The following is a 56,770-nucleotide window of genomic DNA, read 5'->3' on the forward strand; positions in this document are numbered from 1 at the left end:
GTGCACGGCTATCGCAACTACATGGTCGGCAAATGGCACGTCACGCCACTGACCGAGAGCGGCGCCACCGGCCCGTTCGACGGCTGGCCGCTGGGGCGCGGTTTCGACCGCTTCTACGGCTTCCTCGACGCCGAGACCGACCAATATGCGCCCGAGCTCGTCTCTGACAACACGCACATCGATCCTCCCGGCACATGCGCCGATGGTTATCATCTGACCGAGGATCTGATCGACCAGGCGATCCGCTTCATCGGCGATCACCAGGCCGATCGGCCCGATATTCCCTGGCTGACCTGGGTCGCGCCGGGCGCCTGTCACGCGCCGCACCAGGCGCCGGCCGATATCATCAGAAGCTACGATGCCGAATTCGCGCACGGCTGGGATGTCGAGCGTGAGCGGCGGCTGGCGCGTCAGAAGGCGATGGGGTTGGTGCCGCAGGAGACGCAGATGCCGGCGCGCAATGATGGCGTGAAGGCGTGGAACGATCATTCGGCCGACGAGCGGCGCGTGTTCACCCGTCTGCAGGCGGCTTTTGCCGGCATGCTCGACCATTCCGACCGGCATCTTGCACGCCTCGTCTCGTTCCTGGAGGCGGCCGATATTCGCGACAACACGGTCATCATCGTCATGTCCGACAATGGTGCGAGCCAGGAAGGCGGCCCGCTTGGCTTCGTCAACGCGATGGGGCCATTTAATTTCAAGCCGGAGCCGATCGCAGAGAAGCTCGCCCGCATCGACGAAATTGGTGGGCCGGACACGCACAGCAATTTCCCGCATGGATGGGCCATGGCATCGAACACGCCGCTGCGGCGTTACAAGCAGAACACCCATGGCGGCGGCATCCGCGATCCCTTCGTCATCAACTGGCCGAGGCAGATTGCAGCCAAGGGTGAGCTGCGACACCAATTCGTGCACGCCTGCGACCTCACGCCGACGCTGCTGGAGTTGATCGGCATTGAGGCGCCGCGCGAGATCGCGGGCTGCAGGCAGATGCCGCTCGAGGGCGAAAGCTTCGCGCGCTCGATCGCGGACGCGACCGCACCCTCAAAGAGCTCGCCGCAATATTTCGAGATGTTCGGCCATCGCGGTCTGTGGCAGGGCGGCTGGAAGGCCGTCGCCTATCATCCGCCGGGCACGCCGTTCGAGAACGATAAATGGGAGCTGTTCCATCTCGACCGGGACTTCTCCGAGACCGACGATCTCGCGGCCAAGGAGCCGGAGCGGCTCGCGCGGATGATCGCGGCATGGTGGGGCGAGGCCGAGAAGCACAACGTGCTGCCGCTCGACGACCGGTTCGGGCCGCGCTTTGCCGAGAATGCGGCACGCTTTCACGGCGCACGGCATCATTTCGCCTTCCACGCCGGCATGGGCCATGTGCCGACCGATGTTGCGCCCGACGTGCGCAGCCGCAGCTATACGATCGAGGCGCATGTCGAGATCGAGGAGGCGGGCGCGGGCGGCGTGCTGATCTCGCATGGCGACGCGACGTCGGGCTACAGCCTCTACATCAAAGATGGCCGCCTCGTGCACGACCTCAACATTGGCGGCAGCCACCAGATCGTGCGCTCCGACCGCAAGGTGCCCTCAGGTGCGCGGCGGCTCGGCGTCCATGTCGAACGTCTCGTGCGCAAGGAACCGCCCGCGAAGGGCTCACGCACCGGCGTCACGGATTACACGCTGCTGATCGACGGGGAGGCGGCAGGCTCGCTCCAGACCCAGCTGGGCTTCCACACTCTGATCTCATGGTCCGGCCTCGACATCGGCCGCGATCGCGGCAGTCCGGTGTCGCACTACGAAGCGCCGTTTGAATTCGACGGGCGACTGCTTCGTGTCACCGTCACCATGCATGACGATCAGTCACTCGACGGCGAAGCCGTCGGCAATGCACAGATGGCGCGGCAGTAACGGAGCGAGCGACCGATGTCCGCCGCTACTTGATCTTGTCGTAGGCCGCCGCGAAATCATTCAGCGGCATCGGGATCGCGATCGTCTCCTTGGCCATGTTCTGGAAGGAGACCTTCAGCTGCTTGCCCGACTTCAGGCTCGCAAGCAGGTCCGGCGCAATCGGCGTCGAGGCGTAGCAGCCGCGGTTCTCGCAGGTCTGGATCTGGAGATCGACCGTCTTGCCCTCGTCGACCTGGAGTTTTGCGCCAACCGGCAGATTGAGGCCGAGCGGCAGTTGGAGCAACGCGACCGGCGTGCGGGTGTCGGGGGCGATGCGGATATTGATCAGCACGATGGTCTGGCCGGTCTTGGTCAGGACGGCGTTCTGCTCGATCGCGCATTCGAGCGGGGCATCGCGGCTGGCGCTGGTGCAACGCGCAATCCAGCCGGGCTGCGCCGGGGCGCCTTCGGCCTGTGGCTGCGCGGGCGCGGGCGAGGGCTGTGCGGCCGGGGCAGGCGGCGCTGCGTTCTTCTTGGCGCCCTGCTGGGCATACGCGGTGCCCGTCGACAATAGGGCAACGGCGGCGAGAGCGGCAAGTCTGGATTGCATGGGCATGGCGAGACCGCGTTGGCGTGAACCGGGGCCTCGCTGTAGCGTCGCGGAAGCCGCGGCGCAAGCTTACTCGGCGGCTTCCTTGACGGTGCCGTGCTGCGACGCCTCGTGTCCTTCGTCGTCGGCCGAACGGCCCGAGAACAGGTTCGAGAACTTGTCGAGATAGAGATAGACCACAGGCGTGGTGAACAGCGTCAGCGCCTGGCTGACGATCAGGCCGCCCACCATGGCGTAACCCAGCGGCTGGCGGATTTCCGCGCCGGTGCCGTGGCCGAGCATCAGCGGCACGCCGCCGAGCAGCGCTGCCATCGTTGTCATCATGATCGGTCGGAAGCGCAGCAGCGCGGCCTGGCGGATCGATTCCTCTGGCGTCTTTCCGTCGCGTTCGGCGGCGATGGCGAAGTCGACCATCATGATGCCGTTCTTCTTCACGATGCCGATCAGCAGAATAATTCCAATCAAGGCAATGAGGCTGAAGTCGAAGCCGGCCGCCATCAGGATCAGCAATGCGCCGACGCCGGCCGAGGGCAGGGTCGACAAAATCGTGATCGGGTGGATGTAGCTCTCATAGAGGATGCCGAGGATCAGATAGACCACGACCAGCGCCGCGAGGATCAGCAGCGGCACGGTGCCGAGCGACTGCTGGAACGCTTGCGCGGTGCCCTGGAAGCTCGAGTTCAGCGTCGCCGGCGCGCCGAGATCAGCCATCGCCTTCTGAACGGATTGGGTGGCCTGGCCGAGCGCCACGCCTTGAGCGAGGTTGAAGCTGATCGTGATCGCCGGGAATTGGCCCTGGTGACTGATCGAGAGCGGGCGGACCGGATCGGTGGTCCAGGTCGCAAAGGTCGACAGCGGCACCTGGTCGCCGGTCAGGGGCGATTTCAGATACAGCTTGTTCAGCGAATCCAGGTTGCCCTGCATCTCCGGCAGGATTTCCAGGATCACGTGATAGCTGTTGAGCTGGGTGAAATACTGGGCAACCTGGCGCTGGCCGAACGCATCATAGAGCGTGTCGTCGATCAGCTGCGGCTGGATGCCATAGCGCGAGGCGGTGTCACGGTTGATCTTGAGCTGGACCGTGGTGCCCTGGGTCTGCTGGTCGGTCGCGACGTCGCGCAGCTCCGGCAGCGTCTGCATCTTGGCGAGAATCTTGGGCGCCCATTCGTTGAGCTCGCCGAGATCGGCGTCCTGCAGGGTGAACTCGAACTGCGTGCGCGTCGGGCGGCCGCCGAGCCGGACATCCTGCGCCGCCTGCATGTAGAGGCGGGCGCCCTCGACCTTGTCGAACTGCGGACGGAGCCGTCCGATGATCTGCTGGGCCGAGGCCTCGCGCTGGTCGCGAGGCTTCAGCGTGATGAAAAGGTTGCCGTTGTTGCCGGCGCGGCCGCTGCCGCCGATCGACATGGCAACGCTGGCAACGTCAGGATCGGCCAGGATGATCTTGCCGAGTTGCTCCTGACGCCTGACCATTTCCTTGAAGGAAATATCCTGCGAGGCTTCCGACGTTGCCGTGATCAGGCCGACGTCCTGCTGCGGGAAGAAGCCCTTCGGGATCAGGACGAAGAGATAGATCGACAGCGCGAGTGTCGCGAAGAAGATGAAGAGCGTCGTGCGTTTCCAGCTCAGCGCGTGGTCGAGCACATATTCGTAGCCGCGCAGCATCGCATCAAAGGCGCTCTCGCTCCACTGGTAGAACTTGCCGTGGGTGACCTCGCCATGAGCGCGCAGGAAGCGCGAGGCCATCATCGGCGTCAAGGTCAGCGACACGAACATCGAGACGAAGATCGTCATGGCAAGAACGACCGCGAACTCGCGGAACAGGCGTCCGATAATGCCGCCCATCAGCAGCAGCGGGATGAGCACCGCGACCAGCGAGATACTGATGGACACGATGGTGAAGCCGATTTCCTTTGACCCCCTGAAGGCGGCAGCGAGCGGCTTCTCGCCTTCCTCGATATAGCGCGTGATGTTCTCGAGCATCACGATGGCATCGTCGACGACGAAGCCGACCGCGATCGTGAGCGCCATCAGCGAGAGATTGTCGAGCGAATAGCCGAACACCCACATCAGCGCGCAGGCACCCAGCAGTGCCAGTGGAACCGTGACGGTGGGAATCACGGTCGCCCAGAAGCTGCGCAGGAAGACGAAGATCACCATGACCACGAGGGCGATGGTCAGGAGCAGCGTGAACTGCACGTCCTCGACCGCGGCGCGGATGGTCGTGGTGCGGTCGCTGATCACCTGGATCTTGATCGCGGGCGGGATCGCAGCCACCAGCCGGGGCAGGGTCGCCTTGATCCGGTCGACGGTTTCGATGACGTTGGCGCCCGGCTGCTTGAACACGACCAGGAACACGCCGCGCTTGCCGTTGGCCCAAGCCGCCTGCTTGGCATCCTCAGGACCGGTGACCGCCTGGCCGATGTCCTTGATCCGCAAGGGGCCGCCGTTGCGATAGGCGATGATGACGTCGTTCCAGTCCTTGGACTGGGTGAGCTGGTCGTTGGCGTAGATCGTGTAGGCGCGTCTGTCGCCGTCGATGTTGCCCTTGGGGCTATCGACGGTGGTGATGCCGATCGCGCTGCGGACGTCTTCCAACGACAAGCCCTTGGCGACGAGCTTGCCCGGGTCGACCTGGACGCGGACGGAAGGCTTCTGCTGACCGCCGATGAAGACCTGCGCCACGCCCGAGAGCTGGCTGATCTGCTGGGCGAGCTGGGCGTCGACCGCGTCGCTGACGCTGGTCAGGGGCAGCGTTTCCGAGGTCGCCGACAAAAGCAGGATCGGCGCGTCTGCGGGGTTGACCTTGCGGTAGGTCGGGGGAGAGGGCAGGTTCTTGGGCAACTGGCCGCTGGCGGCGTTGATCGCGCCCTGCACGTCGTTGGCGGCACCGTCGATGCTGCGGTTGAGATCGAACTGGATTGTGATCGAGGCCGTGCCCAGATAGCTCGTCGAAGTCATCTGCGCGATGCCGGGAATCTGGGCGAATTGGCGCTCCAGCGGTTGCGCGACCGACGAGGCCATCGTTTCCGGGCTGCCGCCGGGCAGATTGGCCGTGATCTGGATGGTCGGGAAGTCCACCTGCGGCAGCGGCGCGACCGGCAGGAGGGGATAGGCGACGAGACCGACGAAGAGAATGCCGGCCATCAGCAGCGATGTGCCGATGGGATAACGGATGAAAGGTGCCGAAATCCCGCCTTCGGTCATTCTTGCTGAACCTTGTTTTTCTGGACCGGATCCGAACTCGCGACAGTCGTCGAGACGAGACTGCCGGGCTGCACCTTGTACTGACCGCCAGTGATGACTTGCTGACCGGGGTTTACTCCTTCATCGACGACCGAACGTCCGTCGATGGAATAACTGACCTTGATCTTGTGAACTTCGGCCTTGTTGTCCGGGCTGACGGTATAGGCGTAGAGGCCGTTGGTCGAATGCTGGACCGCGTCATCGGGGACGATGGTCGCATCCTTCAAAGTCCGCACCAGAAGGCGTGTCGACACCGATTGTCCCGGCCACAGCGTGTGTTCCTTGTTGTCGAACACCGCCTTGAGCCGAATAGTCCCGCTGGTCGTATCGACCTGATTGTTGATCACCGCGAGCTTGCCTTCGGCCAGCGTCTTCTTGCCGTCGGTGGTGAATGCGATCACCTTGAGCTCACCCGACTTCTGGCCCTCGCTGATATAAGGCAGCTGGTCTTCCGGCGCGGTGAAGATCACCGTGATCGGCTCGACCTGCGCGATGCTGACGATGCCGGTCTGGGTCGAAGCGTTGACGATGTTGCCGATGTCGACCTGACGCAGGCCGGCGACACCGGTGATCGGCGACTTGACCTGGGTGTAGTCGAGCTGGGTCTGGGCGTTGGCGATCGCGGCTTCGTCGGCGGCGATCTGGGCGGTGAGCTGGGCAACCGTGGAGCGTTGCGTGTCGGTCTGCTGCCGCGTCGCGAATTCACCGAGCTTGGTGTAGCGCTGAAGATCGAGATTGGCGTTGGCGAGATTAGCCTCGTCCTGCGCCTTCTTGGCCTTGGCCTGATCGAGGGCGGCCTGGAACGGGCGCGGGTCGACCTCGACCAGGAGATCGCCCTGTTTGACCATTTGGCCTTCGGTGAAGGCGATCTTGTCGATCTGGCCGTCCACCCGGGTCCGGACTTGTACGGTGTTGAAGCCCTGCACGGTGCCGAGGCCGGTGAGATAGACCGGGAAGTCGGCCTTTTGGACCGGCGAGATGCTGACGGGCACGGCGGCAACCCGCGGCGCGCCCTTCTGCGCCGTCTGAGCTTTCCCCGCCTCAGACGCCGAGAAGCGCTGCCAGCCATAATAGCCGCCACCGGCCACAGCTGCGATGATCACAATCCACAGGATCGGCCGTGACTTTTTCATATGGGAGCGTATCGGCTTGTATGCCCAAAACAACGAATTGTGGGGCTATCAAAGGGTTCCAGTACGGCTTGTATAATACACGCCAAGTTCCAGTGTAAACAGCACTATCAGTTGAGAATCCTAAACAATTGGAAAGCTTTGCACCCCGTAGGCAAACGGGTGACGCTGCGGTGTGCAGTGCTGCATTTTCCTATTCCGTACGAGGAGCGTGCAAGAGATAGACAATGCTCGCGGACGGCGTGGATGAGGCCGCGCGAGGCGAGAGCGGCGCGGTGCCGCGAGGCGAGCCGGGGGCCTTTGCGAGAACGGTTCTAAACTGACCGGGCGGCGTTTCGGTTGTCAGCAAAATCAGCGTCGTCCATATCAGCGCCGCCACAATGGGAGTGCTGAATGGACGAGCTGAACGGCAAGCTGATCGCGTGTCAGATTTTGATCACGGGGCTGATCGCGCGCGTCGCTAATGAGCAGCGCGATCCCTTGCGCTTTCTCACCGACTTCCGCGACGAGATCAAAGCCGTCGTCAACGGCATCAACATCGCCGGCATGGACAACACCGATCGTGTTCGCGCGACGGCGCAGCGCACCGTCGACGAATTGTTCTCGCTGATGAAGCCGCCGAGCAGCGACTGACGCCTGCGCAAACGACGCGCGAAGACAAGAGTCGTTGTGTCCGGCTGCATCAATGTGTCGCGCGACATTTCGGCATTTTCAAATTCGAAATATTAGAATCGTTTTGATCTAGATGAATTCAAGTGAGCTTGCGGGCCTCCTCGCATTGACCTGATTTTTTGTGGTCGATAGCACCGCTTCATCGTTCGTCGCGCATGTTGCGTTCGGCGAATCTGGAATGGGGTGTGTTGGAATGGGGTTGGCAGTGGCTCCGCGATCGTTGCGTGCGATTGCGGCAAGGAATTCTTTTGACGAGAAGCTCGACGGCAATTCCGGCAAGGCGGTGTCGGTCGTTGCCGGTCTGATCGCGGTGGCGTCGGTGTCGAGCGGCGCGCAGGCGCAGCAGTCGAGCCTTCCGCCGGTGAATGTCGACGCGCCGGTCGAGCGCCCGCGTCCATCGGCCTCGAAGCCGACGCCGGAGCAGATCCGCGCGCGTAACGCGCTGCGCCGCGCAGCGCAGCGTCAGCAGGCGCAGCAGCAGGCCGCCGCCGTTGCGCCGGCCCCGGCCGGTGCCGTCGATCGCAATCCCTATGCTGATCCGGCCGCGCCCTACAAGGTCGACCACGTCCAGGCCTCTGGCAAGTTTCCCGAGCCGATGCTGAACACGCCGAAGACCATCACTGTGCTCAGCAAGGAAGTGCTGGAAGACAAGAACGCGACGACGCTGAAGGAGATCGGGCGCTCGACCGCCGGCGTGACGCTGGGGTCGGGCGAGGGCGGCAACGCCTTCGGCGACCGCTTCTTCATTCGCGGTTTCGATGCGCGCAACGACGTCTTCATCGACGGCATCCGCGATCCCGCCGTCTCCATCCGTGAGAACTTCTTCACCGAGCAGATCGAGATCCTGCGCGGGCCGGCATCGTCCTATGCCGGACGCGGTACGGCTGGTGGTGCCATCAATATCGTCACCAAGCAGGCAGGCGACGTCAACTTCCAGCGGATGGACACCAAGTTCGGCACCGACAGAACCAAGCGCGTCACGATCGACGTCAACCAGGTCGTGGATCCGACCTTCTCGGTGCGCACCGGCGGCCTGTTCCAGGATGCCAATGTCGCCGGCCGCAACTACGTGACCGACGATCGCTGGGGCACGTTCCTGTCGACCAAGTACACCCCGACCAACGATATCAAGATCACGACGAACTATGTCCACACCGATCTCAGTGGCCTGCCGGATTTCGGCGTGCCCTATTACAAGCAGGGCAATGTGCCGGTGACGTCGGCCGGCATTCCGCGCGGGACTTGGTACGGCTTCCTCAACCGCGACTTCCAGACCGCGCGGCAGGATTTCGGCACGGCTACGGCGGAATACAAGGTCAACGAGGCCATCACGCTGAGCAGCAAGGTGCGCGGCGAGCACTCGCTGCTCAACTATATCGGCACGCTGCCGCAGAGCCCGGTGACGACCAACATCAACCCGCTGCTCTGGACCACGACGGCGAGCGCGCAGAGCCGCTACCAGCAGGTGGACGTGTGGGCCAACCAGAACGAGGCCACATTCAAGCTGGACACCGGCGGGGTGAAGCACACCGCGGTGTTCGGCGTCGAATACACCAACGAGGACATTTCCATCGACCGTTACGCAGGTCTCTCGTCGGAGTTGGCGGGATCCCCGTTCACGAGCACAGGGGCCATCTCGGGGGTCAATCTCTATTCCCCTCAGTACACTTTTCTCAATGGTTTCAGCTCCCCGTCACTGGTGGGTAACCCGACGCGCTACGGCGTCAACACCAGCAGCGTCTACGTCATGGATACTGCGAATTGGCAGGACACCGTCATCCTGAATGGTGGCGTGCGCTACGACGGCTACAACATGAGCGCGTCGGTCAACGCGCCGCCGGCCCTGAAAATGAACGCCGATCTCGTCAATTACAATGTCGGCGCGGTCTATAAGCCGATGTCGATCGGCAGTGTGTATGTAGCCTATGCGACCTCGGCCAATCCGTTCGGGTCGGAGCTCGACGCGACCGGAACCGACTACGGCGGCGTTCCGCCCAATACGGCGGTTCTGCTCGGGCCTGAGCGCAACAAGGCGGCCGAACTCGGCACCAAATGGGAGCTCGCGGATCGTCACCTGCTCGTCAGCGCGGCGCTGTTCCAGACCACCAAGGACAACGCCCGCGAGAACGATGCCACGGGCAAGCTCACCTCGAACGCGGCCTACCGTATCCAGGGCATCGACATCGAGGCCGAAGGCCAGATCACCGATCGCTGGAGCGTCTTCGGCGGCATCGTGCTGATGCAGTCAAAGGTCACTCAGAGCAATATTGCTTCGAACCTCGGTCTGCAGCTCGCCAACGTCGCGCACCAATCGTTCAGCATGTTGACCAAGTACAAGTTGGACGGCGATTGGGAAGTCGGCGGGCAGGCGGTGTATCGCTCCAAGGTCTATGGCGGCACGTTCGCGGCCAACACCGGCAACGAGCTGCCGAGCTACTGGCGCTTCGACGCCTTCGTCGAGAAGAAGATCGACAAGAACTGGACCATGAAGCTCTACGCGCAGAACCTCACCAACAAGCTCTATTACGACACGCTCTATCGTAGTGCCGTGCCGTTCGTCGCGGTCGCACCCGGGCGGGCGTTCTATCTGATCACGACAGCCAAGTTCTAATTGCGCCGGTCCAAATCGGGGATGCCTGCCACGGCAGGTATCCCACTGTCTCGACAACCGCTCACGATGCGCGGACAGCCTGCATCGCAAGGCCAAATATCGTCTCCAGTTTAGAACGCTTACAAACTCGAGTTTAGAACCGTTTCAAACTCGAATTTAGAATCGTTTTGATCTGGATCGATTCAAAGTTTCTGTTGCCGTGACTGCGTTGACCCTCATTGCACCGCTCGATACGACCAATGCGTCGCATTGTCACAATGCGACGCATTGCAGAAACGGAATGGGGCGTAGGATGAGTATGGTGAGGGCTCCGCGGTCGTTGCGTTCGACCGCAGCACGGCAGGCGTCGGGCAGCAATTTCGACGCGGCGACCGGCAAGGCCGTGTCGGCCGTCGCGAGTCTGATTGCGGTTGCCTCCGTCTCGAGCGGAGCTCAGGCCCAACAAACAACTTTGCCGCCCGTGAACGTCGACGCGCCGAAGGAGCGGCCGCGCTCCACCGCCGCGAAGCCGACGCCCGATCAGGTCCGCGCCCGCAACGCGCTACGCCGTGCTGCGCAGCGTCAACAGGCTGTAACGGCGCCGGTCGCCAATCCGAGCCCTGGTGCTCCCGACCGCAATCCCTACGCCGACCCGGCCGCGCCGTACAAGGTCGACCACATGCAGGCCTCCGGAAAATTCCCGGAGAAGCTGGTCGATACGCCGCGATCGGTGACGGTGCTGTCGAAGGAGCTGCTGGAAGACAAGGGCGCCACGTCGCTGAAGCAGGCGATACTGAGCACCGCGGGCGTCACGCTCGGCACCGGCGAGGGCGGCAATGCGTTCGGCGACCGTTTCTTCATTCGCGGCTTCGACGCGCGCAACGACATTTTCATCGACGGCATGCGGGACGCTGGCGTTAGCGTTCGTGAGAACTTCTTCACCGAGCAGGTCGAGATTCTGCGCGGCCCCGCGTCGTCGTTCGCGGGCCGCGGCACGGCGGGTGGCGCGATCAACATCGTCACCAAGCAGGCGGCGACGGAGAAGAGCTTCTACAACATGGAAACCACGTTTGGCACCGACATGACCAAGCGTGTGACGTTGGACGTCAACCAAGTCGTCGATCCCACATTCGCGATTCGCGCTGTCGGCCTGTTCCAGGATGCCAATGTCGCGGGCCGGGACCGGGTTATCGACAATCGCGATGGTGCGTTCTTGGCGACCACCTGGAAGCCGACCGACTCGATCAAAGTTACGAGCAACTACATCCACACTGAATTGACCGGTATCCCGGATTTTGGCGTGCCGTACTATCGGCCGAGCACGTCGTCGACCTCAGGCGGTCCGTTCCCGGACTTTGGCGTTAACCGCAACAATTTCTATGGCTTCGTCAATCGCGACTTCTACAGAACCGGCCAGGACATCGGCACGATCAACGCCGAGGTCCAGATCACGCCGGACCTGATGCTGAGCAACAAGATTCGGGAGTCGCATTCGACGCAGAACTACATCGGTACGCTGCCGGAGGCGCCGACGCTCGCTCCGGGAGCGCCGTTCACGGCTTACACGGTGAGTGCAAACCCGCAGAGCCGCTATCAGGCCACCGACGTGTTCGCCAACCAAACCGAGGCGACGTACAAGTTCAACGACGTTGCCGGCTTTAGGCACACATTGCTCGCAGGCATCGAGTACGACAAAGAGCGATCGTCGATCGATAGTTACACTGGGCTTGGCTCCGAGATCACAACCGGGACAACGCCTTTTTCCGGCACCGGATCGACGACCGGGGTCAACGTCTTTTTTCCGCAGGCGACGGACAATCCGTTTCCGATCCCCGCGGGCCTCACGGGCAGGCCGACCAAGATCGGCATCGACACCACGAGCGGATACATTGTCGATTCCGCCAACTATCGCGATCTGCTGATCCTCAATGGTGGTTTTCGCTATGACGACTACAGTCTCAAGACGTCGGGTTACTCGACGACTGGTGCCTTTGGTCAGCAGTCGGCGGAATTCCTAATCCCGAGCTTCAATCTCGGGCTCACGTTGAAGCCCTTGCCGAACGGCAGCGTCTACGTGGCCTATGCCACGTCTTCGAATCCTGTCGGCGCCGAGTTCGATGGCACCAGCACGGCCTACGGCGGCGTCAATCCCACTCTAGCTGGCGGCAACACCCAGATCTTCGGTCCGGAGAAGAACAAGGCGATCGAACTCGGCACGAAGTGGGAGCTGTTCGACCGTCATTTGCTGGTGACGGCGGCGCTGTTCCAGACCGAGAAGGAAAACGCGCGCGAAGCACAGAACATCAGCAACACGACTTCGCCAGCGAACATCCCGGCGGGATGCAGCTATCCCGTTGGAATGACCGGCAACGTGTCTTGCATCACGGCTGGTGCAGCCTACCGGATTCGCGGTATCGATCTCGGCGTGGGCGGCAATATTACCGACAAATGGAGCCTGTCCGGCGGCCTCGTCTTGATGCAGTCGGAGGTGACCAAGTCGCTGGCGCCGTCGCCTAATATTGCGCTTTATCCGACGAATGTCGGGCGGCCGCTCGCCAACATCGCGCATCAGTCGTTCAGCTTGCTCTCGAAGTACCAAGTCAACGATATCTGGGAACTGGGCGGGCAGGCGGTGTATCGCTCGCAAATTTTCGGCGGCACTTTGCTCGCGGCCAACCAGGGCACGTCGATCCCGGGCTATTGGCGATTTGATGCGTTCGCGGAAGCGAAGGTCAACAAGAACTGGCAGCTCAAGCTCCAGGTCAACAACATCTTCGACAAGCGCTACTACGACGCATTGTACCAGAGCGCTGCGCCCTTCGTGTTGGAAGCACCGGGCCGCGCCGCCTATCTGGTGATCTCGGCGCACTACTGATGGAGACATGACGAGGTGCCATGCTGACATGCATAGAAGGCGTCCTGAGCAAGGACGATGTGGCGGAGTTCCGCCGCATCATGGACGCCGCCGAATGGGAAGACGGCCGTTCCACCGCGGGCGCGCAGTCAGCGATGGTCAAGCGCAACGAGCAGTTGCCGCCGGACAGCGAGGTCGCGCGCAAGCTCGGCAACCGGATCATCTCGGCGCTGACGGCGAACCCGCGATTTCTGGCAGCCGCGATCCCGCTCCAGATCTTTCCGCCGCTGTTCAACCGCTATGCGGCGAGCAGCGGCCATCACTTCGGCCTGCATGTCGACAACGCGATCCGCGGTGACCGCCTGACCGGCCTTCGCATCCGCACCGATCTTTCGGTCACGCTATTCCTCAGCGAGCCCGAGGATTACGACGGTGGCGAACTTGTGATCGAGGACACCTACGGCTCGCACGAAGTCAAGTTGCCAGCCGGGGACTGCGTGCTCTATCCCTCGACCAGCCTGCACCTGGTCACGCCGGTAACCCGGGGGGCGCGGGTTGCGTCTTTCTTCTGGCTTCAGAGCATGATACGGGACGATCAAGCTCGCAGCATGATCTTTGACCTCGACACCGCCATTCAGGCGCTGGTGGCACGGCTCGGGCGTGACGATCCCGAAACGGTCAAATTGACGGGTATCTATCACAACCTCATTCGCACCTGGGCCGAAGTATGAAGATCACATCTTTCCAAGCGAGCCTCGCCGCAGCCGTGCTGCTCACGGTCACCTGGCTCGCAGTTCCTGTTTCTGCCCAGACACAAACGCAGCCGGCCGCGCCGGCACGGCCCGTTGCAGCGCCGGCACCGGTGGCGGCTCAGCCGGCCCCCGCCGTCGCGGCACAGCCGAATGCGACTGCTGCGCCGGCGCCATCGACGGCGGCCCCCGCGGCGGCTGCGCCTGTCGCGCCGATGCCGGGCGCGTCCTCGACTGATGCCGTCGTGGCTCCTGCATCCGAGGCGCCGAAGGCCGGCATCGCACCCGCCATGAAGGAATTGTCACCTTGGGTGATGTTCATGTCGGCGGACATCATCGTGAAGGCGGTGATGATCGGGCTCGCCTTTGCCTCGCTCGTGACCTGGACGGTCTTCATCGCGAAGTCGATTGAGCTGTCGGTCGCTTCCGCCAAGCTTCGTTCGGCGCTGAAGAAGATCGCCGAGGTTCGCTCGCTTGCCGAAGCGCAGATGGCGCTCGGCACCAAGGAGGGCATCCTGCCGTCCTTCCTGGCGGCCGCGCTGCGTGAGGCGCGGATGTCGGCCGGCCTGTCCAGCGATGCCGGCATCAAGGAGCGTGCCGCCTCGAGCTTTTTGGAGATCGTGCGCGCGGAGCAGCGCCGTATCCGTATCGGCATGGGGGTGCTTGCGACCATCGGCTCGACATCGCCGTTCGTCGGCCTGTTCGGCACCGTCTGGGGCATCATGAACAGCTTCATCGGCATCTCGAAGTCGCAGACCACGAACCTTGCAGTGGTTGCCCCCGGCATCGCCGAGGCGCTGCTTGCGACCGCGATCGGCCTCGTCGCCGCGATCCCGGCCGTCATCATCTACAATCACTTCTCGCGCGTCACGAAGGGCTATCTCGAGCTCGTCAGCCGCGCCTCGGGGGCTGCGGCCCGGCTGTTGTCGCGCGATCTCGACCGCAGCCATGGCGGTGCGCATTCGCGCGCGGCGGAGTAAGCCATGGCCGTTTCGCTCACAGACAACGATGACGACGACGATTTCTCGGAAACGCATGACATCAACGTCACGCCGTTCATCGACGTCATCCTGGTGCTGCTGATCATCTTCATGGTCGCAGCTCCACTGTCGACGGTCGATCTGCCGATCGACCTGCCGACGTCGAGCGCGATGCCGCAGAAGAAACCGGACAAGCCGACCTATGTCAGCATCAAGCCGGACCTGACGCTCGCGATCGGCGAAAACGCGGTGAAGCGAACCGACCTGGTCAGCTCGCTCGACGCCATCGCCGACATGAGCAAGGACAAATACGTGTTCCTGCGCGCCGACAAGGCCGTGCCTTACGGCGAGTTGATGGGCGTCATGGAAATCCTGCGGGCGGGCGGCTATTCTCGGATCAAGCTGGTGGCGCTCGAAGCACCTCCTGCGGCGGCTGGGCCGGCGCAAGGGGCAGTTCAACCCTGATGGCGGCGTGATGTCCGACCCTGTAATCGACGCAAAATCCTCGCGGCCGTTGTGGATCCTGGCCGCCGTCGCGGCGATTGGCCTGCATCTCGGCGGGGCGGCGCTGGCGCTCGCCAACCTCCGGACCGATGACGGTGAGGACGGCCTCGGCGCCAACGGCGCGGAATACGCCGTCGAAATGACCTCGCCAAAGCTCCCCGAGACGGATCTACCGCCCGGACCGGACAGCGAAGCCTCGCAGTACCAGCCGCAGCAGATGCAGCAGCAGGCCGAGGTGAAAGAGACCGACCTGCCGAAGGAAATCCCTCAGGAAGCCGAAGACCCGGACCGCCTCGTCACCGAGAACGACTCCAAGAAGCCGGTCGAGGACACCACGAAGGTGGCCAAGGTCGAAACCCAGGCGGTCGAGGAGATGCCGAATGCCCAGGAATCGGCAAGGCAGGCGCTCGATGAGAACGCGCGCGAGGACGAGAAGGCGGCCGCGCCCCACCAGGGTATTGGCAAGGACCTTCGCAAGCTGACGGCCGAATGGGGCAAGCGGATCAGCGCTTATTTCGAGTTGCACAAGCGCTACCCCAAGGACAGGAGCAAGACGACGACGGTCAAGCTCAGCCTGGTCTTGAATCGCCGCGGGAACGTCGTTTCCGTCGACGTGGCGCAATCCTCAGGCGATCCCGCCTTCGACAGCGAGGCCATATCCATGGTGCGCCGTTCGGATCCCGTGCCGGTCCCACCGGCTGAACTCACGGACGATCAGTTCGCCTTCAGCCTGCCGGTGAACTTCAAGAAGCCGTCGAAATAGCCCGCCGTCAGCGCCAGTAGAATTTGATAGAGACGTAGACCACGACCAGGCAGGCGAAGATCAGCGCCACCGGGAGGGGGCGCTTCTCGGTTCCACCAAACATCGTCGCCCCGAACATGGCGGCCTTTTTCGGCTTGGGCGCCGGGCGGCGGAAAGCGGTAACATTGTCCGTCACGGGTTCGGCCGGCCGGCTGCGGACGTCGGGCGGGTTCCCGGCACCACCCATTTCCAGATAGTAGGATTTGTAGACCTCGGCGATGGCGACCTCGGTCGCCTCGGCTTCGCTCATCCGCTCCAGCAGCTTCCTGTAACCGTCGAGGAAGCCCTGTGCGTCCGGTGGCAGGGCCGACAACCCATTCAGCTTGGCCATCATCTTCCAGGTGGCGAAATCGGCGCGGGCACGGGTGTCGGCACGTCGCGCGATCAGCATATCGGCAGCTTTGACCAAGTTGGCCTCTAGCCCTTCGGCTTTGTCTTAAAGTGCAGGATCTTAAACGGCTTCAACTACGCATTGCCGGTAGCGAAGAGAACAGCTTGAATCACATAACCGGTCAACGTTCGCAGTATTGCTGAAATAACATCAAGATTTAGACCGAACTGGGAACCAGCCAGCGGCAGCAGGATCAGGAGAGCGATCAGGATCAGCATGCCGAACGGCTCGAGCCGTGACAGCGGCAGGGCGAGCGGCCGCGGCAGCAGCCCGACCGCGACCCGCCCGCCGTCGAGCGGCGGAATCGGCATCATGTTGAAGACGGCCAGCACGGCGTTGATCAGCAGCGCATTTCTGAGATTGTCGGCGATCCATTGCGCCGAATTGGCGGGTGTCCACGGCAGCGCGTGGACGGCGAGGCCGGCCACGAGCGCCAGCAGGATATTGGTGATGGGACCGGCTAGGGCGACCCAGACCATGTCCAGCTTCGGATTGTTAAGGTTGCGAAAATTCACCGGCACCGGTTTGGCGTAGCCGAACAGGAACGGCGAATGCGCAAACAGCAGCATTGCCGGCAGGATCAACGTACCGAACGGGTCGATGTGACGGAGCGGGTTGAAGCTGACGCGCCCGAGCTGCCAGGCGGTGTTGTCGCCGAGACGGTGCGCGACGAACGCGTGCGCGGCCTCGTGGAAAGTGATGGCGAGCACCAGCGGCAGCACCCAGACCGAGAGGTCATAATAGGAAATGTTCACGTCGCGTCTGTTCCGATTTTGCCGTCGCCTTGCAGACGACCTGGCCAATCCGGCGGTGCAGCAACGCTTCAGGTCAACATAGGGTGGCCTGTTCCGAAATGCCACGCTGCAGATGATCGGCAAGCAGTGCCGCCGGACGCGACAGATTGCGCGTACGGTGGAGGCGGATGTCCGCTCCGGGCAGCGGCGGGAGGCCGTCACACTCCGACAGGATGCGGAGCCGGGCAGGCAAGGTGCCGGCTTTGACGACCGTGATTGCGAACCCCTGCGCCGCGATCGCCTCCACCGCAGCAAGCGTCCGGCTGACGAAAGCGAGGCGCCAGGGCCGGCGCGCGGCATCGAGGGCGTCTGCGGCCCATTGTCGAAACAGGCACCCCGGCGGATAAAGCGCGACGGGCAGGGTATCCTGCGGTTCGGCTGTATAGGATCTGGCCGCGGCCCAGACGGCCTGCTCTTGCCGGAGCAGTTCGCCGTCGCCGTGTCCTTGCGGGTGCATGGCAATGACGAGGTCATAAGCCTCGCCGAGCCGGGCCGGCATGGTTGCGGTCAGTCCAGTCTCGATCTCGACCCGAACCGCCGGGTGATCTTTGGCGAAGCTCGCCAGCAGCGGCGGAATGACGATCGTGCCGTAGTCGTCCATCACGCCGAGGCGGATGACGGCCTCCGGCTTGCGGGCGCGCAGCGCGCCGACCGCTTCCGCCTGGAGGGCAAGGATTCGCTGCGCAAAGGCGCGCAGCTCATCGCCCGTGGCGGTCGGCACGACACCGTCCCGATTGCGCTGAAACAATTTTGTGCCGAGCCGTTGCTCCAGACGCCTGACCTGCACGCTCACCGCCGACTGGGTCCGGTTCAACTGATTGGCTGCACGCGTGAACGAGCGATGCTCGGCGACGGCGAGAAAGGCCTTGAGCAGATCAGGATCGAGATCGGGGGTGGTCATCACCGAACGTTATCCCAGCATGATGGAAATTCCATTCCCAGTTTCGGCACGGCCCGTATGCTGTTCGTCCAGGCGTTGGACAGGAGGGATCGTGGGCGAGATTTTCGGCGTTCTGGCCGCGGTGCTGTCGAGCGCGCTGGGCGGCGCCTCGATCGGTGCCACGCGCTATCTCGTGACGAGCATCGATCCGCTGGCGATCGGCTCGTTCCGGTTCGGCATCGGGTTTCTCCTGCTGTTGCCGCTGACACTGCTGCGTGGCGACCGCTGGCCGGAGCGCGGTGACTGGGCTGCCGCAATCGGGCTCGGCATCCTGTTCTTCGCGCTGTTTCCGATCTTGTTCAACGCATCGCTCATCTTCACGACGGCCGCGCGCGGAGCGCTCGCGCTGTCCACGCTGCCGCTGTTGACGTTGGTGATTGGCGCCGGACTCGGCAGCGAAGCGCTGACCTGGCGCAAATCGATCGGTGTCGTGGTGGCAACGCTCGGCGTGGCCGTCGCGCTGCTCACCGACCTTGGCTCGGCGCCGTCAGGGGCTTGGCGCGGCGATCTGCTGATGATGGCGGCTGCGTTGTGCATGGCTCTGTACGGCATCTGGTCCAAGCCGTTGATCCGGCGCTCCAGCCCGATCGCCTTTACCACCATGAGCATGGGGGCGGGCGCTGCCTGCCTCATCCTGCTCTCATGTGCCCGCGGCAGCCTTGCCCCCGTCGCAGGCTTTTGCACGCCGCAATGGCTGGCCGCGTTCTATCTGGGCGCATTCGGCGCGGCGCTGACTTTTTATCTATGGGCCTTCGCACTGGAGCGGACGACGCCAACGCGCGTGGCGATCTCGGTCACGGTCAATCCAATCACGGCATCGCTGGTCGGCGCGTGGCTGTTGCACGAGCCGCTGCGCTGGAATCTCGCGGCCGGCATCGTCGCGGTGTTTGCCGGGATCTGGCTGGCCACGACGGCAGGCCAGCGCGTTCAGGCCGCCAGCATCCCGGTTTCAAGCCGGCCGTGATCTCACGCCGGGATGGTCGTCTGATATTGCTTCAGGCCGTCGTCGAGCGTCACCCAGGCGAGCTTTTCCGAGACCCAGATGTGCTCGGTCGGCGTAAAAGCGTTGCGGTCGTCGAAGGTCGCGAGCGCAACGCCCGCTAGCGTGCCGTTGCGGCGCCACGCGAACAGCCGCGTGCCGCAGATCTTGCAGAACACGCGGTCGATATTCTCCGAAGATGCATAGCGGCCGGTTTCGCCCGTGATGGTCAGCGCTTTCTGGTCGAACTGGGCGCGGGCGAAGTAGGGCGAGCCCATCGCCTTCTGGCAAATGCGGCAATGACAGATGCGTACGTTCAGCGGCTCGCCCTCCGCCTTGAACCGCACCGCGCCGCACAGGCATCCACCTTCCCGGATCATGGCTGCCTCAGTAGGTTGCGCGTCCGCCGGAGATGTCGAAAACGGCTCCGGTGGAGAAGGCGCAGTCTTCGGATGCAAGCCACGCCACCATCGCGGCGAGCTCTTCCACCAGCACGAAGCGTGCCTTGGGGATCTTCGACAGCATGAAATCGATATGCTGCTGCGTCATCTGGTCGAAGATCGCGGTCTTCGCCGCCGCGGGCGTCACCGCATTGACCAGGATGTCATGCGCGGCGAGCTCCTTGCCGAGCGACTTCGTCAGCGCGATCAGACCGGCCTTGGAGGCCGAATAGTGCGAGGCGTTCGGATTGCCTTCCTTGCCGGCGATAGAGGCGATGTTGACGATGCGTCCGTATTTCTGCTTGAGCATCACGGGCACGATCGCCTTGCAGACGATGAAGGGGCCGTCGAGGTTGATGCGCAGCACCTTGCGCCATTCCTCGAGGTCGGTATCCCAGACCGGCTTGTTGATGCCGGCAATGCCGGCATTGTTGACGAGGATGTCGACCTTGCCGAAGGCGGCCAAGGTCGCATCGCGCGCCTGCTCGACGCCGGCGGTGTCGGTGACATCGACCTTGACGGCGCGGACGCTGTCACCGATCTCTTTGGCCGTCTCCTCAGCCAGCGCGGCATCGAAATCCCAGATCGCGACCTTGGCGCCGGAGGCGACGAAGCGCTCGGTAATGGCGCGGCCAAAGCCCTGCGCGCCGCCGGTGACAACGGCGACGCGGCCATTGAGATCAATCTTGTTCATACTGGCGGCCTCTGGCGTCAGAGCATGTAGCCGCCGTCGACGACGAGATCGACGCCGGTGGTGAACGCGCTCTCGTCGCTGCCGAGATAGACCGCCATGTTGGCGATTTCGTCGGCGGTGCCAAGCCGGCCCATCTTCTGGCGTGAGATGAACATCTCCTTGCCCTGCGGCCCCTGCGCGGCGGCGCGGTCGAGCATCGAGGGCGTCTCGACGGTGCCAGGGCAGATCGAGTTGCAGCGGATACCTTTGGTGATGAAGTCGAGCGCGACCGCGCGCGTCAGCAGCGACACCGCCGCCTTCGACGAGCTGTAGACGTAACGGTTTGCCGGCGGCCGCAGCGCCGCGCAGGACGAGATGTTGACGATGCTGCCGCCGCCGCCCGCGAGCATCTCGGGCAGAAACGCCCTGATGGTCCGGTGCATCGACTTGACGTTGAGGTCGAACGAGAAGTCAAAATCCTCTTCCGAGCATTCCAGGATGGTGCCGTGGTGCACGAAGCCGGCTGCATTGAGCAGGATGTCGATCTTACCGACACGCTTGGCAAAAGCGTTGACGTCGGCGGTGTTGCGGACGTCGAGTTTTGCGACCTCGGCGATGCCCTCCTTGGTCAGGCCGGCGATGCCGGCCTCGTTGATGTCGGTCGCAATGACGGTTGCGCCTTCACGCGCGAATGCGAGCGCGGATGCGCGCCCGATGCCAGCGGCCGCAGCCGTGATGACGGCGCGCTTGCCCTTGAGGCGGTCTGCCATGTTCTTGTTCTCCCTTTGAGCTGGTCATTCCGGGGCGCGCCTCTTGGCGCGAGCCCGGAATCCTTACTCCCGATAGTGGTTGTGGATTCTCCGATGCGCAATTGCGCATCGGAGCTCGCGACTGCGTCGCGCCCCGGAATGACAGAAGCTGCTAGTGATTATCCCGCGGCACGCCGAACGTGGAAGCGACGTTCTGGTAGCGCGTGGCGAGCTCCATGCAGGCGCCGGTCGATTGCTGGCCGACGGTGTTGCGATAGATCTCCTGCCACGGCGTCTGGTTCGGCGGATGCTTGAAGCCGCCGGCGGCCTTGAGTTCGGTGTGGCGCTTCTTCAGCTCTTCGTCGGAGATCAGGATGTTGGCGCTGCCCTTGTCGAGGTCAATGCGCACCTTGTCGCCGGTCCTGAGGATCGCAAGTCCGCCATTGGCGGCAGCTTCCGGCGAGGCATTGAGGATCGACGGCGAGCCCGAGGTGCCGGACTGACGGCCGTCGCCGATGCAGGGCAGGGCGAGGATGCCGCGCTTGATCAGGGCCGCCGGCGGCTGCATGTTCACGACCTCGGCGCCGCCGGGGTAGCCGATCGGGCCTGCACCGCGGATGAACAGCACGCAGTGCTCGTCGATGCCGAGCGCGGGATCCTCGATCCGCTCGTGGTAATCCTCCGGCCCCTCGAACACGATGGCACGGCCCTCGAAGGCGTTGAGGTCCTTGGGGTTGCTCAGGTAGCGGTCGCGGAATTCCTTGGAGATCACACTGGTCTTCATGATCGCGGAATCGAACAGATTGCCGCGCAGCACGATGAAGCCGGCGTCCTTCACCATCGGCTTGTCGTAAGTCCAGATCACGTCGGCGTCCGGCTTGGGCGCGCCCTTGCAGTTCTCGCCGATGGTGCGGCCGTTCACGGTCAGGACGTTTTCATGGATGCGCTTGTGCTTCATCAGCTCGCCGACCACGGTCGGCACGCCACCGGCGCGGTGGAATTCCTCGCCGAGATAGAAGCCGGCGGGCTGAAGATTGACCATCAGCGGAACGTCGTGGCCGTATTTCTGCCAGTCGTCGATCGACAGCTCGACCCCGACATGGCGCGCCAGCGCATTGATGTGGATCGGTGCATTGGTCGAGCCGCCGATCGCGGAATTGACCACGATGCAGTTCTCGAACGCCTCTCGGGTCAGGATGTCGGAGGGTTTGAGATCCTCCCAGACCATCTCGACGATACGCTTGCCGGTCTCGTAGGCGATCTGGCCGCGCTCGCGGTGTGGGGCGGGAATCGCCGCGCAGCCCGGCAGCGAGAAGCCGAGCGCTTCCGCAAGCGAGTTCATGGTCGAGGCGGTGCCCATGGTGTTGCAGTGTCCGACCGAGGGCGTCGAGGACGCCACCAAGTTGATGAAGCCTTCATAGTCGATCTCGCCGGCGGCGAGCTGCTCGCGGGCCTTCCAGACGATGGTCCCCGAGCCGGTGCGCTGGCCCTGGTGCCAGCCGTTCAGCATCGGCCCACCCGACAGCACGATCGCGGGCAGGTTCACGGTCGCCGCCGCCATCATGCAGGCCGGCGTGGTCTTGTCGCAGCCGGTCGTCAGCACTACGCCGTCGAGCGGGTAGCCGTAGAGCACCTCGACGAGGCCGAGATAGGCGAGGTTGCGGTCGAGCGCCGCGGTCGGGCGCTTGCCGGTCTCCTGGATCGGATGGGTCGGGAATTCCATCGCAATGCCGCCGGCCTCACGGATGCCTTCGCGGACACGATGCGCGAGCTCGAGGTGGTGGCGGTTGCAGGGGGAGAGGTCGTTGCCGGTCTGCGCGATTCCGATGATCGGCTTGCCGGCCTGCAGCTCCTCGCGCGTCAGTCCGTAGTTGAGGAAGCGCTCCAGATAAAGTGCGGTCATGCCCGGATTGTGCGGGTTGTTGAACCATTCCTGCGAACGAAGGTGGCGGCGGGTGCCGTTGCCGGCGGGCGCGTGCCCATTGGTTGGCTTTTTTGTCATTGGATTCTCCTTCAATGCAAACGCACGGGCCGACTTTGCGGATGTCGATCGGTGCGCTGCCCGGCAGCGCGAGCATGTAACGACGGCCCGCCTGCTGGCGAACGTTTCCTCACAATTGCGATACTACTCATGGGTCGTTGGTAACGCTATCATTTTGTACGGCTGCCGACCATTCCGGCGGGCGGGGACCTGCCGGCCGCTGCATCTGCGAACTCTGCCGCTCGATCACGGTGAAGCCGAGATCGAGCACGGGCTGTTCCGGACGCTTGCCTTCGATCGCCTCGATCAGCATCGCGGCGGCCGTGCTGCCCATCTCGTAGCGGTTCGTCCGCACGCTCGTCAGCGTCGGCACCGAGGAGGCCATGAATTCGAGATCGTTGAAGCCGACGATCGCGATCTGCTCGGGGACCGCGATCTCCCGGCGCCGGCACTCGAAGAGAACGCCGAGCGCGAGGTCGTCGTTGGCGCAGAACACCGCGTCGATGTCGGGCTCGCGGGCGAGCAGATCGGCGAACAGCGCGCCGCCGAGCGTCACAGACGTCGGTGTCGCCGTCGTCACGGTCAATCTTTGGTCGAACAGGCCGGCATCCTTCATGGCCGCGACATAGCCGTCGAGCCGTCGCTGCACGCGCGGGTCCATGCGTGCGCCGACGAAGCCGATCCTGCGGCGGCCCTGATCGAACAGGTGCGCAATCGCTGCGCGGGCTGCATCATAATGAGAAAAGCCGATCATCATGTCGATCGGGCTCGGCCCGATCTCCATGATCTGGACGATCGGGCAGTCGGCCGCCTCCAGCATCGCGCGCGATTCCGTGGTCTGGTCGATGCCGGTGACGATCAGTCCCGCCGGCTTCTGCGCCAGAAACAGGCGCAGCAGCTTCTCCTCCTGGAGAATACTGTAGCGCGTGTTGGACAATTGGATCGAGTAGCGGCTGCCTTCGGAGGCGTCGTAGATGCCGCGCAGCACGTCGGAGAACACGTTGTTGGTCAGTGACGGAATCAAGACGCCGATCACCTCGGTGCGCTGCGAGGCAAGTGCGCGTGCCGCAAGGTTAGGCACATAGCCGAGCTCCCGGGCCGCGCTTTCGACCCGCGTCCGCTTGGCAACCGACAGCGCCTCCGGATTGCGGAAGAAGCGGGATGCCGTAATCGGGCTCACGCCGGCGAGCTCGGCGACTTCGGCCAGCCGAATCTTGCCAGACTTGGTGCGCTTTCGACCCATTTGTTGCTCTTAACACAGCCGCTCCCGCAAACAAAGGATCGTTGACAGCGCTACCAGCAACGACTAACCAAAGACAAATTGCCAAACCCGCACAAACTGCCGACAATGTCGCCTGTTAAGAGGGGCTTCGGGTCGGCGAAGTTCAGAAAAAACAAGACGGTGGCGGCGCGCCAATTGCGTCGTCTAGTCGAAGGAGGGAGCTAGATGTCGTCTGTGCAAATCCGCGACGTGCGGAAATCGTTCGGCAATTTTGAGGTCCTGCACGGCGTCTCGATCCCGATCGAGGACGGCCAGTTCGTCGTCCTGGTTGGCCCCTCCGGCTGCGGCAAGTCGACGCTCCTGCGCATGCTCGCGGGCCTCGAGAACATCACCTCCGGCACGATCTCGATCGGCGACCGCGTCGTCAACAATGTCCAGCCGAAGGAGCGGGACATTGCGATGGTGTTCCAGAACTACGCGCTCTATCCGCACATGACGGTCGCCGAGAACATGGGCTTCTCGCTGAAGCTGCGGAATGCCGGCTCCGACGAGATCAACAAACGCGTCAAGCGCGCCGCCGAGATCCTTGCACTGTCGCCGCTGCTCGATCGCTATCCGCGCCAGCTCTCCGGCGGCCAGCGCCAGCGCGTCGCCATGGGCCGCGCCATCGTACGCGATCCCCAGGTGTTCCTGTTCGACGAGCCGTTGTCGAACCTGGACGCCAAGCTGCGCGTTGCCATGCGCACCGAGATCAAGGAATTGCACCAGCGGCTCAAGACCACGACCGTTTACGTCACCCACGACCAGATCGAGGCCATGACCATGGCTGACAAGATCGTCGTGATGCACGACGGCATTGTCGAGCAGATGGGCACGCCGCTCGAGCTCTATGACAAGCCGGAAAACCAGTTCGTCGCCGGCTTCATCGGCTCGCCCGCCATGAACTTCCTCAAAGGCCATGTGCGCGTGAACGGCGTTGCGACCTTCGAGGGTCCGAACGGCGTCAAGCTGCCGCTCAAGTCCGCGCCGGCCGGCTCCGACGGCAAGCCCGCCGTCTACGGCGTGCGGCCCGAGCACTTCACCATTGCCGATGATGGCGCCGAGGCGGAGATCGTTGTGGTCGAGCCGACCGGCTCGGAGACGCAGGTGTTCGCGAAGGTCGGCGGCGAGCAGGTCGTCGCGGTCTTCCGCGAGCGTCACCAGTTCAATCCGGGGGACAAGGTGCGGCTGAAGCCCGACCCGGCGCTGGTGCATCTGTTCGACGAGGCGACGGGTAAGCGCATGTAGCGGCGTTTCGTGACGTAAGACTGCCAAATACAAATAAAATTTAGGGAGAGAACGATGAGCGATTTCGACAGGCGAAGTGTGCTTAAAGCCGGCCTGGGCGGCGCAGCGTTGCTGGCTGGCCCAGGTATCGTCCCCGTCCGGGCTGCGGAGTGGACCAACACGCCGGAGCCGAACGCCTCTATCCGCGTGCTGCGCTGGAAGCAGTTCATCCAGGCCGAGTTCGACAAGTTCGCCGAGCAGACCAAGAAGTTCTCCGAGAAGACCGGCATCAAGGTGAAGCTCGAGGCCGAGAGCTGGGAAGACATTCGCCCCAAGGCCGCGGTCGCCGCCAACGTCGGCGCCGGTCCCGATCTCATCATCGGGACGCTCGATGACCCCTTCAAATTCCCCGAGAAGCTGATCGACATGACCGATGTCGCCGACTATCTCGGCAAGCAGTATGGCGGCTGGTACCCGGTGGCCGAGCGCTACGGCAAGAAAGGCAACGGCTGGATCGCCATTCCGCAAGGCGCGACCGGCGGCTGTCTGAACTACCGCATCAGCCACGTGAAAGCCGCGGGCTTCGAGCAATTCCCCAAGGACACCGACGGCTTCCTCAAGCTGTGCCAGGCCCTGAAGAAGAACAACACGCCGGCGGGCTTCGCGCTCGGCCATGCTACGGGCGATGCCAACGGCTGGTGCCAGTGGGCGCTGTGGGCGTTCGGCGGCAAGGTTGTCAACGACAAGAACGAGGTCGTGATCGACTCGCCGGAGACGATCGCCGCGATCGAATACGTGAAGCAGCTCTATGCGACGTTCATTCCGGGCGTGCTGTCGTGGAACGATAGCAACAACAACAAGGCGTTCCTGAACGGCGAGCTCAGCCTCACCCTGAACGGCATCTCGATCTGGACCGTCGGCAAGAACTCGACCGATCCGAAGCAGCAGGAGATCGCCAAGGACATGGATCATGCGCCGATGCCGATCGGGCCCGTGGGCGTGCCGACCGAGCAGCAGAACGTCCTCGTCTACTACGGCTACAAGCACTCGAAGTATCCGAAGGCGGTCAAGGAATACATCAAGTTCATGATGGACAAGGAGAACTACGACGCCTGGGAGGTCGCCTCCAACGGCTACGTCTCGCCGCCGCTCCCGGCCTATAACGACAATCCGGTGTGGACCTCCGATCCCAAGATCACGCCGTATCGCGACTGTCTGAAGCGCTGCCGCGATAACGGCTATGCCGGCGATCTTGGCTATGCCTCGGCCGCCGTCATGGGCGACTTCGTCGTGGTCGATATGTTCGCGGAAGCCGCCTCCGGCTCGGCCACGCCGCAGGAGGCAGCGAAACGCGCCGCCGAGCGCGCCAAGCGCTACTACCAGGTCTGATCCGCTAGCGCGGCGGCGTCCAGTTCGCTGGGCGCCGCCGTTGTCGTTCTTTTTGGGAGTCCGACATGGCCGTTATCGCCGAGCCCGTCGCCGCGCAGATCAAGCGCAGCAGCTTGTGGACCAGGGCGTTCGAAAGCCGGAATTTTCTCGGCGCCATGTTCATGGTGCCGGCGATCGCCATCCTGATCCTCTTTCTGGCTTATCCGCTGGCGCTCGGGTTCTGGCTCGGCATGACCGACACCAAGATCGGTGGCGTCGGCCGTTTCATCGGCTTCCAGAACTTCGTCTCGCTGTCCAAGGACAGCGTGTTCTGGCTGTCGGTGTTCAATACCATTTTCTACACGGTGTTCGCGAGCATCGTGAAGTTCGCGGTCGGGCTCTATCTGGCCCTGCTGCTCAACGAGCGGCTGCCGTTCAAGTCGATGGTCCGCGCCATCGTGCTGTTGCCCTTCGTGGTGCCGACCGTGCTGTCGGCGATCGCCTTCTGGTGGATCTATGACAGCCAGTTCTCGATCATCTCCTGGGTGCTGATCAAGGCGGGCCTGCTAACCCACTACATCGATTTCCTCGGCGATCCCTGGAATGCGCGCTGGTCCGTCGTGCTCGCCAACATCTGGCGCGGCGTGCCCTTCGTCGCGATCACGCTGCTGGCGGGATTGCAGACCATCTCGCCGTCGCTCTACGAGGCCGCAAACCTCGACGGCGCCACCAACATGCAGCGCTTCCGCCACATCACGCTGCCGATGCTGTCGCCGATCATCGCGGTCGTGATGACGTTCTCGGTGCTGATGACCTTTACCGACTTCCAGCTCATCTACACCATCACGCGCGGTGGTCCGATCAATGCGACGCACCTGATGGCGACGCTGTCGTTCCAGCGCGCCATCACCGGCGGCAACCTTGGCGAGGGCGCGGCGATCTCGAATGCGATGATCCCGTTCCTGGTCGCGGCGATCCTGCTCAGCTTCTTCGGGCTTCAACGCTCACGCTGGCAGCAGGGCGGGAGGGACTGACCATGACCACCGTAGACGATCAAAGCGTCGGAATGGACTATCTGGAGAGTTTTCCGCGGAAGTTCCTGCGCGTTTATCTCCCGCTCGGTCTGATCATCCTCTTCCTGCTGTTTCCGTTCTACTGGATGGCGGTGACGACGTTCAAACCCGACGCGGAAATGTACGACTACGAGAAGTACAATCCGTTCCTGATCGCGCACCCGACCCTGGAGCACATCAAGAAGCTGTTCTTCGACACCGACTATCCGCTGTGGATGTGGAACACGGTGATCGTCTCGGTGTCCTCGACCTTCATCTCGCTGTTCGCCAGTGTCTGCGCGGCCTATGCGATCGAGCGCCTGCGCTACAAGGGCTCGCGCTATGTCGGCCTCGCGATCTTCCTCGGCTATTTGGTCCCGCCCTCGATCCTTTTCATTCCGCTGGCGGCGATCGTATTCCAGCTCGGCCTGTTCGACGGCAATCTGGCGTTGATCCTGACCTATCCGACCTTCCTGATCCCGTTCTGCACCTGGCTGCTGATGGGCTATTTCCGCACCATTCCCTACGAGCTGGAGGAATGCGCACTGATCGACGGCGCCACGCGGCTTCAGATCCTGGTCAAGATCACGCTGCCGCTGTCGCTCCCAGGGGTGATTTCGGCCGGCATCTTCGCCTTCACGCTGTCCTGGAACGAGTTCATCTACGCGCTGACCTTCATCTCCTCGTCGGAGAACAAGACCATTCCGGTCGGCGCCATCACCGAGCTCGTCAATGGCGACGTCTATCATTGGGGTGCGCTGATGGCGGCGGCCCTGACTGGCTCGGTCCCCGTAGTTATCCTTTATTCCTTCTTCGTAGAGTACTATGTGTCGGCGATGACCGGCGCCGTGAAGGAATGATCGCGGGGCCTGCCTGAGAACGCGCCAACGGGTTTCAAGAGCGGCGCGTTCCGGCCAATAAGAAGGAGTAGGCTCTTGCACATTCTGGTTCTGGGCGCGGCTGGCATGGTCGGCCGCAAATTGTGTGAACGTCTCTTGCGCGACGGCCGTCTCGGCAAGAGCGACATCACCAAATTGACCATGCATGACGTGGTCGAGCCCAAGAAGCCGGAGAAAGCCGGTTTTCCGGTCGAGACCGTCGCGGGCGATTTCGCCGTCCCCGGCGCTGCCGAAAAGCTGATCGCCGGCCGCCCGGACGTGATCTTCCATCTCGCCGCGATCGTCTCGGGCGAGGCCGAACTCGATTTCGACAAGGGCTACCGCATCAACCTCGACGGCACGCGGATGTTGCTCGACGCGATCAGGCTCGTCGGCGGCGGCTACAAGCCCCGCGTGGTGTTCACGTCCTCGATCGCGGTGTTTGGCGCCCCGTTCCCGGATGCGATCGGCGACGAGTTCTTCCATACGCCGCTGCTCAGCTACGGTACCCAGAAGGCGATCGGCGAATTGCTGCTGGCCGACTATTCCCGCCGCGGCTTCTTGGACGGGATCGGCATTCGCCTGCCGACCATCTGCATCCGTCCCGGTCTGCCCAACAAAGCGGCATCGGGCTTCTTCTCCAACATCCTGCGCGAGCCGCTGGCCGGCAAGGAGGCGATCCTCCCGGTGTCCGAGGACGTCCGCCACTGGCACGCGACGCCGCGCTCGGCCGTCGGCTTCCTGCTGCATGCTGGAACCATGGATCTCGCCAAGGTCGGTCCGCGCCGCAACCTGACCATGCCGGGCCTGTCGGCTACCGTCGGCGAGCAGATCGCCGCGCTGAAGCGGGTCGCGGGTGACAAGGTCGCAGCCCGCATCAAGCGGGAGCCCGATCCCTTCATCGTCGGCATCGTCGGCGGCTGGCCGCGCAACTTCGACGCAAAGCGGTCGCTCGAGCTCGGCTTCACCACTGCCGAGAAGACTTTCGACGACATCATCCGCATTCACATCGAAGACGAGCTCGGCGGCAATTTCGTCGCCTGATCTAACCGATGAATAGCCGGGATATGACGATGGCGAGCGTAGCTTGCATCGGTGAATGCATGGTCGAGCTTCGGCAGGCTCAGGGCGGGCAGGCCGGCGGCCTGTTCTCGCGCGGCTTCGGCGGCGACACTCTCAACACGGCGGTGTATCTGGCGCGGCTCGATGTCAAGGTCGACTATCTCACCGCGCTCGGCGACGACGGCATGAGCGACGAGATGATCGCAGCCTGGAATGCCGAGGGCGTTGGCACGCGGCGCGTGGTGCGACTGCCGGGCAAGCTGCCCGGCCTCTACATGATCCAGCTGGATGCCAATGGTGAGCGCCAGTTCTTCCACTGGCGCGACAGTGCGGCCGCGCGGCAGTTGATGAGCCTGCCGGAGACCGACGAGCTGCTCAACTCGCTGATGAGCTACGACATCGTCTATCTCTCCGCGATTACGCTCTCGATCTATGATGCCGCCGGGCGCGACCGGCTGTTCGCGGCGATCAAGCGTGCGCGTCTGCTCGGCACCCGTTTCGTGTTCGACACCAACTTCCGCGCGCGCGGCTGGCCGGATCGCGACGTCGCGCGTGAGGTGTTTGCGGCGGCGTTCGCGGCTGCCGACATCGTGCTGACCTCGACCGAGGATATGCTGGCGCTCTATCCCGGCGAAAGTCCTGAGCAATTGATGGCGCGCATCCCGACGCCTGAGCTGGTGTTCCGGCTTGCCGAGCCGGTCAGCCTGCTGCGCTTCCCCGGCGGGACCAGCGAGGTCCGCGCCGAACCCATGACCAAGCCGGTCGTCGACACCACGGCGGCCGGCGACAGCTTTGCCGCGGCCTATATCGCGGCCCGGCTCGGCGGTTCCGAGCCGGTGGAGGCGGCCCAGGCCGGCCATCGTCTCGCCAGCCTCGTGATCTGCTATCCCGGCGCCATCATTCCGGGCTATGCCATGCCACCGAAGAAGCGGCATCGTCCGGCGCCCACGCGCCAGGCGACCAAGTAAACGAAAAGATCCCTTAAGATGACCACCACCGCCCAACAGAACCACCTCGTCGCGCTGTTCAAGGCCGCGACCGTCATTCCCGTCCTCACCATCGAGCGTATCCAGGACGCCGTGCCGCTGGCGAAAGCGCTGGTGGCCGGCGGCGTCCGCACGCTGGAGGTGACCATGCGCACCCCCGTTGCGATCGAGGCGGCGCGGGCGATGATGGCCGAAGTGCCCGATGCGGTCGTCGGCATCGGCACCATTCTCAATCCGGCCGACTTCACCCGTGTCGAGAAGCTCGGCGTCGCATTCGGCATCAGCCCGGGCCTGACCCCCGATCTCCTCAAGGTCGCCGCCGATAGCTCGCTGCCGTTCGCGCCGGGCATTGCCACGGCGTCCGAGCTGATGACGGCGCTGTCCTACGGCTTCGACGTCGCAAAGTTCTTCCCGGCCGAGCAGGCCGGCGGCATCAAGGGCCTGCGTTCGCTTGGCGGGCCGTTCCCGAACGTGCGGTTCTGCCCGACCGGCGGGGTCGGCGAGGCCAATGCGGCGACCTGGCTTGCCGAACCCAACGTGGTCTGTGTTGGCGGTTCCTGGCTGTGCCCGACGGCGGAGATCAAGGCGGGGAACTGGGCCGGCATAACTGCCATCTGCCAGCGCACCCTCCAGGCCCTTAAACCTGCGTGAAGTCTTGCCATCCCTGGGCTAAGACTTAGGTCAGCAAGAGACCGCCAGGGAGAAAAGACCATGACCGCCAGCATCGTCGGATGGGCGCATACGCCATTCGGCAAGTTCGACACCGAAACCGTCGAAAGCCTCGTCACCCGCGTCGCGAATGAGGCGATGGCCGATGCCGGCATTTCGGCCTCCGACGTCGACGAGATCGTGCTCGGCCATTTCAACGCCGGCTTCTCGGCGCAGGATTTTACCGCCTCGCTGGTGCTCCAGGCCGACCCGAAGCTGCGCTTCAAGCCGGCGACCCGGGTCGAGAACGCCTGCGCCACCGGCTCTGCTGCGGTCCATCAGGGCCTGCGGGCGATCGCCGCAGGGGCAGCAAAAATCGTGCTGGTCGTCGGTGTCGAGCAGATGACGCGTACGCCGGGCCCCGAGATCGGCAAGAACCTGCTCAAGGCGTCCTATCTGCCGGAGGACGGCGACACCGTCGGCGGTTTTGCCGGCGTATTCGGCAAGATCGCCAGCTCTTATTTCCAGAAATACGGTGACCAGTCCGATGCACTGGCGCTGATCGCGGCCAAGAACCACAAGAACGGCGTCGCCAATCCCTTCGCCCAGATGCGCAAGGATTTCGGCTTCGACTTCTGCCGCGCCGAGAGCGAGAAGAACCCCTATGTCGCGGGTCCCCTGAAGCGTACCGACTGCTCGCTGGTCTCCGACGGTGCGGCGGCGCTGGTGCTGGCCGATACCGAGACCGCCAAGGGCATGAGCAAGTCGATCGGCTTCCGCGCCACTGCGCATGCCCAGGACTTCCTGCCGATGTCCAAGCGCGACATCCTCCAGTTCGAGGGCTGCACGGTCGCCTGGCAGCGTGCACTGGAAAAGGCCGGTGTGACGCTCAACGATCTCTCGTTCGTCGAGACCCACGACTGTTTCACCGTCGCCGAGCTGATCGAGTACGAAGCGATGGGCCTGACGCCGAAGGGGCAGGGCGCCCGCGCCATCAAGGAAGGCTGGACGCTCAAGGACGGCAAGCTGCCGGTCAATCCGTCCGGCGGCTTGAAGGCCAAGGGCCATCCGATCGGCGCCACCGGCGTCTCCATGCATGTGATGACCGCGATGCAGCTTGCAGGGCAGGCGCCGGAAGGCATGCAGCTGAAGAACGCCAAGCTTGGCGGCATCTTCAACATGGGCGGCGCCGCGGTCGCCAACTACGTCTCCGTCCTGGAGCCGCTGAAGTAAGCTCGCTCAGGGTGGGCAAAGGCGCCATGCGCCGTGCCCACCTCTTTCTTGCGCTAGATCATGGTGGGCCGGTTCCAGCCCGCCTTAATGCTCTGATTGATTTGCAGGGAATGCATCATGAGCACTGACTACGAAGATTCACTTTCTCTCGAGGCCCTCAACGATCGGATCGCGATCCTTGAGGATAATATCCGCCAGCTTATCGAGCAGGCTGCTGCCGCATCCGGCGAGCAGAGCGAGTCGCGGATCGCCGACCGTATCAACCAGCAGAACGATGAACTCGACCGTCTCATGAAGATCCGCGAATCCCGCCAGAAGAAATAGCTGCCGATTGCTGCGCATGCGGCCATACGCCGGCCGCCCTTGTGCGCCCGGCGTCGCTGCCGTTAGCTGGACCGAAATCGCGGGGACATCTCAAGCCTGCGCAATCGGGAGTGAACGGATGGGGCCGCTGAAGGGCATCAAGGTCATCGACATGACCACCGTGCTGATGGGGCCCTATGCGACCCAGATGCTCGGCGACTACGGCGCCGAGGTGGTCAAGGTGGAATCGCTCGACGGCGACGTCACCCGCCTGATCGGTCCGATGCGGCACACCGGCATGGGTCCGGTGTTTCTCAACACCAACCGCAGCAAGCGCTCGATCTGCCTTGACCTCAAGAAACCCGCTGGCCGTGAAGCTGTGCTGCGCCTGCTGACGGACGCGGACGTGCTCGTCTACAACGTCCGTCCGCAGGCGATGGCGCGGCTTCAGCTCGGCTACGACGTCGTCTCCGCGATCAATCCGCGCCTCGTCTATGCCGGCGTGTTCGGTTTCGGCCAGGACGGGCCTTATGCCGCCAAGCCCGCCTATGACGACCTGATCCAGGGTGCCACGGCGCTTCCCGCGCTGATGGCGCAGACCGGTGATGGCATTCCGCGCTACGTGCCGAATGCGCTGGTCGACCGCATCGTCGGCCTCACCGCCGTCGGCGCGATCTGCGCCAGCCTCGTGCATCGCGATCGCACCGGGCGCGGCCAGCGCGTCGACATCCCGATGTTCGAGACCATGGCCGGCTTTGTCATGGGCGACCACATGGGTGGGCTCACCTATGAGCCGCCACTCGACAAGGGCGGCTATGCCCGCCACCTCTCGCGCGACCGCAGGCCGTACAAGACTTCCGACGGCTATCTCAGCGTCATCGTCTACAACGACAAGCAGTGGGAGAATTTCTTCAAAGCGACGGGGCGTGACGATCTGCGTGCCGATCCCAAATTCGCGACGTTTGCTGGCCGCGCCGCCAATATCGACGTCGTCTACGCCGAGCTCGCGCGCATCTTCGAGACGCGCACGACGGCCGAGTGGATCGAGCTGCTGACCAAGGCCGACGTGCCCGTCATGCCGATGCACGACCTCGCGTCGATCCTGCACGATGAGCATCTGGAGGCGACCGGCTTCTTCCCGGTTGTCAACCACCCGACCGAAGGACCGATCCGCAGCATGAAGGTGACGGCGACCTGGTCGGAGACCGAGGCCGAACCGGTGCGCCTGGCGCCGCGGCTCAACGAGCACGGCGCGGAGATTTTGCGCGAGGTTGGATACACGCAGGACGAGATCGCCGCCATGGTCCGCGATGGCGTCACGCGCGCGGTGCCGGAGTAGGGGAGAATGATCAGGGCTCTCTCATCCGTCATTCCGGGGCTCGCGAAGCGAGAACCCGGAATCTCGAGATTCCGGGTTCGGCCCTTCGGGCCGTCCCGGAATGACAAGGGGGCGGGAACATGAGCTTCATCACCGGCGTCGGCCTCACGCCCTACGGCAAGCACGAAGGCTCATCCTCGCTCGACCTCATGCGCAAGGCGGCGCAAGCTGCGCTCGACGATGCCGGGCTGAAACGCAGCGATGTCGACGGTATCCTCTGTGGCTATTCCACCGTCTCGCCGCACATCATGCTGGCGACCGTGTTCGCCGAGCATTTTGGCATCCGCCCGTCTTACGCCCACGCCGTGCAGGTCGGCGGCGCCACCGGCCTTGCGATGACGATGCTCTCGCATCACCTCGTCGCATCAGGCGTCTGCCGCAACGTCCTCGTCGTCGCCGGCGAGAACCGTCTCACCGGGCAGAGCCGCGATGCCTCGATCCAGGCGCTGGCGCAGGTCGGGCATCCCGACTACGAGGTGCCGCTCGGGCCGACCATTCCCGCTTATTACGGCCTCGTCGCCAACCGGTACATGCACGAGTACGGCGTCACCGAAGCGGACCTCGCCGAATTTGCGGTGCTGATGCGCGCCCACGCCTGCACCCATCCCGGCGCGCAATTCCAAGATCCGATCACGGTTGCGGACGTCATGGCCTCGAAGCCGGTCGCGCTGCCGCTCAAGCTGCTGGACTGCTGCCCGGTCTCCGACGGTGGTGCCGCTTTCGTTATCAGCCGCGAGCGGACCGGAGAGGCCGGCGTGCGCATCCGCGGCTGCGCCCAGGCGCACACCCATCAGCATGTCACGGCCGCTCCCGGCCTGAGCGAGCTCGGTGCCGAGATCTCCATCGCGCGCGCCAAGGAAGCTACGGGGCTTGCGATCTCCGACGTGCGTTACGCCGCGATCTACGACAGCTTTACCATCACGCTCGCGATGCTGTTGGAAGACCTCGGCCTTGCCGGCCGCGGCGAGGCGGCCGCGCGGGTGCGTGCGGGTCATTTCAGCCGCGACGGGGCGATGCCGCTCAACACCCATGGTGGCCTGCTCAGCTACGGCCATTGCGGCGTCGGCGGCGCCATGGCGCATCTGGTCGAGACGCATTTGCAGATGACGGGGCGGGCGGCTAGCCGCCAGGTGCGCGACGCCTCGATCGCGCTGCTGCATGGCGACGGCGGCGTGCTGTCGTCCCATGTCAGCATGTTTCTGGAGCGGGTGCGATGAGCGAACGAATCGCGGACTGGACCAAGGGCGAGCAGGCGATCACGTACCAGACCTGCGTCGTATGCGGCCACATCCAGTATTTCCATCGCGCCTTCTGCGCTGCCTGTGGAGCCGCCGACCCGCGCGAGGCGCAGGCCAGCGGCAAGGGCACGGTCTATGCGACCTCGCTGGTCTGCCGCGCCGCGACGCCGGAGACGCGCGCGCACGTGCCCTACAACATCCTGCTGGTCGATTGCGCCGAAGGTTTTCGCATGATGGCCCATGGCGAGAAAGATCTCGCCATTGGCGACGAGGTGACCGCGGGCTTCAAGCCGTTTGCCGGTAAACTGGTCCCGTTCTTTGCGAAGAAGAGGTAGTGGGATTCGTCATTCGGGGGCGGTCAAGGACCGAGCCTGGAACGGGTATTCTGGGCCTGGCCTGTGCGAGGGCCACCCCGGAATGACGAAAACTCTGAAACGCTACCTAACGCCCGTAGAACAAGATGCTGGCGATGACGAGCATCGCCATCACCGCCAGCATGTGCGCGAACGCTTCCGAGGCCGCCCCCTTGGTGGCTTCCTTCATGCCGTCTTCTCCCTAGACTTGGGCGTGACTCGTCGTTGCGTGGTAAGCGCAAAACGGCCAATTATTTTACTCGGAACACCCCACTTGCGAGTACTCACCGCGATTTGTCCCCACGCGGCGAATATCGACTGTGCCAAGGTCGATCAGCAATGCGGCGGCAATTTGACTCGATAATGTTGCTCCTGCGTCCACGCAAGAATAGAGTTTTTGGGAACTTGCTCCGGCAACGACAATAAACATCAAAAGCTTCAGGAAAAACTCAAGGCAAATCATGGCCCGTATCGACTACAGCGACCCGTCCGGAGCGTCCGACCGTACCCGCGAAATCCTCGACAAGAACCGCAATGCCAACATCTTCCGGATGATGGCGCATTCGCCGAGCTATTTTGAGCAGTACTGCCGCCTCGGCGGCGCGATTCGCCACAAGGGCGAGCTCGATCCCGTCGTGCGCGAGCTCGCGATCACCCGCACCGGCATCTTGTGCGAGGCACCGTACGAGATCATCGCGCACCAGCGCATCGGCAAGAATGTCGGCGTCACCGACGCGCAGAATGAGGCGCTCGAGAACTGGCAGGCTGCGACCTGTTTCGACGAGACCCAGCGCGCCGCGCTTGCCTTCACCGACGAGATCGTCAAGCTGAAGAAGCCGACGGACGCGACCTTCAAGGCGATCGCCGCGAAGCTGACGCCGGCCGCACTGGTCGAGCTGCAGCTCTCGGTCGGGTTCTACATCATGACGTCAAAGTTTTTGGAGACGTTTGAGATCGATCTCCAGCCCGTCACCGAAGTGGTGGGCTGATCAGCCGCGATCTGCGAGGGATGGTCATGACGATCGATGAATATGCGGCCTGGGCCGCAACCGTTGCGAAAGTCGATGAGCATCCCTCGAATGAGCGGCTGTCCTATCTCGGGCTAGGCCTTGCCGGTGAATCCGGCGAGGTCGCCGAGCACATCAAGAAGCTGCTGCGCGACGACTGGCTCGACAAGGCGGGTCTCGTCGAAGAGCTCGGCGATGTCATCTATTACTGGGCCTGCCTGTGCGCCGCGACGGGGCAGCAGCCATCCGAACTGCTCAAGGCCAGCGCCGCCAAGATCAAGCGGCGGATCAGCGAGGCGGCAAGCCGCTAAAGCGCCGCACTACGTCGACGTCAGGATGTCGACCTTGGTGTTGGCGACGATCAGACGATCGGCCAACAGCTGCGCCAGATTGCGCATGATCCGCTCGCTCGCCCGCGGGTGCTGCCTGCGAAATCGCTCGAAATCCTTCAGAGGCACTTCGAACGCGGTCGCCGCCATGTCCGCGAACACGTCGGCGGAGCGGGCGGTCTCGATCAGCGCCATCTCGCCAAACGCCATTCCGGCGGTCAGCGTCGCGAGCCTGACGCCGTCGGGCAGGGTGACATGAACGGCGCCGCTACGCAGGAAGAACAAGGCATCGGCGGGATCGCCCGTCGTGATGATCTTTGCGCCGGACTGATAGGTCCGGATCGTGCAGATCGAAGCCAGATCTGTCAGCTCTTCTTCGCTAAGGCCGTCGAGCAGCGGCTGCTCGGACAGCTCGGTGGTCTCGTGAAAATCGATCGAGCCGCCATAGCGGTAGACGATCTGGTCTTCCGCCCATTCGATCGCGGTGTCGAGCAGATAGAAGTCGCGGACGTTCTTCAGCTCCGCGGTCCACTCCCGCAAGCTGTTCCATTCCTTGGAGGTGCGCCGGACGCCCGACAGCACCACGGTCACATTCAGCGCGGCGAGCTCTTCGAAGGCCTCGGCCAGCAGCCGGGCGCCGGCGCGCGTAGTCGAGGTGACGCGGTGCAGGTCGAATACGACGATTTGCGGCCGCGGTTGTCCCGCGAGCCTGCGCGTCACGTAGTCGACGGCCGACAGCGACAGCACGCCGACCAGTTCGATGACCGGCACGGCCTGGTCGTGCGCGGCGAGGATATCACGCTCCTGCTGGCGGCGGACGCGGCGTGACGGGCTCTTGCCGATGTCGTAGTCGGCAATCACCGCGTTGCGGGCGTCGTCGCTGCGGTTGAGCATGTGCAGATCGTAATGCGAGGACAGCGCCTCGCAGACCTTGATGCCGCGCACGCTGTTGCCGTGCTTGTCGAGCTTGGGCGAATAGCTGCCGAGCCCGAGACGGGCAGGGAGCGCTGCCAGAATGCCGCCGCCGACGCCGCTCTTGGCGGGGATGCCGATCCGGTAGATCCACTCGCCGGCATAGTCGTACATGCCTGACGACGTCATCACCGACAGCGTGCGCGAGATCGCGTAAGCGCTCAGCACCTGCTCGCCGGTGACCGGATTGACGCCGCGATTGGCCAGCGTTGCCGCCATCACCGCGATATCGCGCGCGGTGACCAGCACGGCGCATTGCCGGAAATAGACATCGAGCACGCCGGCGACATTGTCCGAGATCACCGCATTGGTCTTGAGCAGATAGCCGATGGCGCGGTTGCGGTCGCCGGTCTGGCTCTCCGACGTATAGACCGCCTCGTCCACGGCGAGATCGCGGCCCGCAAAGCGGCTGAGCGCCAGGCGAATCTGCTCGAAGGCCTCGGCGCCCTTGCTGGCATGGATCAGCCCGGTGCAGGCGATCGCGCCGGCATTGACCATCGGATTGAATGGATGATTTTCGGAGTTGAGCCGGATCGAGTTGAAGGGATCGCCCGAGGGTTCGACGCCGATCGCACTCTCGACTTTACTGGCGCCCAGAAGATCCAGCGCCAGCGCGAACACGAACGGTTTCGACATCGACTGGATCGTGAAGGGCACCCTGGAGTCGCCGACTTCGTAGACATGGCCGTCCAGCGTTGCGAGGCTGATGCCAAAATAGGCAGGATCGGCCTTGCTCAATTCGGGAATGTAGTCGGCGACATGGCCTGACGTCTCTGCGGAGAATTCGTTGAGGCACGTGTCGAGAAACCGCAGTAGCGGCGGCTTCGAGCGGGTCCAGGCAGTGGCGGGCGGCGGTTGCGCTATCATCGCCCACTTGTGCAACGCAATCCGAGCACGCGCAACCCGTCAACGTCTGCAGGCCGGTGCATTGTAACGCCCGGACGCAAGATGCCGATCGCCATGGCGATATGATCTGTTTCAGATTGTCGCGGACGGGAAGCCGCCGGCGGCGCGTGCTCAGCTCGCGACGATCGCAATCGCTTGGCCTTCGGCAACGAGGTCATCGATCTTCACGAGCAATGATGTGAGCGTGCCTGATGCGGGTGAGGGTACCGGTATCTCCATCTTCATGGCTTCGACGAGCACAATTTCATCGCCATCGGCGACGGTTCCTCCAACTTGCACGGGAGTCGCGCAGACGCGACCGGCGACCTCCGTGACGATCTTAATTTCTGGCATGCCATCGCCTTTTTGTTGTCGTCGCAAAATGCCTGAGGTAGCGTCGTCTGCAAGTGGAATTTAATTCCGCACAGCGGAACAACCGGTAGGGATCATGGGACGACGTTCGGAGCGATTGAGCAGGCAAGGTGCGCTCGCCGGCGATGCCGGTGAGGGTGATGTTATCCAGGTGGTGTCGCGCGCGTTCGACGTGTTGCGATGCTTCGAGGGCCACGATAGCAGGCTCGGCAACCTCGAGATTTCAAATCGCTGCGGCTTGCCGCGCTCGACGGTGTCGCGGCTCACGCACACGCTGACGCGCATGGGGCAGCTGGTCTATCTGCCGCGCGATCAGAAGTATCGGATCGGCCCGAGTGCGGTGGCGATGAGCGCCTCGATGATGAAGGGCGCGCAGCTGCGCAGCATGATCCGGCAGCGGCTGCAGGAAGTCGCCGAGCAGCTTCCAGGCACCGTCGGCTTCGTCGTGCCCGATCGCTTCCATCTGGTTTATCTGCAGTTCGCGCGCTCGGCTTCTGCGCTCGGCCTGCACGAGGGCACCGGCAGCCGGATATCCATGGCTTCGACCGCCGCGGGCGCGGCTTACACGGCGGCCTTGGCGCCGGAAGTCGGCGATGCCTACATCGCGGAAATGGAGCGCGAAGCGCCTGAGGCGGCAAAGATCCTGAAGCCCCGTATCGAGGCCAACAGGCAGTCGCTGCGCGAGCGCGGCTACGTCACGGCCTGCGGCCTGTGGAGCCCGCACATCAATGGCCTGGCGGTGCCGATCTGGTCGCCGCAGTACCAGACCTTCGTGGTCGTTACGATCGGCCTTCTCTCGGCGATGTATGACGAGCAGCGTCTGCATGCCGAGGTCGCGCCGTTAATGCTGACGCTCGGCCGTTCGCTCGGCAGCCTGATGGAGGGCGCCGAAGGCGACGTCTTCAACAACCGCATCCCGCGCAAACCGGTCGCAATGGCCGTGCACAACAATAATAAGCCGATCAATTCGGAGGGAGTGAATGAACTGGAAGCCGGAACTCGACGAGCTCGCCCGGCGCGAAGCCTTCGCGCAGGAGATGGGCGGCGTTGACAAGGTCAAGCGACAGCATGACCAGGGCCGGCTGACTGTTCGGGAGCGCATCGACAGACTGATCGACAAGAATAGCTTCCACGAGATCGGTGCCGTCTCCGGCATCGGTGAGTACGATTCCAGCGGTGAGTTGCAGAAGGTGACGCCGGCGAACTGCGTGTTCGGCCGCGCGCGCATCGACGGCCGCAGCGTTGTCGTCGTCGGTGACGATTTCACGGTGCGCGGCGGCTCCGCGGATGCGTCGATCTCCGCCAAGCCGTTGATGGCGGAGGAGATGGCGCACGACTTCCGTCTGCCCATCGTCCGCATCATCGAAGGCTCCGGCGGTGGCGGTTCGGTCAAGACCATCGAGACCAAGGGCGCGGCGAATTTGCCGGGCGGCATTGGCGGCACCCGCTGGTATCGCTTCACGACGGAGAACCTGTCGCGCGTGCCCGTAGTCGCGCTTGGCCTCGGATCGGTTGCGGGCCTGGGCGCCGCACGTCTTGCCGCCAGCCACTATTCCATCATGACGCGGAAGTCCGCGATGTTCGTTGCGGGGCCGCCGGTGGTGAAGGCGCTGGGCCAGAACCTCTCGAAGGAAGAGCTCGGCGGCGCCGACATTCAGACCCGCGCCGGCGCGGTCGATCATGCCGTCGACACGGAGGAAGAAGCGTTTGCCTGCGCGCGGCGCTTCCTGTCCTATCTGCCGTCATCGGTCTATGAGCTGCCGCTGACCTTGCCCTGCACCGATGATCCGGAGCGCAGCGAAGAGGCGCTGATGAATGCGGTGCCGCGCAACCGCAAGCAGGTTTACAAGATGCGGCCGATCATCGAGCAGGTCGTCGACAAGGGCTCGTTCTTCGAGGTCGGCAGCAATTTCGGCAAGCCGATCATCGTCGGCCTGGCGCGGCTCGAGGGCCGCGCGGTGATGCTGCTCGCCAGCGACAGCTTTCACTATGGCGGCTCGTGGACGGCGGATGCCTGCCAGAAGGTGGTGCGCTGGGTCGACTTCGCCGAGACCTTCCATCTGCCGATCGTCTATCTCATGGACTGCCCGGGCTTCATGATCGGCCTCGACGCCGAGAAGGCGGCAACCATCCGCCACGGCGTGCGCGCCATGGCCGCGGTCAACCAGACCACCGTGCCCTGGTGCACGGTGATCTTGCGCAACGCGTTCGGTGTCGCCGGCGTCGTGCATCAGCCGGCCGACCGCTTCTCGATCCGCTACGCCTGGCCGTCGGCCTATTGGGGCTCGCTGCCGCTCGAAGGCGGCATCGAAGCCGCCTACCGCGCCGACATCGACGCGGCCGAGGACAAGGCAGTCAAGCTCAACGAGATTCAGGAGCGGCTCAACAAGCTGCGCTCGCCATTTCGTTCGGCCGAAAAATTCTGGGTCGAGGAAATCATCGATCCCCGCAAGACGCGCTCGCTGTTGTGCGAGTTCGCGCGCCTCGCCGAGCCGCTGCGGAAAGCGGGACCGCCCGAGAGCATGACGATCCGGCCGTAAGGCCGAGTTGTCATTGCGAGCGCAGCGAAGCAATCCAGGTTGTCTCTGCGGAAAAACTCTGGATTGCTTCGCAGCGCTCGCAATGACGATTGTTGCTCGTGCATGCCCGGGTTCCATTGGCCGGGCCAGGTTAGCGCTGCCTAAATCCAGCCATTTTTCGCCGCGCTTCAGACCCATTTCGGTCAAACCGATATTGGTAGCTCCTACCCGGGGCAGGGCCCTCCAGATGGAGTCCTGCAATGATCAAGCGAGTAATTTCTGCGTGCTTCTTTATTGCCATTAGTTCAGTTGCCTCCGAAGCGCGACCCTATCGCAATCTTCAAGCGCCTGGGTGCAACGTCACCATGCCCTGCGACTTTTCGTATTCGCAAACGCAACGCGAGCGGGCTCCCAGGCGTTCCCTGCAAGCCTATCGCGCAACGCAAATGAGGGTGACAGACACGGGGTACACCGCCACGACGATCAACGTGTCCGGTGGTGATCGCGTCATCGGCGGTCGTCCGGCCGGTTGCCCTTCGTCCTTCTGCGGCTGCGGCGCGGCGCTGCGCGTGTTCGGCCATATCGTGCCGGAATTGAACCTCGCCGCCAACTGGCTGCGTTTCCCGCGCACGGCGCCGGCGCCGGGAATGGTCGCAGCGCGGCGCGGGCATGTCTTCGTTCTCGAGCAACCCCTCGGCGGCGACATGTGGATGGCGTATGACGCCAATTCAGGTGGTCACGCCACACGCATGCATGCGCGCTCGTTGCGGGGATACACGGTCGTCAACCCGCGCGCTTGAGGCAATGGCAAGGTGCCCGGCGTACATCACAGCCGGAGCACCTTGCCGGGATTCATGATGTTCTGCGGATCGAGCGCGCGCTTGATGGTGCGCATGATGTCGAGCTCGGTCTTCGAACGGTAGTGGCTGAGCTCGTCGAGCTTCTCGATGCCGATACCGTGCTCGGCGGAGATCGAGCCGCCCATGGAGGTGACGAGATCGTTCACGGCGCGCGTGATGGCAGCTGTGTATTGGTTCAGCGTTTGTTGATCCATGCCAATCGGCCCCATGAACGAGAAGTGCAGATTGCCGTCGCCGATATGCCCCAAAGGATAGGGGCGAATGCTCGGAAGAATCTCCAGCACGGCCTTGAGTCCCTTGTCGATAAACTCCGGAATCCCGGAGATCGCCACTGATATGTCGTAGCTGATCCCCGGACCTTCGGCGCGGGAGGCCTCGGCCATGCCTTCCCGGATGCGCCACATGTTGCGCGATTGACTGACGGTCTGCGCGATCACCGCGTCGAGCAGGCGACCGGCCTCGAGTTGATCGGCGAGAAATTGCTCCAGCTTCTCCGACATGCCATCGGCCCCGTCCAGTCGCGGGCGAGAGGACGACCATTCCAGCAGCAGATACCACGGCGTATCCGCATTCAGCGGATCCTGGACGCCGGGAATATGGCGCATCACGAGGTCGACGGCCGCGCGGCTCAGCAGCTCGCAAGAGCCGACATTGTCTTCGGACGCGGCGTGTGCCTCAGAGAGGATCTCCAGCGCCGCGCGCGGATCGCGGACGGCGAGCCAGGCCGTGCAGACATCCTTCGGCGCCGGCCATAGCTTCAGAACCGCCTTGGTGATGATTCCCAGCGTCCCTTCGGCGCCCATGAAGAGGTGCTTGAGGTCGTAACCGGTGTTGTCTTTCTTCAGCGCACGCAATCCGTTCCAGACGTCGCCGTTGGGCAGCACGACTTCGAGCCCGAGCACGAGATTGCGGGCATTGCCATAGCGCAGCACCTGCACGCCGCCGGCATTGGTCGAGAGGTTGCCGCCGATCATACAGGAGCCCTGGGCGCCGAGGCTGAGCGGCAGGAACCTGTCGTGGCTGGCCGCGATCTCCTGCAGCGTTTGCAAAACGCAGCCGGCCTCGACCGTCATGGCATACCCGACGGGATCGACCTCTAGCACGTGGTTCATCCGTCCGAGCGACAGCACGATGCCGGTGTGGGCAGGCCAGGGCGTGGCGCCGCCCATCAGCCCGGTGTTGCCACCCTGCGGGACGATCGCGATGCCGTGCTGATGGCACAGCCGGACGACTTTCGAGACTTCCTCGGTGTTGCCGGGACGTATGACGGCCCCGGCGCCACCAACCAGCAGCCCTCGCCAGTCGGTGACGAACGGCTGCTTGCCGTGCTCGTCCTCAACAAAGCCCTTCTCGCCCACGATCGCGCGCAACGCATCGCGCAGCTGGGCGGTCAAGGGAGCGGTCGGAATGGTGGGGACGGGCGAGGGGAAGGCAGTCGGCATTTCGTTTCCTCTGGCGCATCTTGGTGTGCACTGCGCGCGCGAAGCGCTTCAGGCCGCATTGTCCACGTTTGGGCCGTGGAGTCTATCGGCAAAGACCAAGGCCAATCATCAGCCGTTCCTGATGGAAGCGCGGCATCCCGGATATCGCGATCGAGCATGCAGATGTCCAATGATGGTCTCATGCCGGTATTCGGCATCCGCGCCATGGCCGCGCGTCAACCAGATTGCGGCGTGCTGGTGCACGATAATCCCGGGCAGCGCCTTCGCATCGCCGGCGTGGTGCATCCGCTGCCCGATCGCTTCTCGGTCCGCTACGCCGGTCGCGCCCTGGCGAAAGGGCACGATGCTAGGAACGATTTTCGGCGCGCCGCATTCAACGCGTATGAGGAACCTATACTTCGGCATCAGCGCTCTCGCTGGTGCGCTGGTTCTCCTCACGATTTGGCTGGGCCAGCACGAACGGCAGGCGTCAATCGACCGCCTCGAGCAATGGGAGATTCGGTCCCCGTCTGAGCGCTAGCGTGATGCGCCCCTCGGGCGGCCTATCGAACCCGAACGATCTGACCGGCGTGTCGCTGGTGGTGACGCCGCTGTGTTCGGCGTCACCACCACGATCAGGTATCAGGCCATTGCGGGCTTCGGCTGTGGTTTCGGCTGCCTCGACAACGCCAGCACGATCAGCGAGGCGAACACGCAGAGCGCGCCGGCGATAAAGAAGGCGGGCAGGTAGCTCTGCAGCAGCGTCCGCGACAGGCCTGCGCCGAAGGCGGCGGTGCCGGCGCCGAGCTGGTGGCCGGCGAAGATCCAGCCGAACACCAGATTGGCGCGCTCGGGTCCGAATTTCTGCGCGGTGAGGCGCACCGTCGGCGGCACCGTCGCGATCCAGTCGAGGCCGTAGAACATCGCAAAGATCGACAGGCCATAGAACGAGAAATCGCTGAAGGGCAGGAAGATCAGCGAAAGACCGCGCAGGCCGTAGTACCAGAACAGGAGATAGCGATTGTCGTAGCGGTCCGACAGCCAGCCCGACATGATGGTACCGAAGAAATCGAAGATGCCCATCGCCGCCAGCAGGCTCGCCGCCTGCACCTGCGGGATGCCGAAGTCGAGGCACATCGGGATCAGGTGCACCTGCACGAGGCCATTGGTCGAGGCGCCGCAGACGAAGAAGGTCGCAAACAGGATCCAGAACGCGCTCGACTTCGAGGCGTCGCGCAGCGTGCCAAGCGCCACGGCCGTGATCGAGCCATGGCTCGCCGGCGGCGCGGGCACAGGCTCGGTGCCTTCGTCGCCGAAGGGACGCAGGCCCAGATCGCTCGGCCGGTCGCGCATGACGAGCGCCACGGCCGTGGCGGAGACGCCGAGCATGATGCAGACGAAACCGAGCGCCAAACGCCAGCCGAAGCGTTCAGTCAGGCTTGCGAGCAGCGGCAGGAACACGAGCTGACCGGTGGCGACGCTTGCGGTCATGATGCCGATGACCAGGCCGCGTCGCGCCGCGAACCAGCGCGTGGCGATGGTGGCGCCAAGCACGAGCGCGGTCATGCCGGTGCCGATGCCGATTACCACGCCCCACAGGGCTACGAGTTGCCAGACCTGGGTCATGCCGATCGAGAGCACGAGCGCCGAGACGACGATCAGCTGTGCCGTCAGGGTGACGTTGCGCAGGCCGTAGCGGTTGAGGAGGGCGGCCGCGAACGGCGCCATCAGCCCGAACAGGATGAAGCGGATCGAGAGGGCGGAGGAGATCTCTGCCGTGCTCCAGCCGAACTCCTTCTGGAGCGGAACGATGAATACGCCGGGCGCGCCGACCGTGCCGGCGCTGATCAGCGCGGCGAAGAAGGTCACGCCGACCATCACCCAGCCGTAGTGAATATTGCGGCGGCCGAGCGCTGCCGAAAGCCAATTCGAGATCATTGCCCTCAATCCAGGTTGGCGGGCTTCGGGACACCCGCGTCATTGTCGCAGTCTGCCATGGAAGCCGGAAGTCTGAAATGACAGACTTCCCTTATTTTAGGACATCGCCCCGGCTAGTGCGCGAGACGCTCCACCGCGATCGCCGTGGCCTCGCCGCCGCCGATGCAAAGCGCAGCAATGCCGCGCTTGAGATTGTTGGCCTCGAGCGCGTGCAACAGCGTCACGATCAGCCGCGCACCGGTGGCGCCGATGGGATGGCCGAGCGCGCAGGCGCCGCCATTGATGTTCAGCTTGTCGCGGGGAATGCCGAGATCGCGCTGCGCGGCCATCGCCACGACCGCAAAGGCTTCGTTGATCTCGAACAGGTCGACATCACCGGCGCTCCAGCCGACCTTGTCGAGCAGCTTGCGGATCGCCGGGATCGGCGCCGTGGTGAACCATTGCGGCTCCTGGCTGTGGGTGGCGTGGCCCTTGATCGCGGCAACAGCAGGAAGGCCGTTGCGATCGGCGAGCGAGCGCTTGGTCAGCACCAGCGCGGCGGCACCGTCGGCATTGGCGGAGGAGGCTGCCGGCGTGATGGTGCCGTTGGCGCGGAAGGCCGGCTTCAGCCCGGGGATTTTTGCGGGATCGACCTTCAGCGGATGCTCATCATTGGCGATGATGCGCTGACCTGCCTTCTCTGTCAGCGTGATCGGTGCGATTTCGGACTTGAACGCGCCGCCCTCGACCGCCTTGCGTGCGCGGCTCAGCGTCTCCATCGCATAGGCGTCCTGGTCCTTGCGGGTGAACTGATAGGCTTCCGCGGTCGCTTCGCCGAAATCGCCCATGGAGCGGCCGGTCTCGTAGGCATCCTCGAGGCCGTCCATCATCAGGTGGTCGATGATGCGGTCATGGCCGGCGCGATAGCCGCCGCGCGCCTTCGCCAGCAGATACGGCGCGTTGCTCATGCTCTCCATGCCGCCGGACACGACGATCTCGGCCGAGCCGGCGCGAATGATATCGTGCGCCAGCATGGTCGCCTTCATGCCGGAGCCACAGACCTTGTTGACGGTGGTGGCGCCGGTGGCGTCGGGGAGACCAGCGCTACGTGCGGCCTGACGCGCCGGCGCCTGGCCCTGGCCAGCCGGCAGCACGCAGCCCATGAAGACCTCGTCGACCTTCTCCGGGGCAAGCTTGCCGCGCTCCAGTGCGGCGCCGATCACGTGCGATCCAAGCTTGTGCGCGGCGAGCGGCGACAATTCGCCCATGAAGCGGCCGATCGGAGTGCGGGCGGCGGAGACGATGACGACGGGATCGGCGGCTTCGGCCATGACGAGACTCCCTGCGAGGGTGTTTAAGATTATATCCATCATATGATGCGATGCAAAAAATGCAACCGCGGCAGGGATGAGAAAATGTCGTGGTTCGGATGAGAATTGGTTGTTCGAATGGGGAAGGCGGCTTATCTCTTCCGGTTCACGAATGCCTGCATCAGCCGCGTCGGCTCGTCCGTCAGGAACGACTCGCCGAACACCTTGACGCTGAGATTCACGGATTCCGTCAGCGGCAGCTCCTCCCATTGCCGCAGCAGCGCCTTCTGGGACCGCAGCGCCTCCGGGCCGCATTCGAGCAGCGCTGTTACGAGGTGCTCGATCTCGGCATCCAGTCCGCCGGCCGGCGCGACCTTGTCGACCAGGCCCCAGGCCAGCGCTGTCGGTGCGTCGATGTTCTCCGCGGTCATGACCAGCCAGCGCGCGCGAGCCCAGCCGATCAGACGCGGCAGCAGCGCGGCGTGGATCACCGAGGGAATGCCAACGCGCACCTCGGGCATGCCGAAATATGCATCATGCGCGGCGATGCGGAAGTCGCAGGCGGCCGCCACTTCGAGCCCGCCGCCGAGACACCAGCCGGGCATACGCGCGATCACGGGGGCAGGGAATTGGCGCACGGCCTCGCAGAGATCGCGCAGGCGGCTGATGAAGGCCTCGGCCGCCTTCTGGTCGAGCTTCGCCATCTCCTTGATGTCGGCGCCACCGATCATGCTCTTCTCGCTCTGGCCGCGCAGCACCAGCACGCGGATGCTGCGGTCGGTCGCGAGCTGCTGCAGGCCTTCGCGCATCGCGTCTGTCACCGGTGAGCCCAGAATATTCAGCGAGCCGGCGTTGCAGATCGCGACATGGACGACGCCCCGCGAATCGCGCGTTACGCCGCAGTGGTTGTTGAGCATTTCCATCCGGGGGATCTCGAAAATTAGCGGACATGCGCGACAGCGCGCGGCCGGCATTACTCCGGGCCGAAATGCCGTCCTTGTCAAGCGGGCGAGACGGAGTTGCCAACGCGAAGTCCGCGACATAGTATGACGTATATCATTCAAAAAGGGGCTGCCATGATCGACTCGGCTCAACTGGACCTGTTTTCGCCTGCGCGGCGGCGAGAACGGGTGGTGGACTGGCAGGTGCCGGCGCCGGTTGCAGAGGTGGCAATGGGTTTTTCGGGCATGGACGCCATGCTGGGTATCCGCGATGGACGCCTGCCGCCGCCGCCTTTCGCAAAACTGATCGGCTTCATCATGGCCGTGGTCGAGCCGGGCCGGATCGTGATGGAACTGGAGCCGCGCGAGGATCTCGAAAACACAATCGGCCTCCTGCACGGAGCGACCGCCGCCGCGCTCCTCGATACAGCCATGGGGTGCGCCATTTCGACCCGATTGGAGGCCGGGCAATCGTCCGTGACGCTCGATCTGAAGATGACCTTCCTGCGTCCCCTGTCGGTCCGATCGGGGGTGATCTCGGCCGAAGGCAAGGTCATCAAGCTCGGGCGTCAGACCAGTTACACTGAAGGCTTTGTCCGTGACGGTAAGGGGACACTCGCGGTCCATGCAACTGCAACCTTTTCCATGATCGGCAACAATTTTACCGGGAATTAATGCGCCGGTGGACCGATATACGTGTTATGAGATGACTTCCGACATCCAATGAGAGCTGCATGCGCTATTCCCGGGAACACAAGCAGGAAACCCACGACCGCATCGTGAAGAAGGCCTCTGTGCGCCTGCGCGAAAAGGGAGCCCATGGTATCGGCGTTGCCGACCTCATGAAGGAGGCGGGCCTCACCCATGGCGGCTTCTATGCGCATTTCGATTCGCGCGAGGCGCTGGTGATCGAGGCCTTTGCCTACGCCATGGACCGCTCGATGGAACACTGGCGCAAGCTGACCGGCGAGGCTGCTCCCGACAAGCGGCTGGCGCTGATCGCGGAGTCCTACCTATCGTCGCTCCACCGCGACAATCCCGGCCATGGTTGCTCGATCCCCGCGCTCGGCGCCGAGATTGCCCGCGAGAGTCCGAAGACGCGCAAGGCATTTGCCGGCAAGCTCGACGAGATGATCGAGATGATGACCGATTTCATTCCCAATTTGCCGCGCAAGGCCGCGCGAAAGCAGGCGATCGCGACGCTGGCCACGATGGCCGGCACCATGCTGCTGGCGCGTATCGCGGGTTCGAGCGAGCTGTCAGACGAGGTGCTGAAGGCGGGCAAGGACAGCGCGCTGGATGGTGCGAGACGTGAGCCGAAGGTAACGGCTGCGAAGAAGGCGAAGCAGAGCTAGGCCGAGGTGCCATAGGGTGGGCAAAGGCGCGCATGCGCCGTGCCCACCATCTCTCCACGTTCGCGGTCATCATGGTGGGCACGCTTCCCGTTGCCCTCCCGGGAGCGGCGGTCTACCGCCCCGCAAACAACGCCCGCTCGCGCTCCACGATCTCCCCGATGTAATCCGCCACGGCCCGGATCCGCGCGAGATCCTTGCTGTCGGCGTGCATCAGCATCCAGAACGTCCGCGTGATCGAGATCTCCTCCGGCAGCACCGCGACAAGCTGCGGATAGTCGCTCGCCATGAAGTGCGGCAGCACCGCGATGCCGAAGCCTGAGAGCGTGGCGTTGAGCTGCGCGATCAGATTGGCGCTGCGGAAGCGCGCGGAGATCCGCGGCGACACCTGCGGCAGGTAGTCAAGCTCCGGCGTGAACAGCAATTCCTCGATATAACCGACGAAGCGATGTTGCAGCAGGTCCTGCCGCGCGGCAATTTTCGGGAAGCGGTCGAGATAGGCGGGGGCCGCATACAAGCCGAGGCGGTAGTCGAGCAGCTTGCGGCCAACGATGCGGCCTTCCTTCGGCATGGTCAGGCTGATTGCGATATCGGCCTCGCGCTTGGAGAGGCTGAACAGCCGCGCCGTGGCCACAAGTTGCAAATCGAGGTCGGGATAGCGGTCGGCGAAGGGGGCGAGCCGCGGCGCCAGGAAGGCGGTGCCGAAGCCGTCGGGCGCGCCGATCCGCACCGTGCCGGTCAGCCGCGCCACGGAGCCGCCGACCTGCTCCTGGTTGGCGACGATGGTGGATTCCATTGCCTCGGCGCTGTCGGCCACGCGCTGGCCGGCCTCGGTGAGCAGGTAACCGGTCTTGCGCCGGTCGAACAGCTTTGCCGAGAGGTGCTTTTCCAGCCGGTCCACGCGGCGGATCACGGTCGCATGATCGACGCCGAGCTGTTTTGCCGCAGCCGAGACCGAGCCGCCCCGCACGATGGCGAGCACGAAGCGGAAGTCGTCCCAGTCGATGTGACCTTGATCCAGCATTTTCGCACATCTATGGTGCAATATCTCAGACTTGAATCCTATAAAATGCAGGTCGATAGGATTTGTCAAAGCGTTCAAGCTCGCCCTCAAGGAGATCATTCCATGCGTTCAGTCGGACATTTCATCGGTGGCAAGGAAGTGAAGGGCACGTCTGGCCGGACGGCGGACGTCTTCGAGCCGATGACCGGTGACGTCCAGGCCAAGGTCGCGCTGGCGTCCAAGGCCGAAGTGCGCGCCGCGGTCGAGAATGCGCGCGCCGCGCAGCCGGAATGGGCCGCGACCAACCCGCAGCGCCGCGCCCGCGTGATGATGAAGTTCCTCGAGCTGGTGCAGCGCGACTACGACAAGCTTGCCGAGCTGCTCGCCCGCGAGCACGGCAAGACCGTTCCGGACGCGAAGGGCGACATCCAGCGCGGCCTCGAAGTCGCCGAGTTCGCCTGCGGCATCCCGCATCTGATGAAGGGCGAGTACACCGAAGGCGCCGGTCCCGGCATCGACATCTACAGCATGCGCCAGCCGCTCGGCGTCGTCGCCGGCATCACGCCGTTCAATTTCCCGGCGATGATCCCGATGTGGAAGTTTGCCCCCGCCATCGCCTGCGGCAACGCCTTCATCCTGAAGCCGTCGGAGCGCGATCCCGGCGTGCCGATGCTGCTCGCTGAGCTGATGATGGAAGCAGGCCTGCCGGCCGGCATCCTCAACGTCGTCAACGGCGACAAGGAAGCCGTCGACGCCATCCTCGACGATCCCGATATCAAGGCCGTCGGCTTCGTTGGTTCGACGCCGATCGCGCAGTACATCTATGAGCGTGCGGCCCAGACCGGCAAGCGCTGCCAGTGCTTCGGTGGCGCCAAGAACCACGCCATCATCATGCCGGACGCGGATATGGACCAAGCGGTCGATGCGCTGATTGGCGCCGGCTACGGCTCGGCCGGCGAGCGCTGCATGGCCGTCTCGGTTGCCGTTCCCGTCGGCAAGGCCACCGCCGACCGCCTGATGGACAAGCTGATCCCGCGCGTCGAGAGCCTCAAGATCGGCACCTCGATCGATCCGTCGGCGGATTACGGTCCGCTGGTGACGCGTGAGGCGGTCGAGAAGGTCAAGAGCTACATCGACATCGGCATCAAGGAAGGCGCGACCCTTGCTGTCGACGGCCGTGGCTTCAAGATGCAGGGCTACGAGAAGGGCTTCTATCTCGGCGGTTCGCTGTTCGACAACGTCACCAAGGACATGCGGATCTACAAGGAAGAAATCTTCGGCCCCGTGCTCTCGGTCGTCCGTGCGCACGACTACAAGGAAGCGCTGGCGCTGCCGTCCGAGCATGATTACGGCAACGGCGTCGCCATCTTCACCCGCGATGGCGACGCTGCCCGCGACTTCGCAGCCAAGGTCAATGTCGGCATGGTCGGCATCAACGTGCCGATCCCGGTGCCGATCGCGTATTACACCTTCGGCGGCTGGAAGAAGTCCGGCTTCGGCGATCTCAACCAGCATGGTCCGGATTCGGTCCGCTTCTACACCAAGACCAAGACGGTGACCTCGCGCTGGCCGTCCGGTGTCAAGGAAGGTGCGGAGTTCTCGATCCCGCTGATGAAGTAGTTCTCCTTGGAGCGAGAGGCCGGGATGCAATTCGCTCTGAACGAGGATCAGGTCGCGGTTCGCGACATGGCGTTGGCGTTTGCGGCGGAAAAGATCGCGCCGCACGCGTTGCGCTGGGACGAGGAGAAGCATTTCCCCGTTGACGTGATGCGTGAGGCCGCTGCCCTCGGCATGGGCGGCATCTATATCCGCGAGGATGTCGGAGGATCCGCGATGTCGCGGTTCGACGCGGCGCTGATCTTCGAGGCGCTGGCGACGGGCTGCCCGACCACCTCGGCCTTCATCTCCATCCACAACATGGCGTCTTGGATGATCGATGCCTACGGCAGCGACACCCAGCGCCACACCTGGCTGCCGAAACTCTGTTCGATGGAGCTCATCGCGAGCTACTGCCTGACCGAGCCGGGCGCCGGTTCGGACGCCGCAGCGTTGCGTACGCGTGCCGTGCGAGACGGCGATCACTATGTTCTTACCGGCCAGAAGCAGTTCATCTCCGGCGCCGGCGGCACCGATCTCCTGGTCGCGATGGTCAGGACCGGCGGCGACGGCCCCGGCGGCATCTCGACCCTCGTCATCGACGGCAAGACGCCTGGCGTGTCGTTCGGCGCCAACGAGCGCAAGATGGGCTGGAACGCGCAGCCAACCCGCGCGGTGATTTTCGAGAACGCCCGCGTGCCGGTGGCCAATCGGCTGAGCGAGGAGGGGGTCGGCTTCAAGATCGCAATGGCCGGCCTCGACGGCGGTCGTCTCAATATCACGGCGTGCTCGCTCGGCGGCGCACAGACGGCGCTCGACAAGGCGCGCACCTACATGAAAGAGCGCAAGGCGTTTGGAAAGCGGCTCGACGAATTCCAGGCCCTGCAATTCAAGCTCGCCGATATGGCGATCGAGCTGGAGGCCGCGCGCACCTTCCTGTGGCGCGCCGCCGCCGCGCTCGACCGCAAGGACCCGGACGCCACCATGCTGTGCGCGATGGCCAAGCGCTTTGGCACCGATGTCGGTTTCGAGGTCGCCAACCACGCGCTGCAGCTTCACGGCGGCTACGGCTATCTCAGTGAATACGGCATCGAGAAGATCGTACGCGATCTGCGCGTGCACCAGATCCTCGAAGGCACCAATGAAATCATGCGGCTCATCGTGGCGCGCAAACTGATCGAGGGCGCACGATGACTGCGATGGAGGAGGGCGATCTCGTCGCCCGCGTCGAAGGCGCGGCCGGGATCATTCGGCTCAACCGTCCCAAAGCGATCAACGCCGTCACGCTGGAGATGTTTCGCGACATCGACAAGGCGCTCGATCGTTTTGAAGCTGATCCCGCCTTTGCGGTGATCGTGCTGGAAGGCGCCGGCGAGCGTGGCCTCTGCGCCGGCGGCGACATCCGCACGCTCTGGGAGAGCTCGAAGGCTGGCGGCGATCTCGGCAAGATCCTGTGGCGCGAGGAATACATCCTCAATGCCCGGATCAAGAAGTTTCCAAAGCCCTATGTCGCCTTCATGGACGGTATCGTGATGGGCGGCGGCGTCGGGCTGTCGGCGCATGCCAGCCACCGCATCGTCACCGATCGCACCAAGCTCGCGATGCCCGAGGTCGGGCTTGGCTTCTTCCCCGACGTCGGTGGCACGTGGCTGTTGTCGCGCTCGCCCGGCGAGATCGGTACGTATTTTGGGTTGACCGGCCAGACCATGAATGGCCCCGATGCGATCCATGCCAAGTTTGCGGATGCCGTGGTGCCGGCCGCCAAATGGCCGGAGCTGCGCGAAGCGCTGACCCGGGCTCGTCCGGGCGTGAGCGCGGCCGAGGTCACCAGGCTGATCAACGGTTTTGCGAGCGGTGAGTTCGCCGGGCCGGTCGCCGCCAAGGAGCCTGTTATCGACGCGTTGTTCGGCTTCGACCGCATGGAGGACATTCTCGCTGCTCTCGAGCGCGACGGTTCGGAGTTCGCGCTGGCGACATTGAAGACGCTCAAAGAGAAATCGCCGCGTGGCATGGTGGTGACGCTGAAGCTGCTGCGGCTTGCGCGCACGGCGTCCAGCCTGGAAGAGTGCCTGGTGCGCGAATATCGCGCCGCGCTGGAAGTCTTCCGCAGCGACGATTTCCGCGAAGGAGTGCGCGCGGCCGTGATCGACAAGGATCGCAATCCGTCCTGGTCGCCGCCGCGGATCGAGGATGTGACGCCGGCGATGCTTGCGCCGTATCTCGCCGAGATCGGTGCCGACGAGCTGAAGTTCAACTAACAACGCTACAGCGGAGGAAACGAAGATGGCCACGATCGCATTCATCGGTCTCGGCAACATGGGCGGCCCGATGGCCGCCAATCTGGTCAAGGCCGGCCACAAGGTGGTGGCCTTCGACCTCGTCGAGGCTTCCCGCAATCAGGCCAAGGCCGATGGCGCCGGCATCGCCGACAGTGCGGCGGGCGCCGTGAAAGGCGCTGATGTCGTCGTCACCATGCTCCCGGCCGGCAAGCATGTGCTCGGCGTCTGGAACGAGGTCGTGCCCGCCATGACGAAAGGCACGCTGATCATCGATAGCTCCACCATCGACGTCGAAAGCGCCCGTCAGGCGCATGCGCTCGCGGCCAAGAGCGGCGTGCTTTCGGTGGATGCGCCGGTCTCCGGCGGCACAGGTGGTGCCAAGGGCGCCACGCTCACCTTCATGTGCGGCGGCGAGGAGAGCGCGTTCGCGGCGGCCAAGCCCGTGCTGGAGAAGATGGGCAAGAAGATCGTCCATTGCGGCGGCGCGGGGGCGGGCCAGGCGGCCAAGATCTGCAACAACATGATCCTCGGCATTTCCATGATCGCGGTGAGCGAAGCTTTTGCGCTCGGCGAAAAGCTCGGGCTCTCGCATCAGGCGCTGTTCGACGTTGCCTCGACCTCGTCGGGCCAGTGCTGGTCGCTGACGACCTATTGCCCGGTTCCGGGCCCGGTGCCGACCTCGCCGGCGAACAACGACTACAAGCCGGGTTTCGCCTCGGCGCTGATGGTCAAGGATCTGACCCTGGCGCAGGACGCCGCCAAGGCTGCGGGCGCGGCGACGCCGCTCGGCAAGCATGCGCAGGAGATCTATCAGTCTTTCGACGCAGCCGGCCAAGGCGGGGTGGATTTTTCTGGAATTATCAAGCACGTTCGCGATCTCGCTGGAAAATAGCGAGGCTTCGTAGCCCGGATGGAGCGAAGCGAAATCCGGGATAGTTCCTCCTCACGGCCCTGATCGGCCCCGGATTGCGCTTCGCTCCATCCGGGCTACGCTCGAAGACCAATTCGACGGGCTCTGATCATGACGACATTCCAGGACGCGCGCGCGTTTCTTCTTCAGCACCGCACGGATTACGAGACTGCGGTCAGGGACTTCCGCTGGCCCGATCCTGGCCCCTTCAACTGGGCGCTCGACTGGTTCGACCAGCTGGCGAAAGATGCGGAATCCAAGGATAGACCCGCGCTCTGGATTGTCGATGCTGCACAGGACAAGCAGACAAAACTGTCCTTTGCGGCGCTGTCGCAGCGCTCGAACCAGGTCGCGAACTTCCTGCGCGCGCAGGGCCTGAAGCGCGGCGATCATCTTTTGCTGCTGCTCGGCAATGTGGTGCCGCTGTGGGAGACGATGCTGGCGGCGATGAAGCTCGGCGTCGTCGTCATTCCCGCAACGACACTGCTCACGGCCGACGAGTTGCGCGACCGGCTCGATCGCGGCAAAGCGAAGGCGGTGGTGGCTGCGGAAGACCAGGTCGCGAAATTCGCGAGCCTTGGCGCCGAGAATGTCGTGCGCATCGTGGTTGGCGCCGCCTCCGATGGTTGGCTCGCCTATGGCGAGGCGGCGAAGGCTTCGGAGACCTTTGCAGCCGACGGCCCGACCAACGCCGACGACCCGATGCTGCTGTATTTCACCTCGGGCACCACGGCGAAGCCAAAACTGGTGCGCCACAGCCAGCGCAGCTATCCCGTCGGCCATCTCTCCACCATGTACTGGATCGGGCTGAAGCCCGGCGACATCCACCTCAACATCTCCTCGCCGGGCTGGGCCAAGCACGCCTGGAGCTGCTTCTTTGCGCCTTGGAATGCGGGCGCCACCGTTTTCGTGGTCAATCAGCCGCGCTTCGATGCAAAGGGCCTGCTCGCCACCATCGGCCGCTGCAGCGTCACCACGCTGTGCGCGCCGCCGACGGTGTGGCGGCTGTTCATCCAGGAGAACCTGGCTTCGTTCAAGGTGAGCCTGCGCGAGGTCTGCGGCGCCGGTGAGCCGCTCAATCCTGAAGTGATCGACCAGGTGCAGGCCGCCTGGGGCCTCGTCATCCGCGACGGCTACGGCCA

The 56,770-nt window shown here is 63.9% G+C and carries 51 protein-coding genes and 1 pseudogene (2 of these 52 running past the window's edge); 33 read left to right on the forward strand and 19 right to left on the reverse strand.

The annotated features are described in order from the left end of the window. Positions 1–1,905 carry the 3' portion of an arylsulfatase gene (locus JQ587_RS14840; protein ID WP_212425755.1) on the forward strand. It extends 384 nt beyond the left edge of the window, so only the last 1,905 of its 2,289 coding nucleotides appear in the window; its start codon lies off the left edge, out of view; its stop codon occupies positions 1,903–1,905. A gap of 25 nt (positions 1,906–1,930) precedes the next feature. On the opposite strand, the gene JQ587_RS14845 is transcribed toward JQ587_RS14840, so the two are convergent. The 3 genes from JQ587_RS14845 to JQ587_RS14855 form a co-directional block, all read right to left on the reverse strand. Then, positions 1,931–2,500, reverse strand: a complete 570-nt coding sequence (locus JQ587_RS14845; protein WP_212425756.1) for an invasion associated locus B family protein — start codon at positions 2,498–2,500, stop codon at positions 1,931–1,933. A gap of 63 nt (positions 2,501–2,563) precedes the next feature. Beyond that, complete coding sequence (locus tag JQ587_RS14850; RefSeq protein WP_212299230.1) at positions 2,564–5,701, reverse strand: multidrug efflux RND transporter permease subunit; 3,138 nt, start codon at positions 5,699–5,701, stop codon at positions 2,564–2,566. Then, a complete protein-coding gene (locus JQ587_RS14855) occupies positions 5,698–6,873 on the reverse strand; it encodes an efflux RND transporter periplasmic adaptor subunit (RefSeq protein ID WP_212299231.1) in 1,176 nt (391 codons plus the stop codon). Before JQ587_RS14855 ends, JQ587_RS14850 begins: the two co-directional genes overlap by 4 nt. Before the next feature lie 390 nt (positions 6,874–7,263). On the opposite strand from JQ587_RS14855, the gene JQ587_RS14860 reads away from it, so the two are divergent. The 7 genes from JQ587_RS14860 (at position 7,264) to JQ587_RS14890 (ending at position 15,982) form a co-directional block, all read left to right on the forward strand. Further along, complete coding sequence (locus JQ587_RS14860; RefSeq protein WP_212299232.1) at positions 7,264–7,503, forward strand: hypothetical protein; 240 nt, start codon at positions 7,264–7,266, stop codon at positions 7,501–7,503. Positions 7,504–7,735: 232 nt separating this feature from the next. Next, positions 7,736–10,153 carry a TonB-dependent receptor gene (locus JQ587_RS14865; RefSeq protein WP_212425757.1) on the forward strand — a complete coding sequence of 806 codons (2,418 nt, stop codon included), beginning with the start codon at positions 7,736–7,738 and terminating at the stop codon, positions 10,151–10,153. A 292-nt stretch (positions 10,154–10,445) separates the two neighbouring features. Then, positions 10,446–13,007, forward strand: a complete 2,562-nt coding sequence (locus JQ587_RS14870) for a TonB-dependent receptor (RefSeq protein ID WP_212425758.1) — start codon at positions 10,446–10,448, stop codon at positions 13,005–13,007. Between the two features lie 20 nt (positions 13,008–13,027). Beyond that, entirely contained in the window at positions 13,028–13,717 is a 690-nt protein-coding gene (locus JQ587_RS14875) for a Fe2+-dependent dioxygenase (RefSeq protein WP_212425759.1), read from the forward strand. Next, positions 13,714–14,715, forward strand: a complete 1,002-nt coding sequence (gene exbB / locus JQ587_RS14880; protein ID WP_212425760.1) for a tonB-system energizer ExbB — start codon at positions 13,714–13,716, stop codon at positions 14,713–14,715. The genes JQ587_RS14875 and exbB overlap by 4 nt, the downstream gene beginning before the upstream one ends. A 3-nt stretch (positions 14,716–14,718) precedes the next feature. Further along, positions 14,719–15,180: a TonB system transport protein ExbD gene (gene exbD, locus JQ587_RS14885; protein WP_212299237.1), complete on the forward strand. Its 462-nt coding sequence runs from the start codon at positions 14,719–14,721 to the stop codon at positions 15,178–15,180. Between the two features lie 10 nt (positions 15,181–15,190). Continuing rightward, complete coding sequence (locus tag JQ587_RS14890) at positions 15,191–15,982, forward strand: energy transducer TonB (protein WP_212299238.1); 792 nt, start codon at positions 15,191–15,193, stop codon at positions 15,980–15,982. A 7-nt stretch (positions 15,983–15,989) separates the two neighbouring features. Here the strand turns inward: JQ587_RS14890 and JQ587_RS14895 are convergent, their stop codons facing one another. From JQ587_RS14895 to JQ587_RS14905, 3 genes are all read right to left on the reverse strand, one after another. Then, positions 15,990–16,412, reverse strand: a complete 423-nt coding sequence (locus JQ587_RS14895) for a hypothetical protein (protein WP_212299810.1) — start codon at positions 16,410–16,412, stop codon at positions 15,990–15,992. 74 nt (positions 16,413–16,486) lie between these two features. Next, positions 16,487–17,167: a site-2 protease family protein gene (locus JQ587_RS14900; protein ID WP_212299811.1), complete on the reverse strand. Its 681-nt coding sequence runs from the start codon at positions 17,165–17,167 to the stop codon at positions 16,487–16,489. A 73-nt stretch (positions 17,168–17,240) separates the two neighbouring features. Continuing rightward, the gene (locus JQ587_RS14905) at positions 17,241–18,107 is read right to left on the reverse strand and encodes a LysR family transcriptional regulator (RefSeq protein WP_212425761.1); all 867 of its coding nucleotides are present in this window, start codon (positions 18,105–18,107) and stop codon (positions 17,241–17,243) included. A gap of 91 nt (positions 18,108–18,198) precedes the next feature. Between JQ587_RS14905 and JQ587_RS14910 the strand changes: the two genes are divergently transcribed. Then, entirely contained in the window at positions 18,199–19,110 is a 912-nt protein-coding gene (locus JQ587_RS14910; RefSeq protein ID WP_212425762.1) for a DMT family transporter, read from the forward strand. 2 nt (positions 19,111–19,112) lie between these two features. On the opposite strand, the gene JQ587_RS14915 is transcribed toward JQ587_RS14910, so the two are convergent. The 5 genes from JQ587_RS14915 to gntR all read right to left on the reverse strand — a co-directional run bounded on the left by JQ587_RS14915 (position 19,113) and on the right by gntR (position 24,211). Next, positions 19,113–19,505, reverse strand: a complete 393-nt coding sequence (locus tag JQ587_RS14915) for a GFA family protein (protein ID WP_212425763.1) — start codon at positions 19,503–19,505, stop codon at positions 19,113–19,115. A gap of 7 nt (positions 19,506–19,512) precedes the next feature. Then, positions 19,513–20,259, reverse strand: coding sequence for an SDR family NAD(P)-dependent oxidoreductase (locus JQ587_RS14920; RefSeq protein ID WP_212425764.1), 747 nt, complete (start codon positions 20,257–20,259; stop codon positions 19,513–19,515). 17 nt (positions 20,260–20,276) lie between these two features. After that, positions 20,277–21,008 carry an SDR family oxidoreductase gene (locus tag JQ587_RS14925; RefSeq protein WP_212425765.1) on the reverse strand — a complete coding sequence of 244 codons (732 nt, stop codon included), beginning with the start codon at positions 21,006–21,008 and terminating at the stop codon, positions 20,277–20,279. 151 nt (positions 21,009–21,159) lie between these two features. Next, entirely contained in the window at positions 21,160–22,989 is a 1,830-nt protein-coding gene (locus tag JQ587_RS14930; protein ID WP_212299244.1) for an IlvD/Edd family dehydratase, read from the reverse strand. A 127-nt stretch (positions 22,990–23,116) separates the two neighbouring features. Beyond that, entirely contained in the window at positions 23,117–24,211 is a 1,095-nt protein-coding gene (gntR, locus tag JQ587_RS14935; protein ID WP_212299245.1) for an HTH-type transcriptional regulator GntR, read from the reverse strand. A gap of 204 nt (positions 24,212–24,415) precedes the next feature. On the opposite strand from gntR, the gene JQ587_RS14940 reads away from it, so the two are divergent. From JQ587_RS14940 to JQ587_RS14995, 12 genes are all read left to right on the forward strand, one after another. Then, the gene (locus JQ587_RS14940) at positions 24,416–25,477 is read left to right on the forward strand and encodes an ABC transporter ATP-binding protein (protein WP_212299246.1); all 1,062 of its coding nucleotides are present in this window, start codon (positions 24,416–24,418) and stop codon (positions 25,475–25,477) included. A 54-nt stretch (positions 25,478–25,531) separates the two neighbouring features. Continuing rightward, positions 25,532–26,845, forward strand: coding sequence for an ABC transporter substrate-binding protein (locus JQ587_RS14945; RefSeq protein WP_212299247.1), 1,314 nt, complete (start codon positions 25,532–25,534; stop codon positions 26,843–26,845). Between the two features lie 65 nt (positions 26,846–26,910). Continuing rightward, positions 26,911–27,858, forward strand: a complete 948-nt coding sequence (locus JQ587_RS14950; protein WP_212299248.1) for a carbohydrate ABC transporter permease — start codon at positions 26,911–26,913, stop codon at positions 27,856–27,858. A gap of 2 nt (positions 27,859–27,860) precedes the next feature. Further along, positions 27,861–28,736: a carbohydrate ABC transporter permease gene (locus JQ587_RS14955; protein ID WP_212299249.1), complete on the forward strand. Its 876-nt coding sequence runs from the start codon at positions 27,861–27,863 to the stop codon at positions 28,734–28,736. A 75-nt stretch (positions 28,737–28,811) separates the two neighbouring features. Next, on the forward strand, positions 28,812–29,798 hold the full coding sequence (gene denD / locus JQ587_RS14960) for a D-erythronate dehydrogenase (RefSeq protein WP_212425766.1): 987 nt from the start codon (positions 28,812–28,814) through the stop codon (positions 29,796–29,798). 29 nt (positions 29,799–29,827) lie between these two features. Further along, positions 29,828–30,784, forward strand: a complete 957-nt coding sequence (locus JQ587_RS14965) for a sugar kinase (protein WP_212425767.1) — start codon at positions 29,828–29,830, stop codon at positions 30,782–30,784. Positions 30,785–30,802: 18 nt separating this feature from the next. After that, positions 30,803–31,453, forward strand: a complete 651-nt coding sequence (eda, locus tag JQ587_RS14970; RefSeq protein WP_212299252.1) for a bifunctional 4-hydroxy-2-oxoglutarate aldolase/2-dehydro-3-deoxy-phosphogluconate aldolase — start codon at positions 30,803–30,805, stop codon at positions 31,451–31,453. 60 nt (positions 31,454–31,513) lie between these two features. Beyond that, a complete protein-coding gene (locus tag JQ587_RS14975) occupies positions 31,514–32,683 on the forward strand; it encodes an acetyl-CoA acetyltransferase (protein WP_212425768.1) in 1,170 nt (389 codons plus the stop codon). 117 nt (positions 32,684–32,800) lie between these two features. Continuing rightward, entirely contained in the window at positions 32,801–33,007 is a 207-nt protein-coding gene (locus JQ587_RS14980; RefSeq protein ID WP_212299254.1) for a hypothetical protein, read from the forward strand. A 118-nt stretch (positions 33,008–33,125) separates the two neighbouring features. Then, positions 33,126–34,325 (forward strand): CaiB/BaiF CoA transferase family protein, encoded by a 1,200-nt coding sequence (locus JQ587_RS14985; RefSeq protein ID WP_212425769.1) that lies wholly within the window; start codon positions 33,126–33,128, stop codon positions 34,323–34,325. Between the two features lie 119 nt (positions 34,326–34,444). Further along, positions 34,445–35,581 (forward strand): thiolase family protein, encoded by a 1,137-nt coding sequence (locus JQ587_RS14990; protein WP_212425770.1) that lies wholly within the window; start codon positions 34,445–34,447, stop codon positions 35,579–35,581. Further along, positions 35,578–35,937 (forward strand): Zn-ribbon domain-containing OB-fold protein, encoded by a 360-nt coding sequence (locus JQ587_RS14995; protein ID WP_212299257.1) that lies wholly within the window; start codon positions 35,578–35,580, stop codon positions 35,935–35,937. Before JQ587_RS14990 ends, JQ587_RS14995 begins: the two co-directional genes overlap by 4 nt. 274 nt (positions 35,938–36,211) lie before the next feature. Here the strand turns inward: JQ587_RS14995 and JQ587_RS15000 are convergent, their stop codons facing one another. Next, positions 36,212–36,418 (reverse strand): hypothetical protein, encoded by a 207-nt coding sequence (locus JQ587_RS15000; RefSeq protein ID WP_212299258.1) that lies wholly within the window; start codon positions 36,416–36,418, stop codon positions 36,212–36,214. On the opposite strand from JQ587_RS15000, the gene JQ587_RS15005 reads away from it, so the two are divergent. Beyond that, the gene (locus JQ587_RS15005; RefSeq protein ID WP_212425771.1) at positions 36,417–36,944 is read left to right on the forward strand and encodes a carboxymuconolactone decarboxylase family protein; all 528 of its coding nucleotides are present in this window, start codon (positions 36,417–36,419) and stop codon (positions 36,942–36,944) included. The two genes, JQ587_RS15000 and JQ587_RS15005, sit on opposite strands and share 2 nt — an antisense overlap. A 26-nt stretch (positions 36,945–36,970) precedes the next feature. Then, positions 36,971–37,273, forward strand: a complete 303-nt coding sequence (locus tag JQ587_RS15010; protein WP_212425772.1) for a nucleoside triphosphate pyrophosphohydrolase family protein — start codon at positions 36,971–36,973, stop codon at positions 37,271–37,273. A gap of 9 nt (positions 37,274–37,282) precedes the next feature. On the opposite strand, the gene glsA is transcribed toward JQ587_RS15010, so the two are convergent. After that, the gene (glsA, locus tag JQ587_RS15015) at positions 37,283–39,130 is read right to left on the reverse strand and encodes a glutaminase A (RefSeq protein WP_212425773.1); all 1,848 of its coding nucleotides are present in this window, start codon (positions 39,128–39,130) and stop codon (positions 37,283–37,285) included. 150 nt (positions 39,131–39,280) lie between these two features. Next, complete coding sequence (locus tag JQ587_RS15020; protein WP_212299262.1) at positions 39,281–39,502, reverse strand: acyl-CoA carboxylase biotin carboxyl carrier protein subunit; 222 nt, start codon at positions 39,500–39,502, stop codon at positions 39,281–39,283. A gap of 94 nt (positions 39,503–39,596) precedes the next feature. Between JQ587_RS15020 and JQ587_RS15025 the strand changes: the two genes are divergently transcribed. The 3 genes from JQ587_RS15025 (at position 39,597) to JQ587_RS15035 (ending at position 42,839) form a co-directional block, all read left to right on the forward strand. Beyond that, positions 39,597–40,571, forward strand: coding sequence for an IclR family transcriptional regulator (locus JQ587_RS15025; protein ID WP_212299263.1), 975 nt, complete (start codon positions 39,597–39,599; stop codon positions 40,569–40,571). Then, on the forward strand, positions 40,501–42,060 hold the full coding sequence (locus JQ587_RS15030) for an acyl-CoA carboxylase subunit beta (protein ID WP_212425774.1): 1,560 nt from the start codon (positions 40,501–40,503) through the stop codon (positions 42,058–42,060). The genes JQ587_RS15025 and JQ587_RS15030 overlap by 71 nt, the downstream gene beginning before the upstream one ends. A 239-nt stretch (positions 42,061–42,299) precedes the next feature. Next, on the forward strand, positions 42,300–42,839 hold the full coding sequence (locus tag JQ587_RS15035; protein ID WP_212425775.1) for a hypothetical protein: 540 nt from the start codon (positions 42,300–42,302) through the stop codon (positions 42,837–42,839). 26 nt (positions 42,840–42,865) lie between these two features. Here the strand turns inward: JQ587_RS15035 and JQ587_RS15040 are convergent, their stop codons facing one another. From JQ587_RS15040 to JQ587_RS15055, 4 genes are all read right to left on the reverse strand, one after another. Next, complete coding sequence (locus JQ587_RS15040; RefSeq protein ID WP_212425776.1) at positions 42,866–44,341, reverse strand: FAD-binding oxidoreductase; 1,476 nt, start codon at positions 44,339–44,341, stop codon at positions 42,866–42,868. A gap of 621 nt (positions 44,342–44,962) precedes the next feature. Beyond that, positions 44,963–46,258: an MFS transporter gene (locus tag JQ587_RS15045; RefSeq protein ID WP_212299267.1), complete on the reverse strand. Its 1,296-nt coding sequence runs from the start codon at positions 46,256–46,258 to the stop codon at positions 44,963–44,965. A 113-nt stretch (positions 46,259–46,371) separates the two neighbouring features. Further along, positions 46,372–47,568: an acetyl-CoA C-acyltransferase gene (locus tag JQ587_RS15050; protein ID WP_212425777.1), complete on the reverse strand. Its 1,197-nt coding sequence runs from the start codon at positions 47,566–47,568 to the stop codon at positions 46,372–46,374. 131 nt (positions 47,569–47,699) lie between these two features. Next, positions 47,700–48,470, reverse strand: a complete 771-nt coding sequence (locus tag JQ587_RS15055) for an enoyl-CoA hydratase (RefSeq protein WP_212299269.1) — start codon at positions 48,468–48,470, stop codon at positions 47,700–47,702. Positions 48,471–48,623: 153 nt separating this feature from the next. Here JQ587_RS15055 and JQ587_RS15060 point away from each other — a divergent pair, with 153 nt between their 5' ends. Together JQ587_RS15060 and JQ587_RS15065 are read left to right on the forward strand one after the other, a co-directional pair. Next, positions 48,624–49,163: a PaaI family thioesterase gene (locus tag JQ587_RS15060; protein WP_212299812.1), complete on the forward strand. Its 540-nt coding sequence runs from the start codon at positions 48,624–48,626 to the stop codon at positions 49,161–49,163. A 59-nt stretch (positions 49,164–49,222) separates the two neighbouring features. Beyond that, positions 49,223–49,843 (forward strand): TetR/AcrR family transcriptional regulator, encoded by a 621-nt coding sequence (locus JQ587_RS15065; protein WP_212425778.1) that lies wholly within the window; start codon positions 49,223–49,225, stop codon positions 49,841–49,843. A 112-nt stretch (positions 49,844–49,955) separates the two neighbouring features. Here the strand turns inward: JQ587_RS15065 and JQ587_RS15070 are convergent, their stop codons facing one another. Further along, complete coding sequence (locus JQ587_RS15070; protein ID WP_212299271.1) at positions 49,956–50,864, reverse strand: LysR family transcriptional regulator; 909 nt, start codon at positions 50,862–50,864, stop codon at positions 49,956–49,958. 102 nt (positions 50,865–50,966) lie between these two features. Between JQ587_RS15070 and JQ587_RS15075 the strand changes: the two genes are divergently transcribed. The 5 genes and pseudogenes from JQ587_RS15075 to JQ587_RS15095 form a co-directional block, all read left to right on the forward strand. Beyond that, positions 50,967–52,463, forward strand: coding sequence for a CoA-acylating methylmalonate-semialdehyde dehydrogenase (locus JQ587_RS15075; RefSeq protein ID WP_212299272.1), 1,497 nt, complete (start codon positions 50,967–50,969; stop codon positions 52,461–52,463). Positions 52,464–52,487: 24 nt separating this feature from the next. Then, on the forward strand, positions 52,488–53,633 hold the full coding sequence (locus JQ587_RS15080; protein ID WP_212299273.1) for an isobutyryl-CoA dehydrogenase: 1,146 nt from the start codon (positions 52,488–52,490) through the stop codon (positions 53,631–53,633). Next, positions 53,630–54,697, forward strand: a complete 1,068-nt coding sequence (locus tag JQ587_RS15085; protein ID WP_212425779.1) for an enoyl-CoA hydratase/isomerase family protein — start codon at positions 53,630–53,632, stop codon at positions 54,695–54,697. Before JQ587_RS15080 ends, JQ587_RS15085 begins: the two co-directional genes overlap by 4 nt. 13 nt (positions 54,698–54,710) lie before the next feature. Next, positions 54,711–55,610, forward strand: a pseudogene (gene mmsB / locus JQ587_RS15090) (3-hydroxyisobutyrate dehydrogenase); the annotation flags it as partial. Positions 55,611–55,739: 129 nt separating this feature from the next. Then, positions 55,740–56,770, forward strand: partial view of an AMP-binding protein gene (locus JQ587_RS15095; RefSeq protein ID WP_212425781.1) — the 5' portion only. The gene runs 685 nt beyond the window's last position; 1,031 of the gene's 1,716 nt are visible here — the first part of the coding sequence; it begins with the start codon at positions 55,740–55,742; the stop codon falls past the right edge of the window.

The sequence above is a fragment of the Bradyrhizobium manausense genome, from assembly GCF_018130615.1.
GTDB classification, from domain to species: Bacteria; Pseudomonadota; Alphaproteobacteria; order Rhizobiales; family Xanthobacteraceae; genus Bradyrhizobium; species Bradyrhizobium manausense_A.

What these genes read in the sequence shown, in the direction of transcription:
- JQ587_RS14845 (WP_212425756.1), bottom strand. Translation starts at nt 2,500, where the DNA reads ATGCCCATGCAATCCAGACTTGCCGCTCTCGCCGCCGTTGCCCTATTG.
- JQ587_RS14850 (WP_212299230.1), bottom strand. Translation starts at nt 5,701, where the DNA reads ATGACCGAAGGCGGGATTTCGGCACCTTTCATCCGTTATCCCATCGGC.
- JQ587_RS14855 (WP_212299231.1), bottom strand. Translation starts at nt 6,873, where the DNA reads ATGAAAAAGTCACGGCCGATCCTGTGGATTGTGATCATCGCAGCTGTG.
- JQ587_RS14860 (WP_212299232.1), top strand. Translation starts at nt 7,264, where the DNA reads ATGGACGAGCTGAACGGCAAGCTGATCGCGTGTCAGATTTTGATCACG.
- JQ587_RS14865 (WP_212425757.1), top strand. Translation starts at nt 7,736, where the DNA reads ATGGGGTTGGCAGTGGCTCCGCGATCGTTGCGTGCGATTGCGGCAAGG.
- JQ587_RS14870 (WP_212425758.1), top strand. Translation starts at nt 10,446, where the DNA reads ATGAGTATGGTGAGGGCTCCGCGGTCGTTGCGTTCGACCGCAGCACGG.
- JQ587_RS14875 (WP_212425759.1), top strand. Translation starts at nt 13,028, where the DNA reads ATGCTGACATGCATAGAAGGCGTCCTGAGCAAGGACGATGTGGCGGAG.
- exbB (WP_212425760.1), top strand. Translation starts at nt 13,714, where the DNA reads ATGAAGATCACATCTTTCCAAGCGAGCCTCGCCGCAGCCGTGCTGCTC.
- exbD (WP_212299237.1), top strand. Translation starts at nt 14,719, where the DNA reads ATGGCCGTTTCGCTCACAGACAACGATGACGACGACGATTTCTCGGAA.
- JQ587_RS14890 (WP_212299238.1), top strand. Translation starts at nt 15,191, where the DNA reads ATGTCCGACCCTGTAATCGACGCAAAATCCTCGCGGCCGTTGTGGATC.
- JQ587_RS14895 (WP_212299810.1), bottom strand. Translation starts at nt 16,412, where the DNA reads ATGCTGATCGCGCGACGTGCCGACACCCGTGCCCGCGCCGATTTCGCC.
- JQ587_RS14905 (WP_212425761.1), bottom strand. Translation starts at nt 18,107, where the DNA reads ATGACCACCCCCGATCTCGATCCTGATCTGCTCAAGGCCTTTCTCGCC.
- JQ587_RS14915 (WP_212425763.1), bottom strand. Translation starts at nt 19,505, where the DNA reads ATGATCCGGGAAGGTGGATGCCTGTGCGGCGCGGTGCGGTTCAAGGCG.
- JQ587_RS14920 (WP_212425764.1), bottom strand. Translation starts at nt 20,259, where the DNA reads ATGAACAAGATTGATCTCAATGGCCGCGTCGCCGTTGTCACCGGCGGC.
- JQ587_RS14925 (WP_212425765.1), bottom strand. Translation starts at nt 21,008, where the DNA reads ATGGCAGACCGCCTCAAGGGCAAGCGCGCCGTCATCACGGCTGCGGCC.
- JQ587_RS14930 (WP_212299244.1), bottom strand. Translation starts at nt 22,989, where the DNA reads ATGACAAAAAAGCCAACCAATGGGCACGCGCCCGCCGGCAACGGCACC.
- gntR (WP_212299245.1), bottom strand. Translation starts at nt 24,211, where the DNA reads ATGGGTCGAAAGCGCACCAAGTCTGGCAAGATTCGGCTGGCCGAAGTC.
- JQ587_RS14940 (WP_212299246.1), top strand. Translation starts at nt 24,416, where the DNA reads ATGTCGTCTGTGCAAATCCGCGACGTGCGGAAATCGTTCGGCAATTTT.
- JQ587_RS14945 (WP_212299247.1), top strand. Translation starts at nt 25,532, where the DNA reads ATGAGCGATTTCGACAGGCGAAGTGTGCTTAAAGCCGGCCTGGGCGGC.
- JQ587_RS14950 (WP_212299248.1), top strand. Translation starts at nt 26,911, where the DNA reads ATGGCCGTTATCGCCGAGCCCGTCGCCGCGCAGATCAAGCGCAGCAGC.
- JQ587_RS14955 (WP_212299249.1), top strand. Translation starts at nt 27,861, where the DNA reads ATGACCACCGTAGACGATCAAAGCGTCGGAATGGACTATCTGGAGAGT.
- JQ587_RS14965 (WP_212425767.1), top strand. Translation starts at nt 29,828, where the DNA reads ATGGCGAGCGTAGCTTGCATCGGTGAATGCATGGTCGAGCTTCGGCAG.
- eda (WP_212299252.1), top strand. Translation starts at nt 30,803, where the DNA reads ATGACCACCACCGCCCAACAGAACCACCTCGTCGCGCTGTTCAAGGCC.
- JQ587_RS14975 (WP_212425768.1), top strand. Translation starts at nt 31,514, where the DNA reads ATGACCGCCAGCATCGTCGGATGGGCGCATACGCCATTCGGCAAGTTC.
- JQ587_RS14980 (WP_212299254.1), top strand. Translation starts at nt 32,801, where the DNA reads ATGAGCACTGACTACGAAGATTCACTTTCTCTCGAGGCCCTCAACGAT.
- JQ587_RS14985 (WP_212425769.1), top strand. Translation starts at nt 33,126, where the DNA reads ATGGGGCCGCTGAAGGGCATCAAGGTCATCGACATGACCACCGTGCTG.
- JQ587_RS14990 (WP_212425770.1), top strand. Translation starts at nt 34,445, where the DNA reads ATGAGCTTCATCACCGGCGTCGGCCTCACGCCCTACGGCAAGCACGAA.
- JQ587_RS14995 (WP_212299257.1), top strand. Translation starts at nt 35,578, where the DNA reads ATGAGCGAACGAATCGCGGACTGGACCAAGGGCGAGCAGGCGATCACG.
- JQ587_RS15005 (WP_212425771.1), top strand. Translation starts at nt 36,417, where the DNA reads ATGGCCCGTATCGACTACAGCGACCCGTCCGGAGCGTCCGACCGTACC.
- JQ587_RS15000 (WP_212299258.1), bottom strand. Translation starts at nt 36,418, where the DNA reads ATGATTTGCCTTGAGTTTTTCCTGAAGCTTTTGATGTTTATTGTCGTT.
- JQ587_RS15010 (WP_212425772.1), top strand. Translation starts at nt 36,971, where the DNA reads ATGACGATCGATGAATATGCGGCCTGGGCCGCAACCGTTGCGAAAGTC.
- glsA (WP_212425773.1), bottom strand. Translation starts at nt 39,130, where the DNA reads ATGATAGCGCAACCGCCGCCCGCCACTGCCTGGACCCGCTCGAAGCCG.
- JQ587_RS15020 (WP_212299262.1), bottom strand. Translation starts at nt 39,502, where the DNA reads ATGCCAGAAATTAAGATCGTCACGGAGGTCGCCGGTCGCGTCTGCGCG.
- JQ587_RS15025 (WP_212299263.1), top strand. Translation starts at nt 39,597, where the DNA reads ATGGGACGACGTTCGGAGCGATTGAGCAGGCAAGGTGCGCTCGCCGGC.
- JQ587_RS15030 (WP_212425774.1), top strand. Translation starts at nt 40,501, where the DNA reads ATGAACTGGAAGCCGGAACTCGACGAGCTCGCCCGGCGCGAAGCCTTC.
- JQ587_RS15035 (WP_212425775.1), top strand. Translation starts at nt 42,300, where the DNA reads ATGATCAAGCGAGTAATTTCTGCGTGCTTCTTTATTGCCATTAGTTCA.
- JQ587_RS15040 (WP_212425776.1), bottom strand. Translation starts at nt 44,341, where the DNA reads ATGCCGACTGCCTTCCCCTCGCCCGTCCCCACCATTCCGACCGCTCCC.
- JQ587_RS15045 (WP_212299267.1), bottom strand. Translation starts at nt 46,258, where the DNA reads ATGATCTCGAATTGGCTTTCGGCAGCGCTCGGCCGCCGCAATATTCAC.
- JQ587_RS15050 (WP_212425777.1), bottom strand. Translation starts at nt 47,568, where the DNA reads ATGGCCGAAGCCGCCGATCCCGTCGTCATCGTCTCCGCCGCCCGCACT.
- JQ587_RS15055 (WP_212299269.1), bottom strand. Translation starts at nt 48,470, where the DNA reads ATGGAAATGCTCAACAACCACTGCGGCGTAACGCGCGATTCGCGGGGC.
- JQ587_RS15060 (WP_212299812.1), top strand. Translation starts at nt 48,624, where the DNA reads ATGATCGACTCGGCTCAACTGGACCTGTTTTCGCCTGCGCGGCGGCGA.
- JQ587_RS15065 (WP_212425778.1), top strand. Translation starts at nt 49,223, where the DNA reads ATGCGCTATTCCCGGGAACACAAGCAGGAAACCCACGACCGCATCGTG.
- JQ587_RS15070 (WP_212299271.1), bottom strand. Translation starts at nt 50,864, where the DNA reads ATGCTGGATCAAGGTCACATCGACTGGGACGACTTCCGCTTCGTGCTC.
- JQ587_RS15075 (WP_212299272.1), top strand. Translation starts at nt 50,967, where the DNA reads ATGCGTTCAGTCGGACATTTCATCGGTGGCAAGGAAGTGAAGGGCACG.
- JQ587_RS15080 (WP_212299273.1), top strand. Translation starts at nt 52,488, where the DNA reads ATGCAATTCGCTCTGAACGAGGATCAGGTCGCGGTTCGCGACATGGCG.
- JQ587_RS15085 (WP_212425779.1), top strand. Translation starts at nt 53,630, where the DNA reads ATGACTGCGATGGAGGAGGGCGATCTCGTCGCCCGCGTCGAAGGCGCG.